General features: G+C 53.2%; 49 protein-coding genes, 1 tRNA gene and 1 pseudogene (2 of these 51 running past the window's edge). 14 read left to right on the top strand and 37 right to left on the bottom strand.

Annotation, left to right across the window (positions count from 1 at the left end):
• Positions 1-285, bottom strand: partial view of a tRNA glutamyl-Q(34) synthetase GluQRS gene (gene gluQRS, locus KJY78_RS01060; protein ID WP_214336610.1) — the 5' portion only. It extends 675 nt beyond the left edge of the window; the window shows 285 of its 960 coding nt (coding positions 1-285); the start codon lies at positions 283-285; its stop codon lies beyond the left edge, outside the window.
• Between the two features lie 50 nt (positions 286-335).
• On the opposite strand from gluQRS, the gene pdxY reads away from it, so the two are divergent.
• Entirely contained in the window at positions 336-1,217 is an 882-nt protein-coding gene (gene pdxY / locus KJY78_RS01055) for a pyridoxal kinase PdxY (protein WP_214336608.1), read from the top strand.
• 261 nt (positions 1,218-1,478) lie between these two features.
• Positions 1,479-2,285, top strand: a complete 807-nt coding sequence (locus KJY78_RS01050) for a HincII family type II restriction endonuclease (RefSeq protein WP_214336606.1) — start codon at positions 1,479-1,481, stop codon at positions 2,283-2,285.
• Between the two features lie 21 nt (positions 2,286-2,306).
• On the opposite strand, the gene KJY78_RS01045 is transcribed toward KJY78_RS01050, so the two are convergent.
• From KJY78_RS01045 to KJY78_RS01035, 3 genes are all read right to left on the bottom strand, one after another.
• A complete protein-coding gene (locus KJY78_RS01045) occupies positions 2,307-3,857 on the bottom strand; it encodes an Eco57I restriction-modification methylase domain-containing protein (RefSeq protein WP_214336605.1) in 1,551 nt (516 codons plus the stop codon).
• A 110-nt stretch (positions 3,858-3,967) separates the two neighbouring features.
• Positions 3,968-4,177, bottom strand: a complete 210-nt coding sequence (locus KJY78_RS01040; protein ID WP_348771162.1) for a helix-turn-helix domain-containing protein — start codon at positions 4,175-4,177, stop codon at positions 3,968-3,970.
• Positions 4,178-4,187: 10 nt separating this feature from the next.
• Entirely contained in the window at positions 4,188-4,361 is a 174-nt protein-coding gene (locus KJY78_RS01035) for a hypothetical protein (protein WP_214336603.1), read from the bottom strand.
• 147 nt (positions 4,362-4,508) lie between these two features.
• Here KJY78_RS01035 and KJY78_RS01030 point away from each other — a divergent pair, with 147 nt between their 5' ends.
• From KJY78_RS01030 to KJY78_RS01010, 5 genes are all read left to right on the top strand, one after another.
• Positions 4,509-4,805, top strand: coding sequence for a hypothetical protein (locus KJY78_RS01030; RefSeq protein WP_214336942.1), 297 nt, complete (start codon positions 4,509-4,511; stop codon positions 4,803-4,805).
• A 242-nt stretch (positions 4,806-5,047) separates the two neighbouring features.
• Positions 5,048-5,266, top strand: coding sequence for a DUF2283 domain-containing protein (locus KJY78_RS01025; protein ID WP_214336602.1), 219 nt, complete (start codon positions 5,048-5,050; stop codon positions 5,264-5,266).
• A 339-nt stretch (positions 5,267-5,605) separates the two neighbouring features.
• Positions 5,606-8,374 carry a type I restriction-modification system subunit M gene (locus KJY78_RS01020; RefSeq protein WP_214336601.1) on the top strand — a complete coding sequence of 923 codons (2,769 nt, stop codon included), beginning with the start codon at positions 5,606-5,608 and terminating at the stop codon, positions 8,372-8,374.
• Positions 8,371-9,636 (top strand): restriction endonuclease subunit S, encoded by a 1,266-nt coding sequence (locus KJY78_RS01015; protein ID WP_214336600.1) that lies wholly within the window; start codon positions 8,371-8,373, stop codon positions 9,634-9,636. Before KJY78_RS01020 ends, KJY78_RS01015 begins: the two co-directional genes overlap by 4 nt.
• 17 nt (positions 9,637-9,653) lie before the next feature.
• Entirely contained in the window at positions 9,654-12,902 is a 3,249-nt protein-coding gene (locus KJY78_RS01010) for a type I restriction endonuclease subunit R, EcoR124 family (RefSeq protein WP_214336587.1), read from the top strand.
• 56 nt (positions 12,903-12,958) lie between these two features.
• Here KJY78_RS01010 and dinB read toward each other — a convergent pair whose 3' ends face one another.
• From dinB to KJY78_RS00980, 6 genes are all read right to left on the bottom strand, one after another.
• Entirely contained in the window at positions 12,959-14,170 is a 1,212-nt protein-coding gene (gene dinB / locus KJY78_RS01005) for a DNA polymerase IV (RefSeq protein WP_214336585.1), read from the bottom strand.
• A gap of 6 nt (positions 14,171-14,176) precedes the next feature.
• Entirely contained in the window at positions 14,177-15,679 is a 1,503-nt protein-coding gene (gene gatB / locus KJY78_RS01000; protein WP_214336583.1) for an Asp-tRNA(Asn)/Glu-tRNA(Gln) amidotransferase subunit GatB, read from the bottom strand.
• Between the two features lies 1 nt (position 15,680).
• Positions 15,681-17,210: an Asp-tRNA(Asn)/Glu-tRNA(Gln) amidotransferase subunit GatA gene (gene gatA, locus KJY78_RS00995; RefSeq protein WP_214336581.1), complete on the bottom strand. Its 1,530-nt coding sequence runs from the start codon at positions 17,208-17,210 to the stop codon at positions 15,681-15,683.
• Positions 17,210-17,518, bottom strand: coding sequence for an Asp-tRNA(Asn)/Glu-tRNA(Gln) amidotransferase subunit GatC (gene gatC / locus KJY78_RS00990; protein ID WP_214336579.1), 309 nt, complete (start codon positions 17,516-17,518; stop codon positions 17,210-17,212). Before gatC ends, gatA begins: the two co-directional genes overlap by 1 nt.
• Positions 17,519-17,597: 79 nt before the next feature.
• A complete protein-coding gene (gene ligA, locus KJY78_RS00985) occupies positions 17,598-20,066 on the bottom strand; it encodes an NAD-dependent DNA ligase LigA (protein WP_214336577.1) in 2,469 nt (822 codons plus the stop codon).
• 9 nt (positions 20,067-20,075) lie between these two features.
• Complete coding sequence (locus KJY78_RS00980; protein ID WP_214336575.1) at positions 20,076-21,875, bottom strand: DEAD/DEAH box helicase; 1,800 nt, start codon at positions 21,873-21,875, stop codon at positions 20,076-20,078.
• Positions 21,876-22,299: 424 nt separating this feature from the next.
• Here KJY78_RS00980 and KJY78_RS00975 point away from each other — a divergent pair, with 424 nt between their 5' ends.
• From KJY78_RS00975 to KJY78_RS00960, 4 genes are all read left to right on the top strand, one after another.
• On the top strand, positions 22,300-22,902 hold the full coding sequence (locus KJY78_RS00975; protein WP_214336573.1) for a biotin transporter BioY: 603 nt from the start codon (positions 22,300-22,302) through the stop codon (positions 22,900-22,902).
• Positions 22,903-22,976: 74 nt separating this feature from the next.
• A complete protein-coding gene (locus tag KJY78_RS00970; protein ID WP_348771148.1) occupies positions 22,977-23,705 on the top strand; it encodes an energy-coupling factor ABC transporter ATP-binding protein in 729 nt (242 codons plus the stop codon).
• Positions 23,689-24,309 carry an energy-coupling factor transporter transmembrane component T family protein gene (locus tag KJY78_RS00965; protein ID WP_214336571.1) on the top strand — a complete coding sequence of 207 codons (621 nt, stop codon included), beginning with the start codon at positions 23,689-23,691 and terminating at the stop codon, positions 24,307-24,309. Before KJY78_RS00970 ends, KJY78_RS00965 begins: the two co-directional genes overlap by 17 nt.
• A gap of 50 nt (positions 24,310-24,359) precedes the next feature.
• Positions 24,360-24,998 (top strand): hypothetical protein, encoded by a 639-nt coding sequence (locus tag KJY78_RS00960; RefSeq protein ID WP_214336570.1) that lies wholly within the window; start codon positions 24,360-24,362, stop codon positions 24,996-24,998.
• 61 nt (positions 24,999-25,059) lie between these two features.
• On the opposite strand, the gene KJY78_RS00955 is transcribed toward KJY78_RS00960, so the two are convergent.
• The 3 genes from KJY78_RS00955 to KJY78_RS00945 form a co-directional block, all read right to left on the bottom strand.
• On the bottom strand, positions 25,060-25,452 hold the full coding sequence (locus KJY78_RS00955) for a hypothetical protein (RefSeq protein WP_214336569.1): 393 nt from the start codon (positions 25,450-25,452) through the stop codon (positions 25,060-25,062).
• Positions 25,452-25,916: a hypothetical protein gene (locus tag KJY78_RS00950; RefSeq protein WP_214336568.1), complete on the bottom strand. Its 465-nt coding sequence runs from the start codon at positions 25,914-25,916 to the stop codon at positions 25,452-25,454. The genes KJY78_RS00955 and KJY78_RS00950 overlap by 1 nt, the downstream gene beginning before the upstream one ends.
• Positions 25,917-26,116: 200 nt before the next feature.
• Positions 26,117-26,201: transfer RNA gene (locus tag KJY78_RS00945), tRNA-Leu, on the bottom strand.
• A 306-nt stretch (positions 26,202-26,507) separates the two neighbouring features.
• Here KJY78_RS00945 and KJY78_RS00940 point away from each other — a divergent pair.
• Positions 26,508-26,666: a zinc transporter permease gene (locus tag KJY78_RS00940; RefSeq protein WP_214336567.1), complete on the top strand. Its 159-nt coding sequence runs from the start codon at positions 26,508-26,510 to the stop codon at positions 26,664-26,666.
• A gap of 149 nt (positions 26,667-26,815) precedes the next feature.
• Here the strand turns inward: KJY78_RS00940 and rdgB are convergent, their stop codons facing one another.
• The 10 genes from rdgB to rpsP all read right to left on the bottom strand — a co-directional run bounded on the left by rdgB (position 26,816) and on the right by rpsP (position 34,342).
• Positions 26,816-27,421 (bottom strand): RdgB/HAM1 family non-canonical purine NTP pyrophosphatase, encoded by a 606-nt coding sequence (gene rdgB / locus KJY78_RS00935; RefSeq protein ID WP_214336566.1) that lies wholly within the window; start codon positions 27,419-27,421, stop codon positions 26,816-26,818.
• Positions 27,422-27,425: 4 nt separating this feature from the next.
• The gene (gene rph / locus KJY78_RS00930) at positions 27,426-28,166 is read right to left on the bottom strand and encodes a ribonuclease PH (protein WP_214336565.1); all 741 of its coding nucleotides are present in this window, start codon (positions 28,164-28,166) and stop codon (positions 27,426-27,428) included.
• Positions 28,167-28,177: 11 nt separating this feature from the next.
• Positions 28,178-29,107, bottom strand: a complete 930-nt coding sequence (murI, locus tag KJY78_RS00925; protein ID WP_214336563.1) for a glutamate racemase — start codon at positions 29,105-29,107, stop codon at positions 28,178-28,180.
• A 34-nt stretch (positions 29,108-29,141) separates the two neighbouring features.
• Positions 29,142-29,807 carry a ribonuclease HII gene (gene rnhB / locus KJY78_RS00920; protein WP_214336561.1) on the bottom strand — a complete coding sequence of 222 codons (666 nt, stop codon included), beginning with the start codon at positions 29,805-29,807 and terminating at the stop codon, positions 29,142-29,144.
• 6 nt (positions 29,808-29,813) lie between these two features.
• Positions 29,814-30,647: a signal peptidase I gene (lepB, locus tag KJY78_RS00915; RefSeq protein ID WP_348771147.1), complete on the bottom strand. Its 834-nt coding sequence runs from the start codon at positions 30,645-30,647 to the stop codon at positions 29,814-29,816.
• Between the two features lie 329 nt (positions 30,648-30,976).
• Positions 30,977-31,327, bottom strand: coding sequence for a 50S ribosomal protein L19 (rplS, locus tag KJY78_RS00910; protein WP_214336560.1), 351 nt, complete (start codon positions 31,325-31,327; stop codon positions 30,977-30,979).
• 857 nt (positions 31,328-32,184) lie between these two features.
• Complete coding sequence (gene trmD / locus KJY78_RS00905; protein WP_214336558.1) at positions 32,185-32,877, bottom strand: tRNA (guanosine(37)-N1)-methyltransferase TrmD; 693 nt, start codon at positions 32,875-32,877, stop codon at positions 32,185-32,187.
• Positions 32,878-32,890: 13 nt separating this feature from the next.
• The gene (gene rimM / locus KJY78_RS00900) at positions 32,891-33,649 is read right to left on the bottom strand and encodes a ribosome maturation factor RimM (RefSeq protein ID WP_214336556.1); all 759 of its coding nucleotides are present in this window, start codon (positions 33,647-33,649) and stop codon (positions 32,891-32,893) included.
• A gap of 1 nt (position 33,650) precedes the next feature.
• Positions 33,651-33,911: a KH domain-containing protein gene (locus KJY78_RS00895; RefSeq protein WP_214336554.1), complete on the bottom strand. Its 261-nt coding sequence runs from the start codon at positions 33,909-33,911 to the stop codon at positions 33,651-33,653.
• Between the two features lie 5 nt (positions 33,912-33,916).
• Positions 33,917-34,342 (bottom strand): 30S ribosomal protein S16, encoded by a 426-nt coding sequence (rpsP, locus tag KJY78_RS00890; RefSeq protein WP_214336552.1) that lies wholly within the window; start codon positions 34,340-34,342, stop codon positions 33,917-33,919.
• Positions 34,343-34,784: 442 nt separating this feature from the next.
• Here rpsP and KJY78_RS00885 point away from each other — a divergent pair, with 442 nt between their 5' ends.
• A complete protein-coding gene (locus KJY78_RS00885; protein ID WP_214336550.1) occupies positions 34,785-35,948 on the top strand; it encodes a carboxylate-amine ligase in 1,164 nt (387 codons plus the stop codon).
• Between the two features lie 127 nt (positions 35,949-36,075).
• Here the strand turns inward: KJY78_RS00885 and ffh are convergent, their stop codons facing one another.
• The gene (ffh, locus tag KJY78_RS00880; RefSeq protein WP_214336548.1) at positions 36,076-37,641 is read right to left on the bottom strand and encodes a signal recognition particle protein; all 1,566 of its coding nucleotides are present in this window, start codon (positions 37,639-37,641) and stop codon (positions 36,076-36,078) included.
• A gap of 138 nt (positions 37,642-37,779) precedes the next feature.
• Between ffh and KJY78_RS00875 the strand changes: the two genes are divergently transcribed.
• Complete coding sequence (locus KJY78_RS00875) at positions 37,780-39,876, top strand: YncE family protein (RefSeq protein ID WP_214336546.1); 2,097 nt, start codon at positions 37,780-37,782, stop codon at positions 39,874-39,876.
• 240 nt (positions 39,877-40,116) lie between these two features.
• On the opposite strand, the gene ftsY is transcribed toward KJY78_RS00875, so the two are convergent.
• The 13 genes and pseudogenes from ftsY to KJY78_RS00810 form a co-directional block, all read right to left on the bottom strand.
• Complete coding sequence (gene ftsY / locus KJY78_RS00870; protein ID WP_214336544.1) at positions 40,117-40,998, bottom strand: signal recognition particle-docking protein FtsY; 882 nt, start codon at positions 40,996-40,998, stop codon at positions 40,117-40,119.
• A 42-nt stretch (positions 40,999-41,040) separates the two neighbouring features.
• On the bottom strand, positions 41,041-41,403 hold the full coding sequence (locus KJY78_RS00865) for a hypothetical protein (protein WP_214336542.1): 363 nt from the start codon (positions 41,401-41,403) through the stop codon (positions 41,041-41,043).
• Positions 41,400-42,485, bottom strand: coding sequence for a tRNA pseudouridine(55) synthase TruB (gene truB / locus KJY78_RS00860; protein WP_250544011.1), 1,086 nt, complete (start codon positions 42,483-42,485; stop codon positions 41,400-41,402). Before truB ends, KJY78_RS00865 begins: the two co-directional genes overlap by 4 nt.
• 179 nt (positions 42,486-42,664) lie before the next feature.
• A pseudogene (gene rbfA / locus KJY78_RS06495) lies at positions 42,665-43,087 on the bottom strand (30S ribosome-binding factor RbfA); the annotation flags it as partial.
• A 99-nt stretch (positions 43,088-43,186) separates the two neighbouring features.
• Positions 43,187-45,928 (bottom strand): translation initiation factor IF-2, encoded by a 2,742-nt coding sequence (infB, locus tag KJY78_RS00850; RefSeq protein ID WP_214336539.1) that lies wholly within the window; start codon positions 45,926-45,928, stop codon positions 43,187-43,189.
• Between the two features lie 75 nt (positions 45,929-46,003).
• The gene (locus KJY78_RS00845; RefSeq protein ID WP_250544010.1) at positions 46,004-46,267 is read right to left on the bottom strand and encodes a YlxR family protein; all 264 of its coding nucleotides are present in this window, start codon (positions 46,265-46,267) and stop codon (positions 46,004-46,006) included.
• A gap of 68 nt (positions 46,268-46,335) precedes the next feature.
• Positions 46,336-47,334: a transcription termination factor NusA gene (nusA, locus tag KJY78_RS00840; protein ID WP_214336538.1), complete on the bottom strand. Its 999-nt coding sequence runs from the start codon at positions 47,332-47,334 to the stop codon at positions 46,336-46,338.
• 69 nt (positions 47,335-47,403) lie between these two features.
• Positions 47,404-49,179 (bottom strand): alpha/beta fold hydrolase, encoded by a 1,776-nt coding sequence (locus tag KJY78_RS00835; protein ID WP_214336537.1) that lies wholly within the window; start codon positions 49,177-49,179, stop codon positions 47,404-47,406.
• A 1-nt stretch (position 49,180) separates the two neighbouring features.
• The gene (locus tag KJY78_RS00830) at positions 49,181-49,462 is read right to left on the bottom strand and encodes a hypothetical protein (RefSeq protein ID WP_214336536.1); all 282 of its coding nucleotides are present in this window, start codon (positions 49,460-49,462) and stop codon (positions 49,181-49,183) included.
• Positions 49,459-54,144 carry an FtsK/SpoIIIE domain-containing protein gene (locus tag KJY78_RS00825; protein WP_214336535.1) on the bottom strand — a complete coding sequence of 1,562 codons (4,686 nt, stop codon included), beginning with the start codon at positions 54,142-54,144 and terminating at the stop codon, positions 49,459-49,461. The genes KJY78_RS00830 and KJY78_RS00825 overlap by 4 nt, the downstream gene beginning before the upstream one ends.
• An 8-nt stretch (positions 54,145-54,152) precedes the next feature.
• A complete protein-coding gene (locus KJY78_RS00820) occupies positions 54,153-54,443 on the bottom strand; it encodes a WXG100 family type VII secretion target (protein ID WP_214336534.1) in 291 nt (96 codons plus the stop codon).
• A gap of 129 nt (positions 54,444-54,572) precedes the next feature.
• On the bottom strand, positions 54,573-56,384 hold the full coding sequence (locus KJY78_RS00815; RefSeq protein ID WP_214336533.1) for a proline--tRNA ligase: 1,812 nt from the start codon (positions 56,382-56,384) through the stop codon (positions 54,573-54,575).
• A gap of 69 nt (positions 56,385-56,453) precedes the next feature.
• Positions 56,454-57,671 carry the 3' portion of a sensor histidine kinase gene (locus tag KJY78_RS00810; RefSeq protein WP_214336532.1) on the bottom strand. The gene runs 255 nt beyond the window's last position, so 1,218 of the gene's 1,473 nt are visible here — the last part of the coding sequence; its start codon lies off the right edge, out of view; its stop codon occupies positions 56,454-56,456.

Raw genomic sequence — 57,671 nt, 5'->3', positions numbered from 1 at the left:
GGCGTGATCGCGCTCTGACTGCTTCATAACCGGCAGCTCCCACACAATCCCGAGCCTGCGCAGATCCGCCAGCTGCCGCTCTGCAAAACCCTTATCTCGCGCCCTGTCAATATCGTCGATGCGCAGCAGAAAATCGCGACAAGTGCCGCGCGCCGCCAAAAACGCCACCAGCGCGGTGCGCAAATTGCCAAGGTGTAAGTCTCCCGACGGGCTCGGCGCATACCGCCCCGCGCCCGGCTTGTGCGCGCCTAAAACTTCATGGCTCGCAGGTTCGTTGGCAACCATGCAATTCATCCTACCGGCAAAAATTAAGCATCCTGTGGCAGAATCTAGATATGCGTATACTATCTATTCAGTCTGCTGTAAGCTACGGTCACGTGGGTAATTCTGCCGCAGTGTTTCCGCTGCAACGCCTCGGGCACGAGGTGATGCCCGTTGCAACCGTGTGCTTCTCAAACCACACCGGCTATGGCGACTGGCAGGGTGTTATGTTTAACGGAGAGCAGGTGCGCGATATTGTTGCGGGCATCGATAAGCGCGGCGCGCTGGCAGACACCGAGCTAATAATATCCGGCTACCAGGGCGGATCAAGCATCGGCGACGCAATTCTTGACACGGTCGCAAAAACCAAAGCCCGCAATCCGCGCGCGGTTTACTCCTGCGACCCGGTACTAGGCAACGAAAACTCGGGCTGTTTTGTAAGCCCCGAGGTGCAGGAGCTAATCCGCGACAGAGTTATTCAGCACGCAGATATTATTACTCCCAACCAGTTTGAGCTTGGCTTTTTAACCGGGCGCGAGCTAAACACGCTCGCCGACACGTTCGACGCAATTAAAGAAATTCAGCGGATCGGCCCGCAAACGGTGCTGGTAACAAGCGTAAATCGCGCCGATGCGCAGAGCCAGACGCTCGAAATGCTCGCGGTAAACCAGAGCGAGGCGTGGCTTATCAGCACTCCCCGCCTGCCCGGTAAAATTAACGGCTCGGGCGATGTGACCCAGGCGCTGTTTGCCGCTCACTTAAGCAGCGGCAAGTCTCTGCGTCAGGCGCTAGAGCTGACAACGGCCAGTGTTTTTGAGCTGCTCGCTAAAACAATCAGCGCGGGCTCTAAAGAGCTGCTGCTTATTGAAGCTCAAGAAGCGTATGTTGCTCCCGCACGCTCATTCACCGCGCGTCAGATTGATCGCAGCAGCGGATCCGAGCTTAACCCCGCCTAGTTTATCTGCCACCTGATCCGCTTACGAAGTAGTTGGGTCTCGGCGCTTCGGAAGGTTTGGGCGAAACTGTCACCTTAGACTTGCCGAGGCGCTGGACACCGGTGATGTACTCCGACGGCCTCGATATCACAGAGCATTGCTGACCGGCTGTGCGAAGAACTTGAGATCATCCCAGGTGTCAGCTCGCGCAATGTCCTGCTCGTTAGTCTTCGAAATGTTGCGCTCTAGACCCGAGCTCTCTTCATATGTAGCCTATATAACATGAATGTGCCACAACTGTTACAAGATATTGCAACAAAACTTACCCATGCAGAAGCCCCTCGCCCTAGCGGGCAACTGTCGGGGCACGCAGGAGGACTTGTATTCGAAGGTTTAGCACACAAAGAGCTCGTTTCTCATGCACCAGGAAGAGCGTTTAGGCATTATGAAGCTCTCAATGCTGCTCTTTCTGACTTTGTAGCTACTGGCAAAAAACCAGAATCGGCGACTTTTGGTGAGCCTGCACTAGATTATCTGGTTTCGCGAAGTAAGAGCGCTACGGAAAAGTGGAAACCTTCAAATCCCTTTGAGGAGAAGCAAAATGATACCGCTGAGAGTATCTTGTTTTCTGACGGTGAGCTAAAATTCGAATCCCCTGAAGTAACTCTGATTGATATTAAATCTCAGAACGCCTCTAAGCCCTCCCAGCCTCCGAACATTATTTCGGCAAACAAATTGTCACAAGCGGCAAAGTTAGTACTAGAGAGCGGCGCAGAGCCTAAATTCGATATTTATTACTTGGGTGTTCGTTTCTTCCCGACAGAGAGAAATGGGGTGAAGATCCTCAAAGCTGACGAGTGGTGTGTCGTTGATTTATTCAAGATCGCCCCTACAGAGCTTTATATCAATTGGGCTGCAGCACTCCAGATTCAATTCCATCCATTTGATGTGAAACAAAACTATCAAAGATCTAAACGCGACTGGTTTAGAGACTTCCTGGAACATTGTTATTCGAAGTCGCTCGCATCTAGAATAGCAAAACAGCAAAAACGACTTGACGAAGTCCTTGCCATTTTGCATAAATATTAGGGAGCACAGAGCGTCTTCGAGTTAATTGAAATCCTTAAACTCTTTACTAATCGCGTTAATGAATTCTTCTGAGTTCATCGTGCTTTTGAGATAAGCAGATACCTCCTCGGTAATGCGATTGTGAAATTCGACTTCGATCGGATCATTCCAATCGATGAAGCGGAATGGTATGTCGCTTAAAGGTTTTTCGGAGAACTCTGCGATCCCTCCCTTCATGAGACCTCGGACTCTAATCCACTCAGAAACCTGAATGGTAGATAGATAGGCGAGGATGTATTCAATCGACTCTCGAGTGGTGTCTAATGGTGCAAGCGCTGTCACATCTTGGGTCGCTACAATTCCGCCATCCACCAGTGCGAAACGCGCAGTTCTTCTGTTCGTCATGCGTTCCTTACATGGAACGAAAATCTTTGGGGTATTTGATACAAGAAACTTTTCAGATCTCCTAAAAGCCCATTCCCATATAGGGAGTTCGCGCCCATAAGAGTAACGGCTGAGAAGCTGCTTCTTGTACGGCATTAATTGAGTAACAAAATTTGGATACCGGATCTGAACCTCCTTTTCCGACAGCCCCACTGGTATATCAATATACGCAGAGAAAGCTTTGGGTCTCAAAGAATCTAAATCCTTTGCTTTGGCAACCTTCATAAGACACTTTTGTTCGTCTGCGGTAAGTTTGAAATCTTCTGCGTGATCGAAGCGGAAAGCTTTATCTAATCCTGAAACCATACCATTAGCGATACTGACATAATCGCCGAGACGAGCGATTTGAGGAATGTCGAAAAGATACTCATCCGAGGTTCTCATGGCGACCTTTTCAACTTCTTCCACCACGCTTTGGGTTTTGGCGTCAGCAAGCGTCCAGTGCTTTCCAGGCTGAAAAGAGGGAATAGTCAAGCTCTGAAAGTGTTTTTGACTATCAAGCTCGACATCCGCACTGACTTTTCTTCCACCAATATACTTCCAATAGCTAATCGTAGATTGTGCCGAGTCTTTTACAAATTTAAAAATTACGATAGCACTTGAAACGCCATCGAAAACTTTCGCTTCGCCGAAATCAATAATCTCAGTAACAACGCCTTGCGTTAAAATCCAATCTCTTAAAGGTGCAGAGTGCAGAGTGTGCATCCAAAAAGACGGAGTAATAAAAACGAGTTCACCTCTGGGCATCAGGTGCTCGATACTGTTCGCAATAAATACGCTGAGATAATCGGACAAAGGGTTGAACAGCTTGCCCCATAAGTGATGCCGCTTTAGTTCTAATTGCAATTCTGGCTCCAGATGTTTCCATCTGATATATGGTGGATTTCCTATGATTCCAGCGTATTTTTCTGACGGCTTCCACGAAACAAAAGAGGCGTGCTCAACCTTATGGTTGCTTTTCTGCTGAAGCCGGAGGTCGATTTCAACACCGATGTAGTTAGAAAATCCGGCTTCATACAACGCATCCAAAAAGACGCCCTCTCCTGCACTAGGTTCAAGTATCGGCGCTTCTTTGGCGGCAGTAATACACCCAACCATCATCCTTGCTATATGCATTGGTGTGAAGTACTGCCCATAATCATTTTTCACGCGCTCAATTCTCCTTCATTTTCAGTCACCTATAGATGTTCATTTAGTACAAGAAAAGTTAAGTAATAAAAGCAAAATATTCCTCATCGGCATTATTAAAATGTGCAATTCTAGATACAGGAGTGTTCGACTGTGCATACATCCACAAGCTGGCAATCGAGAGCATCACATATACGAACTAGAATGTCCGTATTAACATTCTCATTGCGCCCCAACTTTGCAATAGTCGCACCGGATAGACCTGTCAGTCGACGCAGATCCTGTTTCTTCATATTCTTGTCAATAAGCAATTTCCAAAGTGGTTTGTAACTAATTGACACCCGTTTGTTGTTATCGACCATAGTGCTGACCCTCGGCAACATCGTAAACATCCAGCAAATAGCCATACCGGCCTCTGTCTTTTTCTTTCATAAATCTAATAACATTCACCTTTTCGTGTTCCTGGATACCTTCATCGAGACCGCGCATTCGCGCATATGTCGTCGGGTTTTCTGCCATGTTCATCTTCTCTCGTCTGCGGTGCTAAAGATCCAATTTTAGAATATAGATTCTGTAGCGCAAATACTTTTCTTCCATCTAACTTATTTTATAGAAAACGATGTATATGCGCACAAAAAGTGCACAAACGCTACAGCAGATAATGTGAAGAGCATGACGAAATCAGAAGCAGATGACCCTGAAGGTTGCGTCAAAGGCAAGCAAGATCTTGAGCGATGGCCGGTATGGCTCAGCGGTAAAGAGTGTTGCTGGCTCAGCGCTGGCGCAAGCCAAGCCAACCAAGAGAAGCAAGTAGACCTCTCCAGCGGAAACATCAAACCCTACAAATCCAAGAGCACAGAGGAAATCGACGGCATCGTCGCATTCATCATTGCCTTGGATCGCACGATCCGAAACTGGAGCGAACCTGCCGAATCGGTGTATGACGAGCGGGGGCTGTTGGTTATCTAGCGTACCCTGACGAATATCAGAGTACACCCCGCCATTTGTCGGCGTTAGATAGCCAGCAATAAATGTGAAACTTTTTACTATACTCTAAACAGAGACAGAAACTCCCCTTTCACATCGGGCACATTGGAAACCACCAAAACAAGCTGACATGATGAAGAAAAAAGGGGGAAACAAGATTCGCGTGATAGTGGCTAACAAAACCGGCAATATCATTACAGTTACGAAAGGGTAGTCTCGTGAAAATGACTTACGATAGCGAAGCTGATGCCGCGTACATTACCTTTGGTAAAGACTTAGCACCGAAAGAATCAGCTCAACAGGTTTCTCTCATAGAAACGCCAAACGGTCAAACACAAGTGACGATTGATATAGATAGCGAAGGCTACCTTCTAGGAATTGAAATACTCTCAGCATCAGCTGGTTTACGTGCTGATGTTCTTAATAAAGCGCATCACCTTTGAAAACTGCCCTCTACCACTCCCCCCATCCCCTCCGAGCCCATAGCATAACCCCATTCCAGCAGTTCGCAGTTCACGTGCATGGTAACCAGATTCGCTCAGTAGAAATCATCCACCCAGACGACAATCGCAGGGCTCTTACCCGCTGTTGCTCCCGCACGCTCATTCACCGCGCGCCAGACTCTTTAACGACGTTTTCCAGGTACTATAGAGATGTGGATTCACCCCTAAGCCCTTGGCTTCGTCGTCACTACTGATCCTCTCGGTGAAGAAGAGACAACCCGAGCATGGATGCATAGTTGTTTTTGAACTTGCCCGACAATACGAAAGACGAAACCCCTCATGGATAAACAACAACTCGCAGCTCAGATCTGGAAAGCTGCCAACAAAATGCGTGGCTCTTTGGACGCGAACGACTACAAAGACCTAATTCTTAGTTTGATGTTCTACAAGTTTCTATCGGGCCGAGAAGTTGAGTTCTTCCTGAAAAATGAAATCCCCGAGGATCAACTCGAATCTGAGATTACTTCTAAAAAACCACGCCGAGTCGCTATGGCGCAAGCCTCGCTGGGGTATTTCATCGAGTACAGCGACTTGTTCTCTACGTGGGAAAAGAAGCTTCCAGATCTTCAACCTTCATGGATCACCGAAGCAGCGCTCGCTTTTGATGCCCAGGTCAACCCGCAGTACCGATCCATCTTCCATGAGATCTTTACCCCTCTGGCTTCGGCGGTGCCAAAGCTGGGAACTGATTCCACTGCGCAAGCCAAAAAGCTGCGTGAGCTAATCCGTATCGTCCGCGAGATTCCTACTGATGGTCGCCAAGGGTACGATGTGTTGGGGTACGTCTATGAGTATCTGATTGCTAATTTCGCGGCTAACGCGGGCAAGTCTGCTGGTGAGTTCTACACGCCCCATCAAGTCGCTTTGGTGATGGCTGAAATCGTGGGTCACCATCTGAAAGATCGGCGAGACATTCAGGTATACGACCCCACATCTGGATCGGCTTCGCTACTGCTCAATATTGGTGACGCTATTTCCCGCCGCAGCGGCAACCCTGACTCGATTCAGTACTATGCTCAAGAGCTGAAGAAGGCTGCGTATGCGCTAACAAGAATGAACCTGGTTATGCGGGGTATCCGTCCAGCTAACATCATCACCCGCGAGGGCGACTCGCTCGGTGCAGACTGGCCGATGATCGACCCCATTACTGGCGTGTATCAAACCTTGTTGGTAGACGCTGTGGTGTCAAACCCGCCGTATTCTGCGGAGTGGGAACGCCCGAAGCTAGGCGCTGATCCACGATTCGCCTACGGGCTTGCACCTGAAAAGACAGCTGACTATGCGTTCTTGCTCCACGAGCTCTACCACCTCAAGAGCGATGGGATTCTCGCCATCGTTCTCCCTCACGGCGTACTCTTCCGAGGCGGCGAAGAAGAAGCAATCCGCACTCAACTCATCGACCGCAACCACATCGAAACCATCATCGGTCTGCCTGCCAACATCTTCTACGGGACTGGCATTGCCACCATCGTCATGATCCTCAAGAAAGAACGCGGCTCAGACGATTCCATTCTCTTCATCGATGCCTCACGCGGTTTTGAAAAAGCGGGTAAGAAGAACGAGCTGCGCGAACGTGACGTTCGAAAGATCGTCGACACCGCTATCGAACGGCGAACAGAAGACAAATTCTCCAGACTCGTTAGCCGAGCAGAAATCCGAGAAAACGGCTACAACCTAAACATTCCACGCTATGTCGACTCGTCAGATCCTGCCGAGACGTGGGACATCTACGCGACCATGTTTGGTGGAATCCCACAAAAAGAAATCGACACGCTCGCCACCTACTGGGATGCCTTGCCAGGGCTGCGTGAACAAATCTTCAATTCCACAACCGAGACCCACACCCACGTGCAAGAGAACATCAAGACCAACAACTCCTTGGCCGATTCGGTGCATCAACACCCATCTGTTGCCTCGTTCGAAGCCAGCTTTACGTCAGCTTTCAACGGATATTCGCAATCACTAAAGACTCGACTCGTTCACCATCTCGCCGACGTGGACATGACCATCATCGAGGCAGCGCTACGAACAGAACTCTTCCAGCACCTCAAGCAAGTACCCATCATCGATGACTACTCCGTATATCAAATCTTTGCCAACCACTGGAAAGTAATCGGCAGAGACCTAGAAGTCCTCAAAAGGCAGGGCTGGGATCAAGTGCGCCGCGTCGAGCCTAACTACGTCATCAAGAAAGTAAAAGGAGTCGAAAAGGAAGTTCAAGAAGGATGGTTTGGCACTGTCCTCCCGTTTCAGCTCGTCCAACAAGAACTCCTGGCCGAAGACTCCAGCGACCTTGAAGCTCTTCAAACACGCCTAGCGCAAGCCGAAGAACGAATAAGCGAACTATTTGACTCCCTGTCAGAAGAACAACTCGGCTCCGGAAAAAACTCAGTAACTAACGCCGCCGGGGATGCATTCAACGCTACCAACGCGAAGAACCGGCTCGGCTCGCTCATGAAAGACATCACCTCGCCCGAAATTGGAGTGCTCGAAGAATACATAGATACACGCGGAGCGGCACGGAAGTCTCTCGTAACGCTACATCCAGAAGTGAACTGGGCAGCAATGACGGCCGACAAGTCAGGCGCATACACCGCTACGACAGTACGCACCTATATCGACCAGCTAAAACGCGCTACAGATTTCGAAGACGACGCACTCGAACCGATCCTCATCGAAGCACTCGACCTGCTCGAAGAAGTCAAAACAGCCAAGAAGGACATCAAAACCCGAGAAGCCAAGATCCACCTTGACACCAAGCACATTATCGAGAACCTCGATGACAACACCGCCCGTAGTCTCCTCGAAGTCAAATGGGTCGATCGCCTACTCGACGACATCAACACCGTCCCGCATCAAACCATCGAAACACTCATCGAGGCCATCTCAGAGCTTGACGCAAAATACAACACAACCCTCTCCGACATCGGCCACAGAACACAAGCAGCACAGCAGAATCTTTCGCGCATGATGGGGCAACTCATCGGCTCCGAACGAGACATGGAAGGCATCACCGAACTCGCCAAGATCCTCGGAGAGCAACAATGAGTCAGAATAACGCTCCGGCGATACGCTTCCAAGGCTTCCATGAGGAGTGGATTCAAAGCCAACTGGGAAACTTGATTGCTCTTGGGTGCTCGGGTGGCACGCCAACAGCAACAAATCCTTCCTACTATAACGGCCATATACCTTTTTTAGGAATATCGGATATTAAGGATCGCTTCATTCGTAGTACGGCTAAACACATTACTGATGCGGGTCTAAACAATAGCGCTGCGTGGATAGCACCTAAGGGATCTATTTCTCTCGCTATGTACGCAAGTGTGGGTAAGGTCGGAATTCTCGACATAGACGCTGCCACAAGTCAGGCATTTTACAATATGGTCTTCTCTAGTGCGGGAACCCGTGATTTCATTTATGCACGCTTAAAAAACGCAGAACTTGGGCTTGAGTGGGAGCCATATATTTCCACTGGTACACAGAGAAATCTTAATGCCGAAAAAGTAAAGTCGTTCCCCCTCTTTGTTCCTTCTTTAAAAGAACAGGAAGCGATTGGATCGTTGTTCCATAAGTTGGATGATCTGCTTGACGCATCGGCGAAGAAGATCGAGAAGCTGAAGCAGCTCAAGACCACCATGCTCACGAAGATGTTCCCACAAGGAGACTCTCGCGTGCCAGAGATCAGATTCAGTGGCTTCCAAGACGAGTGGAAAAAGTGGGATTTCAGTAGCTTTTTCAAATTTGGTAGATCGGTCCCAGTGACCCGTGCGAACCTCAATGAGAAAGCTGGAAATGCATTAAGCGTTCACTACGGGGACATCCTCACTTCTCTACCCAATCTAGTTGATGTCAGCTCGCAAAAACTCCCTTTCATCAATGACCCAGAGTTGGTCTCAAGATTATTCAGCAAACAACTGCTAAACGGTGATGTCGTTATGGCCGATACAGCAGAAGACGAATCGGTAGGTCGGTGTGCGGAACTACGCATCCGTGGCGAATTGCCTGTTTTTGGCGGACTTCACACATACGTACTGCACCCCTTGATAGAGTGCGCAGAAGGATTCTTAGGTGTTCTTATGAACAGTGCGTTAGTTCACTCCCAAATCGTACATTTTTCTCAAGGGACTAAAGTTACTTCTGTCAGCAAGGAAGCACTGTCGGGATTATTACTCCTGATTCCTTCCCTATCTGAGCAAGAAGGCATTAGTAATTATTTCCGTGAGCTCGACATTCTCATCAATTTCGAACTGGAAAAGCTGGAAAAGTTGCATCATTTGAAGTCGGCGTTCCTGGCGTCGATGTTCGTTTAGTTCGAAGGGGTACTCCGATGACTGATTTAGTGCATTTTGGTTCTGAACTCGAGTTTGAAGACGCGGTCGTATCCGCGCTGACTGAGCGCCACGGCTGGTCTAAGCGTGTCTTGGTTCATCCGAGTGTTGCTGATCTGGTGGATAACTGGGCTTCAATTGTTTTCAAGAACAACAACACCCCTCATAGACTCAACAACGTTCCGCTGTCTGAGGGTGAAAAGCAGCAGCTGGTAGAGCAAATCAGCACCCTGGCTACTCCTGCAGATGTCCAGCGCTTCTTACAAGGTAAAGAGACCACCATTCGCCGCGATCACCCTGATGACGAAGCGCATAAGGGCAAAATCGTGTCGTTGACGATCTTTGACCCCAAAGAGGTTGCCGGTGGAGACTCTACCTATCAGATTGCCCGTCAGCCAGTAATGCCTCGCAGTCATCCGCGCGACAAGGATCGGCGTGGGGATTTCATGCTCCTGATTTGGGGCATCCCTGTTGTCCATGTTGAGTTGAAAAACCATGGGCACGATGTGTCTGAAGCTACCGGCCAGATCCACAAGTACCTGCAGTCGAACATCTTCAGTGGCCTGTTCAACGCCCTCCAGGTGTTCATCGGTATGACACCAACGGATATGCGTTACTTCGCCCGCCCAAGGGATACCAGTCATCTGACCGACATGTTTCATTTCGAGTACACCGACTTCTACAACGAGCGTTACGAATCGTGGCAGGATATCGCGCGCCACTTTATTTCCATCCCGGCTGCTCACACGCTGATCGGTGACTATCTGATCGCCGATGGGGGCGATGGAGAGCTGAAGGTGTTGCGTCCGTATCAGATGCATGCGGTGGCTGCTGTTGAGGCACAGATGTCAAATGTGAACCGTGTGCCTTTAGAGGATCGTGGAATCCACGATCACAAGGGCGGCTACATTTGGCATACCACGGGGTCAGGTAAGACGATGACCTCGTTTAAGACCGCGATGCTGCTGGCACGCGACAAGATTGCCGACAAAGTCGTGTTCGTTCTTGATCGCATCGAGCTCGGCGACCAATCTGAGATGGAATACCGTAATTTCGCTGGCGATGCTACAGATATTGCTCGACCTGCTTCAACACGCCTCCTCGCGAAGGAGCTTCAAACCGGCACCGAGCGCCTGATTATTACGTCTTTACACAAGCTCGGGCGGCTCACGAATCCTCAGGATGAGTTTTACGCAAAGACTGATTTCGACAAAATTCAGTCTCAGCGCATCGTGTTCATTGTCGATGAGGCGCATCGGTCAACGTTTGGTGACATGTATGCCAAAATTCGCCGGTGTTTCCCTCGTGCGGTGTTCTTTGGTTTCACCGGTACGCCGATTCAAGAACCCAATGCGAAGAAGTCCACGCAAACATCGGATCTTTTCGGTTCTGAGCTTCACCGTTACAGCATCTATCACGGTTTGCGCGATGGGGCAGTGTTGCGTTTCGACTATCAGCAGGTAGATATCTACCCCTACGATGAGATGCGTGAGAAGGTGGCGTTGGCGAAAGCTGGAGCCAAGACGGTCGCAGAGGTATACCAGGACAAGAAGCAGCTCGCGATCTTTAAACGGTACAGCGATCCTGACAAGATTCCGTGGGTGAGTTACCGTGACGATAAAGGGCACTTTATCGCCGGGATTGACGATCTAGCAAAGACGGCCACCTGGGAGACCCCTGAATACCAACAGGCTGTCGTCGATGAGATCCTCAAGAACTGGCTGCGCCGTTCCCAAGGCGAACAACTACATGCAATGTTTGCAACCAGCAGCATTGAAGACGCCATTAAGTACTACCGCCTGTTCCAAGCCCACAACGAGCAAGTACAGAAAGCCGCAGCAGACCATACCGCCGTACCTCCTGTATTGAACCAAGAGCTCAAAGTGACCGCTGTGTTTTCTGATGCAGACGAAAACGTCGGAAACCAGCAGCTGAGAACCGAAGGTATCTTTGAGATCCTCGACGATTACGAAGCAATGTTCGGTGTTAGTTTTGATCGGGCAGAAATCGCTGACTTCAAGTCCGACGTTGCTGACAGGCTTGCCCACAAGGACAGCCGCAAACACATCAGCCAAGACAAGATGCTTGATCTTGTCATCGTAGTAGACCAGTTGCTTACCGGATATGACTCCAAATATGTCGGCACGCTCTACATGGACAAGGTCCTCGAATACGCTGACCTCGTCCAGGCAGCTTCTCGCACCAACCGCATCTACAACAAGCTCATCAAGCCTCAAGGCACCATCGTCTACTACCGCAAACCCAAAACGATGACCCATAATTTCGAGATCGCCTTTGACCTCTACGCTGGCGGAAACGCCCGAGGTGTGTTCGTTGACCCGCTACCGGCCAACCTGCAAGCACTCAATGGAGAATATGAAGTCATCAAAGCTATCTTCACTAAGGCTAGAATTCCAGACTATTCCCGTCTGCCTGACGCCCTGGAGGATCGTAAGAAATTCGCAGTTTCTTTCTCCTATTTGGCAAGCCTTGTCGAAACAGTCAGAATCCAAGGTTTTACGTGGGATCAGCGAGTCTATCCCGGAGTAGCTCCAGGAGATCCCGACATTGAAGTACTGCTGACAAAGGAGATCTACGAGACATGGCTCACCCGTTACAGCGAGCTAAGTTCAGGCGGTGGCGGTGAACCCGCCGCACAGGTACCCCTCGACTTGACCTGTCTGACCTATGCGCATGATGCGCAGCGTATAGACATGGAGGCTCTTGACGCGAAGTTCGACAAGTGGCGCGCAGCCGTTGCAAGCCAACAAGCCAGCCAAGCTCAGATAGATGACCTCCTTGTCGAAGTTCAGCAATATTACGCGGCTTTGAGTCAAAAAGAACAGCAAGCAGCAAGACGAGTTATCGCCATGATCCAGTCCGATCGCGTGGCACCAGACGCTACTAAGTCTTTCCGCGACTACATCAACGAAGAGCTTTCTGCCGTGCAAGACAGCCAGATTGCTGATCTTGTCGCAGCAACCGGTGCCGATGCGTTGCTGGTGAAAGAGATGCTGAAAGCCTACGGCGGGCAAGGCATCACAGATGCAGACCTGCACCGATTCGGCCGCTTCGACAAAATCCGTGAAACCGTCGATAGCGAAACCTTCGCCGAATGGCTGAAATCAAAGAAGAACCTTGACCTCCTACCCATCGACCGTAACTGGGCCGCACAAATGCTCCTAATAGAGTTCTTCAAACGGGGTGGCATGGATATCAGTGAATGGGACGCATCCGAGTTTGAATAACTGAACCGAGTACCACAAATTGCCTAGACCCCCTTCTGGTGTACTCTCCCGCACGCTCATTCACCGCGCGTCAGATTGATCGCAGCAGCGGATTCGAGCTTAACCCCGCCTAGTTTATTTATTATCTGATCCGCTATCGCATCGATTTTGCGCCAGCGAGCGCTGCTTTCATCCTCCCATAAAACAGGCGCGAGCGTGTGCTCGTCTTGCAACCCAGACAACCGCACCCCGATCAGGCGCACCGCGTCGTGCCGCGCTTTCACCTGCGTCAGCAACCGCAACGCCGTGTCGTAGACAATTTTTGTTGAGTTTGTGGGCTGGCTGAGCGTGAGGCTTTTATTAACCCGCCGCAAATCTGGTGTGCGCAGGGTAAGGGTCACAGTTTCTGCGACGGTGCCGTTGGCGCGAGAGCGCTGCGTCACCTTCGCAGCCAGCTGCGCAAGCTCACGCGCCAGCACCTCACTGTCGCTGGTGTTTTGGCTGAGCGTTTTTTCAGCGCCCAAAGACTTCATTTCACGCTCGGGGATAACGGGGCGCGGATCAATTCCGCGCGCCATTTGATAGAGCTGAGCTCCGTGTGCCTTCCCGAGCAGGCGCACCAGCGACTCTTCGCTCTGAGCTGCTAAATCGGCGACCGTGTTAAGCGCGCGCGAGCGCAGTTTTTCAGCCGTTTTATAGCCAACACCGGGCATCTCACCAATTTTTAGCGGATGCAAAAACTGCAGGGTCTGCTCGGCTGGGACACAAAAAATACCATCCGGCTTAGCTTTAACCGAGGCGAGTTTAGCAACAAATTTTGCACCAGCGAGCCCCACAGAGCACGGAATTTTAAGCTCTTCGCACACACTCGCGCGGATTTTTTGGGCGATCTCGTAGGGCAAGCCAAAGTGCTTAACAGCCCCCGCAACGTCTAAGAACCCCTCGTCTATCCCGAGTTTTTCAACCCTGGGCGTAAACCGTTCAAAAATCTTAAAAACCTGCTGTGAGATTTCTTCGTAGCGATCCATTTTAGGCTCCGCAAACACCAGATTTTTACAAATTTGTTTTGCCGTTGAGACCGGCATTGCGCTACGCACCCCAAAACGGCGCGCCTCATAACTGGCGCTTGACACAACAGAGCGCGGCGAGTCGTTTGCCACAACAACCGGCTTACCGTGCAGTCCGGGGTTGTCAAGTCTTGCAACCGACACAAAAAACGAGTCCATGTCAATGTGCAAAATGGGCGCGCTCATACTCGCCACAAGCAGTGATTGATGAACTGCGCCCATTGCTTTTTACAGCTCTTGTGCGCGCTCTAGCACCAGTTCACGCACGCGAGCGGCATCCGCCTGCCCGCGCATTGCTTTCATAACCGCGCCGATAATAGCGCCCGCCGCCTGCACTTTGCCGTCGCGGATTTTCTGCAAAACATCCGGCTGCGCTTGCAGCGCCTCGTCAATTGCCGCCGTTAGAGCGCCATCGTCGGAGACTATTGCAAGCGAGCGCGCCGTAACGATCTCGGCGGCGCTGCCTTCTCCCGCGATAATCGCGCCGATTACCTCACGCGCCAGTTTGTCGTTCAGTGTGCCCGCTGTTACCAGCTCAACAACCTCTGTAAGCTGCTGCACCGATATCAGCTCGGTTGCTAGCACCCCGCGCTCGTTGGCAATACGGCTGATTTCACACGTCCACCATTTGCGCGCTGCCGCCGGGGTTACACCCGCGGCAACCGTATCCGCAACCGCGTCCAGCAGCCCCGCATTAACAACATCGCGGAACTCAAGAGCTGTGAACTCCCACTCCGCTCGCAGTCTTCTTCTGCGCAGCGTGGGATGCTCTGGCAGAGCCGCGCGCAGGCTCGCAACCAGTTCACGAGAGGGTTGCAGCGGCACAAGATCAGGCTCTGGGAAATACCGGTAATCATCCGCATCAGATTTTACGCGCCCGGCAGAGGTTTCGCCGGTGTCTTCGTGCCAGTGGCGGGTTTCCTGCAGAATCGTGCCGCCGCTGGCGAGAATCTGCGCCTGGCGCTGAATCTCAAACCGCACCGCGCGCTCAATGGAACGCAGCGAGTTTACGTTTTTGGTTTCGGTGCGAGTGCCGAGCTTGTTTTCACCGCGTGGGCGCAGTGACACATTAGCATCGCAGCGGATATTACCGCGCTCCATGCGCGCCTCAGAAATACCCAAACCCTTCACAATCTCGCGGATCGTGGAAACATACTCTGCCGCAATCTCGGGGGTGTCTGCTTCGCCCCCGAACACGGGACGGGTCACAATTTCAACAAGCGGAATACCACCGCGGTTGTAGTCAACAGCGGAGTGTGTGGCCCCCTGAATTCGCCCGGTTGCGCCGCCCTCGTGTGTTAATTTACCGGCATCTTCTTCCATGTGCGCGCGCTCAATTTCAACGTGCATAACCCGCCCGTTAGAAAGCTCAATTTCAACGCTGCCGTTAAACGCGATCGGGTCGTCGTACTGCGAGATTTGATAGTTTTTTGCCATATCAGGGTAGAAATAGTTTTTCCGCGCAAACCCGCTGTGTTCAGCAATTTCACAGCCCAGCGCAAGCCCTAGACTAATCGCAGATTTAACGGCTTTTTCATTAACAACCGGCAGGGTTCCGGGCAGCCCCAGGCACACAGGGGTTACGTTTGTGTTGGGGTCGCCTCCAAAAAAGTTGGGTGCGGCAGAAAACATTTTAGTTTTTGTATTCAACTCAACATGCACTTCAAGACCGATAACCGGCTCGAACAGTTCCAGTGCTTTATCAAAATCCATTAGTTTTGTTTTAGCCATTTTATGCCCCCGCTTTCACACTCTGCAGCGCAGGCATTCGCTGCCAAAACATTTTTCCGTCTCGTGCTGCAATTAACCTCTCAAACGCCGCGCCCGTCTTGTAGAGCCTGGCATCCTCATACTGCGACGCCATTAACTGCAAACCAACCGGCATATTATCTTCTGCCGCAAGCCCGATCGGCACGCTAATGCCCGGCACTCCAGCCAGGTTAGCAGGAATTGTTGTTGCATCGTTAAGATAGTTCTGCATCGGATCCGCCGTCCGCTCACCCAGATGCCACGCGGTTGTATTGGAGGTTGGCGCTGCCAGCACATCCACCTGCGCAAAAGCCTCGTTGAAATCACGCTGCACAAGGGTTCGCACCCGCTGCGCGGTGCCGTAATAAGCATCGTAGTAGCCCGCCGAAAGCGCGTAAGTGCCCAGAATAATGCGGCGTTTAACCTCGCTGCCAAAGCCCACCGCGCGAGTTTTGCTCATAACATCTGCAACCGTGTCACCGGATGCCGCGTCAACTCGCATTCCAAACCGCACAGAATCGTAGCGAGCAAGGTTAGATGACACCTCAGCTGGCATAATCAGATAATAGGCTGCCACCGCATACTCAAAATGTTTTGCCGTAATGGGCACAATTTCAGCGCCCTCGCGCGCCGCAAGCTCAAGCGCGGCATTAAAGTTTTGCAGCACTCCCGTCTGCGTGTGCGATTCAGAAATAAGCTCTTTAACAACACCTATTTTTACGCCCTTAAGCGACCCTGTAGCCGCACCCTCGCGCGCCGCCTGCGCCATAGAAACCCAGTCGTGCCGCAGTGAGGTTGCGTCGTGCCAGTCGTGACCTGCGATAACATCCTGCAGCATCCCGGCATCGAGCACCGTACGCGCGCACGGACCGATCTGGTCGAGCGAAGATGCCATCGCAATCGCGCCGTACCTGCTCACCGCGCCGTACGTCGGCTTAACCCCGACCGATCCCGTTAGAGCGGCTGGCTGGCGGATCGATCCGCCCGTGTCGCTGCCGAGTGCCAGCGGAGCTTGGAACGCGGCAACTGCAGCAGCGGATCCGCCGCCCGATCCGCCAGGAACGCAATCTGTTTGCCACGGGTTTTTAACCGAACCGTAGGCGGAGTTTTCGTTCGACGAGCCCATTGCGAATTCGTCCATATTGGTTTTACCGAGCAGCACAAGCCCCGCGCGGCGCGCTTTTGCAACAACGGTCGCGTCAAACGGGGACATATAGCCCGCTAGAATTTTTGACCCGGAGGTGCTCGGCATATCCGTTGTTACCAGCACGTCTTTAACCGCAAGCGGCACGCCCGCAAGCTCTGCGAGCTGCTCGCCGGCAGCGCGGCGCTCGTCGATTTTGCGCGCGGTTTCTAGCGCCGCATCATTGGTGCACAAAAACGAGTTCAGCGTATCGTTTGTGGCCTCAATCTGCGCAAGGTGCGCAGCTGTTACCTCTGCCGCGCTGAAATCACCGGCAGCAAGCCCCGCTGCCAGTTCTGCCGCTGTTAATTTAGTGTATTCCGCGCTCATTACTGCTCCTCCCCCAAAATAGCGGTGACCTGGAACTTACCCGCAGCGCTAGCCGGGGCATTCTGCAGTGCCTCTTGCTGTGTTAGCACATCACGCACCTCATCAGGGCGGGTTACGTTAACAAGTGCCACAGGATGACTCGTCGGTGGCACATCAGCGGATGCAACCTCACTGATTTTAGCGATCGCACTAAGTATTTGCGTCAGCTCGGCGGCGTAATTTTCCGTTTCTTCTGGTGTTAAAGCGATGTGGGCAAGCCCTGCAATATGCTCAACCGTTTCACTCGTAATTACGGTATTATCTGACATTATTTCCACTGTCTCTCAAATTCAAAAAATCTACCCTTCAATTCTACCGTTGCGAAGTTTATATCCGCTGATCGTGTTTTTAAGCCGCGCCCAACCCAGCAACCCCCTGCTTAAGCAAGATCTCAAACTGCGCCGCGTTTAACACCGGCACCCTCAACTGCTCTGCTTTTTTAAGTTTGCTGCCGGCGCTTTCGCCCGCAACAACAAAATCAGTGTTTTTAGAAACAGAGCCCGCAGCTTTTGCACCGGCGGCAATAAGCGCCGCTTTTGCCGACTCGCGAGTATAGCCCTTGAGTGTGCCAGTTACAACGATTGAGAGCCCCGCCAAAACCGCAGATTTTTGCACGGTCTCATCTTTCTGCGGCGCACTCAGCAGCACTCCGCTAGCACGCCAGCGCTCGATTATCTCCCGGTGCCACTCAACTTCGTACCACGAAATAATCGAGCGCGCCGTGCCAACAGCAACCCCCTCAACTTCTGCTAGCTGCTCCTCTGTGGCGTTAAAAATAGCGTCAAAGGAGCCGAAATGATCCGCTATATCGCGCGCTACAACAGGGCCGACATGGCGGATTCCCAGCGCCGCCAACAACCGCCACAGCGGTTTTTGCTTAGCAGCTTGCAACTGCTCAACTAGTTTTTCAGCCGTTTTTGACGGCACAACAGCACGCACCGATTTTGTGCGGCGCACTGTTTTAGCGCCCTCCTCGACAACATCTGTGCTCCCGAGCTCGGGATAGCGCATTGCAACGCGCTGGAACGGCATTGAAAAAACTATTTCGCCGTTTTCGTCATAAACTGGCAGACCAGTTGTTGGGTCAAGCTTCGCAACCGCGAGCGGCATTAACTGCTCCGCCGTTATGTTAAAAAGCTCAGCTTCGCTCGTAAGAAGCGGCTGCAGCGGCGGCAGCGGGTTTGTTAGAGCTCGCGCCGCAACCTGCCCCAAAGCCTCAATATCAAGCACCTTCCGTGATCCGATATATTCTATTCTGCCGGCGATCTGCGCGGGGCAGGAGCGCGCGTTAGGGCATCTTAAATCAACATCCCCCGCTTTCATCTGTGTCAGCTCGCTGCCGCACTCGGGGCAATCTGCTGGCATCTGCCACTGCACCTCGTCGCCGGTGCGGGCACTAAACACCGCGCCTAAAATCTCGGGTATCACATCACCCGCCTTGCGCAGCACAACTGTGTCGCCTATTAAAACACCCTTTGCGCGCACCACATCTTGGTTGTGCAGCGTTGCCGAACTCACTGTCGACCCGGCAACAGAAACCGGTTCCAGCACCGCATACGGCGTCACCCTGCCAGTGCGCCCAACCCCCACTCTAATATCGAGCAGCCTGGTGTGCACCCGCTCGGGCGGATACTTATAGGCAATCGCCCAGCGCGGAGCCCGACTGGTTTCGCCCAGCGCACGCTGCTGTGCTACACTGTTTACCTTTATTACAACACCGTCAATATCGTGCTCAACAGCGTCACGATTTGCGCCATACGATGCAATGTATTCCAGCACTCCGGTCGTGTCGCAAACCCGGTTGTGCGGCGACACTGGCAGCCCCCACTGCTTGAACAACTGATACACCTCAGACTGCTGCCGCACCTCACCATCCCACGCGCCAATGCCGTGCACGTACAGAGACAGCAAGGCGAGCCGCTGCCGCATCAAAGCAAGCTCCGCGTTTTTTTTATTATTGGTAAGCTGGCGGATGATCCCCGCCGCTGTATTTCTGGCATTCGCGAACTGCGCAAACCGCGGATTTAAAGGCACCGTCTTGCCCTCACGCTTGAGCCTGTCTGTGTATTCCTGCTGCATTTTAAGCTGATCTTCGTTAAGGCGCTGAAAATCTGCTTTGGTAATAAAAACCTCACCGCGCACCTCAAAAAAATCTGGCAGATTAGCGCCGCTCAAGCGCTTAGGAATCGCGTTTATATACTGCGCGTTAGCGGTAATATCTTCGCCGGTGCTTCCATCACCGCGAGTTGCTGCGGTAACTAGCTCGCCCCTGCGGTAGCTCAGGCTAACTGCCAGCCCGTCAATTTTAAGTTCGGTGAGCCAGTGCGCATCCGTCGCAGCTGAGCCGGTGCCGGCAGCCGCTGCCAGCACGCTCGCACCTGCGCTCGCGCTATCCGTGCCCTCGCCATCTGCGCCTGCGCCTGCAGCACTATCTGCGCCCGTGCCTGTACCAGCCACGCCAGCACTCGCACTCACCAGCGTTTTAGCGGTTTTTTGCGCCCACGCAACAAACTCGTCAAGGCTGAAAACGTTATCAAGGCTAAGCATTTTTTGCCGGTGAGTGTGCGGCGCAAAACCCGTTTTTTGCGGATTTGCACCAACTGTCTGAGTCGGGCTATCCTGGCTGCTCAGCTGCGGATACCGCGCTTCTAGGCTTCTAAGATCCGACAGTTTTTGATCATACTCAGTATCAGACAGCGCGCTCTCACCATCGCCATAGTACGCCTCACTGCTGCTGCGCAAAACCTCTCTAAGCTCCGCAACCACCTGCTGCGCACGCGCAAACTCAGCACCCTCTGATTCTAGTATTTCACTCACAATAAAACCCTACTTTATTAGCGTGCGCAAATATTTAATCCGCGCCTGTAACTGCGTAACACTGGCTTTTGCAACCTCCGGGCCGCCACAGATCCGCCTGATTTGCGCATGCACAGCGCTGTGCGGCTGCCCGCTGGTGCGCGCGTGTATACTCACGAGCTTGTGCAGCAGCTGCCGCTGCTCTTTAATCGTACGGTGCACGGCTTCTGGGTGCTGCGCCCGGAGCGGCGGATACTCACTCAAGCCCTGTTTCTGAGCAGCGCGCTTTGCCTGCCGCGCCTGTCGCTGTAGCAGCAGCTGTTTCACCTCGGAAGTTTCTAAAATTCCGGGCAGCCCCAAAAAATCAAGCTCTTCTTCGCTAGCAATCTCCGCGTACCCGCCAAAATCCGCGCCGTTATAAACAGCTCTTGCAAAGTGAGCGTCACTGGCTAAGGCCTTATACTCGTAACCGCCGCCGCTTAGCGCATCCGCCACCAGCTCCTCTCTGTTGGCGGCGTCAATAAGTTGCTGCTCAGCATCGAGCAGCTCCTGCGCTCCCTTGGCAAGATCTAAAACATGATCGCGTGCTTTTTCCAACTGCGCCGCCAGCTGCATAAGCTGCGGCACGTTCGGAATAAAAACCGTTGCAACCTCACCTCGCCTACGACTGCGCACAAAACGCCCCACAGCCTGCGCAAAAAACAGCGGTGTTGCAAAGCTTGTTGCATACACTCCAACAGCCAAGCGCGGCACATCAACCCCCTCAGAAATCATGCGCACAGCAACCATCCAAAAACTTTTAGCACCACTAAAATCTGTTATTCGCCGTGACGCGCTCGGGTCATCAGAGAGCACAAGAACGGGTTCTTCGCCTGTTATTTCCCGCAAAATGCTCGCGTAAGCGCGCGCTGTTGCGTGATCCGTCGCAATCACAAGCCCGCCCGCATCCGGCACGTGCTGGCGCACCTCTAGCAAGCGCCTGTGCGCAGACGCTAGCACCGAGCTGATCCACTCGCCAGCGGGATCAAGCGCGGTGCGCCACGCCTGATTCGTAATGTCTTTTGTATTGCCCTCACCGAGCCTGGCGGTCATCTCTTCACCCGCTGTGCTCTGCCAGCGCATTTTGCCAGCATAGCTCATAAAAATAACGGGTCGCACAACCCCATCCGCCAGCGCCCGCCCGTAGCCATAGTCATAGTCGGTTGCAGAAACCCTGCTGCCGTCTTCGCGCGGCTCGTAGGTCACAAAGGGAATCTGCGCGTCATCGGAACGAAACGGCGTGCCCGTCAGTAACAGCCGCCGCTGCGCGGTTGCGTACGCCTCCATAATCGCTTCTCCCCAGCTCAGCGCGTCACCGCCGTGATGCACCTCGTCAAGAATTACCAGGGTTGGCGCGCCCTCTGTGATCAGCCGGTGCAGCACCGGCTGCATTGCAACCTGCGCATAGGTGACCACGATGCCGTGATACTCGTGCCCGTAGTTAAGCCCCTGACCGTTGCTATAGTTGGGATTGAGGCGGATCGCGGCTCGCGCCGCCGCATCCGCCCACTGCGTTTTTAGGTGCTCGGTTGGCGCGACCACAATAATCTGCGAAACAGTGTTATTCGAGCGTAAAATTGCAGCAAGGCGCAGCGCAAAAGTTGTTTTGCCTGCGCCGGGCGTGGCCGCAGCCAGAAAGTCCTGCGGCTGTTTGACGAGGTAGTGATTAATAGCCTCTTCTTGCCAGGAGCGCAGAGTTTGTGCGGTGCCCCACGCCGCGCGTTCGGGGTATGCGGGAGGTAGGTGCTCTGCCGCAAAGGTGCCAGCAGCGTGTAATCTGTCCTGCTGCAACTATTTCACCCCCGCTATTTTAAGATAAATGCCCGCCATTTTTGAGATAAACAATTCTACCCTCAAATTAGGACTCTGCAATTTCAGCTGTTAGTGAGCTTCTTGCTAGCCCCTGTTTCAGAGTGTAAATTCGCTTTTTGGCAGCGCGTTTTGACAGCGCAGCGCTCGAGCGGTTTCTGGCAGTTTAGAATCTGCTCACGAACAGAACTTTATCAGCCCGGCTTCGGGCAGCGTAAAAACAGCTTTTAAATAGTGCTTTATCAACAGGGCTTCTGGGAGCGTAAAATTCACCTCCGAATAACGCTTTAGCCGCGCAGCTCTCGACAGCATAAATCAACCCCTGATCAGCACTTTATCAGCCCGGCTTCGGGCAGCGTAAAAATAGCTCTTGAACAGCACAGCAAAATTGTTTACAGTTGTAAGTATGACTTCAAAACCGGTCGCTGTGCGCCCTCTAAAAATAACCGTAAATCCCGCTAAAAACCTAGCTCTGGTCGCTGTTTTTGCGGCTTTTATTGCTGTCTGCGCGATTCTGCCAGCCGTGCCCATCGGATCCGTTGCCGTGCCAATCACGCTGCAAACACTCGCGGTTTATACCGCAGCTCTTGTGCTGGGCGGCAAGCGTGCACTGCTAGCAACAACGCTGTATGTGCTCGCCGGGCTAATTGGGCTGCCGATATTCTCCGGCGGGCGGGGCGGATTTGGCACGGTGGCGGTCCCCTCTTTTGGCTATCTTCTCGGGTTTATTCCAGGCGCGTTGGCGGCGGGTGCGCTCGCGTATACGGCTTTGCGCAAACAGGTTTCAGGCTTTGCGCGAGCTGCGATTTTTGCGCTGGCCGCGCTCGCAGGGTTTGCTGTAATTCAGGTGTTTGGCGTTGCCGGGCTAGTAATTAATGCTCACCTTGAGCTGCCCACAGCCCTTGCCGCTGCCCTGGTTTATGTGCCAGGTGATCTGGTTAAATGCCTGCTCAGCGTGTTTATTGCGCTGGCTGTGCATCGCGCATTTCCAAATCTTGCGCGACGCTAGCGTTTACGTGCGTGTCGTTTTTTAGCGCCGGGCGCAAGCCGGCACTCCCGCCGGCAAACTTTACAGCCGCGAGGGTGCTTAAAACACACCGCGCAACCGTCACGGTTAACACAGGCACAGCAGAGCGCACGATTCTGCACGGCGCAACAGCAGAGCTTACCTCGCGCCGCACCGCCGTACTGGGGCTTAACGGGTCGGGAAAATCAACCTTTTTACGGCTCTTTAACGGGCTTGCGCAGCTCAGTTCGGGCGACGCGACCGTGCACGGAATCAGCGTCCCCGATCACCTGCACGAGGTGCGCAAGCACGTGGGAATGCTCTTTGCAAACCCCGCCGCGCAGCTGATTATGCCAACCGCAGTTGAAGACGTCGAGCTGTCTCTGCAGCACATCAAAAACAAGCGGGCGCGCCGCACCGCTGCGCTCAATGCGCTGGCTGAACGCGGGGTTGAGCATCGGGCTTTTGACTCGGTGCACAGCCTGTCGAGCGGCGAAAAACAACTGGTGGCGTTGGCTGCTGTTTTGGCGGCGGATCCGCAAGTACTGCTGTTAGATGAGCCAACAACCCTGCTGGATCTGCGACACAAAACAGCGCTTATTAGACTGCTTAAAACACTGCCGCAGCAGCTGGTAATTGCAACTCACGATCTTGAACTCGCCGCGACCTGCGACGCGGCGGTTGTAATTCACGATGGGCGGATAATAGCTCAGGGACCAGCGACATCTATAATCTCTGCTTATAAAAGCTGGTGCGCCACCGATTTTCCCACAGCCCCGGGAGGAAACCATGAGCACCAGCAATAATCTTTTTGGCGCTTATCATCCGCTAACAACAGTTGTGCACAGTTGCCCGCTAGCGTTGAAAGCAATTATCGCACTCTTCCTGAGCGTGTTTTTAACCGCCACGAACAGCTGGATTTTCAGCTTAATAGCGCTCACGCTCGTGCTGGTCGTCGGCGCGCTCGCAAAAATCCCCGCGCGCACATGGGGTCACGCGCTAAAAACACTCACCCCGCTACTCCTCATTCTAAGCATCTATTACGCGGTCACCGGCAAAATAATCACCGGCGCAGACACTGTTTTAACCCTGTTAACTATGATTTTTGCCGCAAAAATCCTGCTTTTCACAACTCCCATGCCCACAATAATTGATGGTTTTGTTAAGCTCTGCACGCCGCTTAAATATGTCGGGCTTTGCCCACAGCGGATCGGGCTCGCGCTCGCGCTAATGATCCGCTCAATTCCCACGATTATGGATAGCTGGCAGGAGCTAAAAACGGCGGCCACCGCGCGCGGACTGCGCATTGTGCCCTGGCGGTTATTAATTCCGCTAATTATTGCAACCGTGGCATACGCCGAAAACACGGGCGATGCGCTAATAGCGCGCGGATTAGATTATATGGATTAGTCAGAAACATCTGCAATCATAGAGGAAACTTCGTCACAGGAAGGAGTGAAATGATCATTAGCGCGGTTAAACTTTCGTGGCTTAAAAACGCTATCGCCGATATTGCAACAGCGGCTGCACACAATTCTTTTGCGATAATACTCGTTAAAAACCATGTTGAGCCGGTGATCGCGGCAGCGTTTATAAGCACAGTGTGCGCCGCTAACAACAGCATCTCTTGTGAGCGGGCACACGAGTTGACATCCGCTCGTGTTTCCAAAACGCTAGGGCGCGAGATCGACATTAACAAACACACTGTTAGCAGTCTACTCGCAGCCTACACGGGCACCACGCCCCCACTATTTAAGGAGCTTAAAATGTCAGGTCTAGCAGCAGACACCTACAGCAACGAAAAAGAAGTCGAGCTTTCTTGGGCGATACAGGCGATAGTTGAGCTGGCTGATCGCCTGCAATTGAACAGTTACCCTATCTGTTTGATCCGCCACGGATTACAGCCGAGCACCGTTAACGCCTTTGAAAAGTCGATGCTCGCACTCGGCTACTATAAGCAGCCGCAGGATATAGATTTGGCGCGGCTCAAAACCGCTATGCGCGAAAGAATCGCGACGGATGCACTGCCAGCGGATAGCGTGCTAGAAGAGGTGCTTAAAACACACCTGGAAATGCTCAAACTATCCGGTGCTGAGTAAACACTATCGCAACTAGAAAACCTCTGGAGCTCTTGGTTAAGAACTCCAGAGGTTTTTTGTGTTACCGGCTAGTCTTTCCGTCGATTACCATTGGTTTGATAACCGTGAAGAAGAATGGAACAATTAAGCCAACGGCCAAGAATCCAAGGCCTAACTCAAGAAGTATCTCAGATAGCACTTCGTTGCTTCGTAAAAACAGTGCGACAACAACACCGCTCAGACCTAAGAGAGCTAGAGCCGCTGAAATAATATTGCGATTGCGCGAAATCTGGTTTTCCGTTTGCCCCGCATCCGGCTTGTAGATTAAAAGCAATGCTACGACAACAGTGCCCGCAGCCAAGCAGACTATGGAGCCTTCCAGGAGTTTGCCAACACTCCAGAGAGCTACAGCAGATCCAAGCGCAACAACAGCTATTGCGGCAATGACTATAAGAACTTTACTTCTCTTAGACATTAGCATTTACTCCTCAACCACAAAAGAAAACCCGTAGTACCACCGGCATAAATAATAGCAGCTATAGTTGCGCCAACTGCTCCCATACTTGCAGTTAGTCCTATAGCGGCTACCCATCCTCTAAGATGTAGCTGAGTTGCAACTCTCATGGCCGCACGACATATAGCACGTCCGTCTAGATCTTGGGCAGTAATCGAGCTTACCGATCTGCTATACTCAGTAGCCTCAAGAGTTTGAACTGACTTAGGATTTAAGTCTTGATCCAGAGTGACAATATAGCTTTCTTTCCCGTTAGAGATCAAAAATTTATCATCACTCAACTCATTTATCGTCAGATTTTCAAGCACTGCAACGTGAGTCTGATAATTCTCACTTGCTTGAGCCATATTCAGAGGTACAGTAAAAACAAGAGCCCCGGTGAGAAGCCCCATAACCACACTCTTTGATAGACTAAACTTCATCATTTTATATATCCTTCTAGTTGTGGATAACTGGGATTCTCAGTTATCCACAGAATAATATGATCAGAAAAGCCAAGTCAAGCAAAAAACGCAACGATTATATAATCGATATTGTGAAAACTAATACAACACCAGCACATCACTGAAATCAATATTCAAGATATATGTCACAATAAAACACTAAAGGACTTAAAAACTTTAAGTGGTGCGGGTGAAGAGACTTGAACTCTCACGCCTTGCAGCACAGGAACCTAAATCCTGCGTGTCTACCAATTCCACCACACCCGCACAGAAAAGTCTACTCTAAAACGAGTTAAAACCCAAATCACCAGTAGTGCCGCATCGGGCGGAATATTGCCGGACACAGCCACGAACACAGCCACGAACACAAGCGCACGCGGCTATCTGGCAAACACAGCGCAATCACTGCGAACGCACAGCACACAAAAACACTGAACGAACACAACACCTAGCACTAACTGCTAACGATAACTATAATCATCAACTATAACTTGCCCACGGCGTAAAGCATGTGGCTTAATTATTCAGTAAGACAAATGCGAAAACTGCTCGCACTAACATCAAGGAGTAGAAATGTCAGAAGAAAAGCACGTTACCGGAGAGCATACAGTAACCGATCACGAGCACGGCAAAACATGCGGTCACAAGGCTGTGCCACACGATGATCACATTGACTATCTGCATGACGGACACCGCCACGCAGCGCACGGTGACCACTACGACGAGCACTAAAAGCTCAAAACAGAAAGTTAGGTTCGGGGCGTATAAATCATCCCGAGCCTAACTTGTTTTAAACACAACTTAACAGCAGCACAGACCCCCCCCCCCCCCGCAAACAGTGCGCAAAACAGTAACCGGCTCAGCCGTAAACACGCAACACGCTACGCGAGCAACTGCTGCAGCTCGGCAACGAGTAGATTAAAAGCTTTCCGTCTGTGACTGAGCTGATTTTTTAAGCGTCCATCAAGCTCCGCCGCAGAAACACTGTAACCCTCAGGGCAAAAAATCGGATCATACCCAAACCCCGCGCCACCGCGCGGCGCGTCAAGCAGGACCCCACGCCAGCGTCCAACAACGCAGCGCTCAAACAGTTGCCCGTCCGCTAAAGGCTGCACAACAGCCGCCGCGCACACAAACTCAGCACCGCGCGACTTAGGCACAATATCTTGCAGCTGCTGTAACAACAGCTCTAGATTGTTTTTATCTGAGCTGTTCTTACCCGCCCAGCGGGCAGAAAAAATCCCGGGTGCGCCACCTAAAACATCCACCGCAATTCCGCTGTCATCGGCAATACTCATTTTACCGGTTACCAGAGCAGCGGCGCGTGCCTTAATAAGTGCGTTCTCACAAAAAGTAACCCCTGTTTCTGCCGGCTGCGCATCCGCATATCCGGCAACGCTCACCCCCGGCAAAACAGCGCCCAAAATCGCAGAAATCTCTTGCACTTTGTGCGCGTTGCCGGTTGCTAAAATAATCTCGCGTGTCACGCTGTTACCCTTCCAAAGCTCGCAGCTGCGCCTCGCGCACCGAAACCACAGCGGATTCTGCTAAATCCAGCATCTTATGCAGCTGCGCTCTCGTAAACGGCTCCCGCTCGGCTGTTCCCTGCACTTCAACAAGCTCCCCGCTCCCGGTAATCACCACATTCATGTCGGTAAAAGCGGCACTGTCTTCAGCATAGGTCAGATCCACCATCACAACCCCGTCAACAATTCCCACCGAAACCGCGGCAACAGAGTCTTTAATCACGGTCGCGTTTTTACGCACCAGTTTTTCACCCTTGGCACACTCAACAGCATCGGCCAGCGCAACAAACGCGCCGGTTATCGCCGCAGTGCGTGTACCCCCGTCGGCCTGCAAAACATCGCAGTCAACGGTTATCGTGTTTTCGCCAAGAGCTGACAGATCAACAACCGCCCGCAAGCTGCGCGCAACAAGGCGTGAGATCTCATGGGTTCTGCCGCCAATTTTACCCTTCACCGACTCGCGCGGCATCCGCTCAGAAGTTGCGCGCGGCAGCATCGCATACTCCGCAGTAACCCAGCCCTGCTTAGAGTTTGCCCGCCAGCGCGGCACTCCCGCGATAAAACTCGCTGTGCAGAGCACCCTGGTGTTGCCATAGCTGATCAGGCACGAACCCTCTGCCTGCGTGCTCCAACCGCGCTCAATTTTAACCTCGCGCATTTCGTGCAGCGCCCTGCCAGCAGCGCGCATTACCGTGTTTTCTGCCATTTTCTGCCTCTCTAGATACTCGTAACTGTTACCTGCAAGCCCAGCATTTGCTGTGCTAAGCGCTTAAAATCTGCCACGTTGTGGCCCGTTGTGAAACACTCAAAAACCGGCGGATCAGGCTGCGCACCTGCTGTTGCCAGAGCACTCGGCAGCTCAGTCTCGCCCAGCTTGCTCAATGCGCTCGCCGGACTCGATACTCCCGCCGGCCCCGGCACATCCGCTAACACCGTTGCGCGCACCGCACCCAACTCCCCCGGCGCACGCAGCAGCTCAGCCTCACTCAGCACGCGATATACCTCGTTAGCCGTCTCAATATCACTCGACACCAGATTAACGGCATCACCAACCACACGCTTTAAAGCACCGCGCAAAAACGGATAGTGCGTGCACCCCAGAATAACTGTGTCAACATCCGCCTCCAACAGCGGTGCGCAGTATTTTTGTGCGTAGTGCGCAACCTCGCTACCTGCGGTAATGCCCGCCTCAACCAGCTCAACAAACTTCGGAGCCGGCTCGGCAAAAATTCTCGCGCCGCGATCAATTTCACAAAAATCACGATAAATATTAGACTTCACGGTTGCGCGAGTCGCCAACAGACCGATTCTACCCGTTTTGGTTATCGCAAGAGCCGCGCGCACAGTGGGTAAAATAACCTCAACAATTGGCACGTTATACCTCTCGTAAGCATCCCGCAGCACCGCGGCCGAGGAGGTGTTACACGCGATCACGAGCATTTTAACCCCGCGCGCAACCAGCACATCGAGCATCTCGAGCGAAAATTCGCGCACCTCACTAATCGCTCGCGACCCGTACGGCGCACGCGCGCTATCGCCAAGGTAGCTTATCGACTCACCCGGCAGCAGGTCACGCACCGCCCTGGCAACGGTGAGCCCGCCCACGCCGGAGTCAAAAATCCCTATCGGCAGCTGGTTATTTTTCACGCTCTAAAGATACCCTGTGCGGCTGTACTAATATTTAGCGGATCCAGCTCACGCGGTGTTGCGGTGTAACTCCGTGATCCACTATCGCCTGATAGTGGGCGGCGGAGCCGTACCCCTTATTGTTTTGCCACAGGTATTCTGGCAGTTCTTGTGCGAGGGTACACATTAGCCGGTCGCGCGCGACTTTTGCGCGCACGCTCGCTGCCGCCACAACCGTGCAGGCGCTGTCAGCTCCAACCCGCGTAATCACCCGGGGTGCGGCTGTGAACTCTGCTGTTATCACCGGAGTGAGCCAGTCGTGTTTGCCGTCTAGCAGAATCACCGCATTTAAGAGCGCCGCAGGGCTTTTACGCAGCAGTTTTCGCAGCGCGGCAATTGCGGCGGCTGCAAGACCCGCGATAATACCCTCGCTGTCAATGATGGCGGGGCTTGTAAACCCCACCGCGCCGGTTGATGCGCGGGCGAGTTCTTCATAGACGGCCTCGCGACGGCGAGGTATGAGCAGCTTAGAGTCTCTTAGCCCGGTGGGGAAAGTCGGTGGCTCGGTTAGTGTGAGCAGTTGCGCTCCGACAGCAACCGGGCCGGCGATAGCGCCCCTGCCGGCCTCGTCGACACCAATAACCCTGTCATACACCGCGAGCAACTCGTTCTCGTAATCGCTCGTCGGGTTTTTAACACGGTTATTAAACACTTCTGTCATGGTTTGCTAGTACGCCCCGTCAGTTTTTGCTGCGCGGTTTGCTTGAGGGTGGCGCGCTGCGGCGGGGGTTTGCTCCGCACTGTTAGCGCCTGTAGCGCTTGCTGCTACCGAGCTTGCCTTTGCGGCGGCGGATCCGCCCTCTGCCGGCGGCACTCTGCTGAAAGTCTCGGGATAATTGCCCAGGATTGTTAGCCGATTAAACGGATATGTTAGCAGGAACGCCCTGCCGACAATGTTTTCGACCGGCACAAACCCTTTTGTAGGCTGATCCTGGTTGTAGCGCGAATCGCGGGAGTCGTAGCGGTTATCACCCATAACCCAAATATGCCCGGCAGGCACCGTAACATCAAAATCTACTGCCGAAACGCGTGTTTGCCCGGCGGGAATCACCGCGTAGGGTTCGTCAATCTCTATCCCGTTAACCTTTAGTTTGCCACTTGCGCCGCAGCACTGAATGCGGTCGCCCGCAACTCCGATAACGCGTTTTATGAGGTATTTGTTGTCGGTTGCGTCGGGGAAAATACCGATTTTTTGCAGCACTTTTTGCACCGGATTAGCTGGCGGCGCAACAGCTCCAACGAGCCACCCTCCCGGATCGTCAAAAACGACAATATCGCCTCGTTGCAGCGCAACAACCTTTGGTACGAGTTTGTTAACGAGCACGTGGTCATTAACCTGCAGCGTGTTTTGCATTGATGCTGAGGGGATGTAAAAGCTACGGATTAAGAAGGTGTTTAGTAAAAAAGACGCGAGCAAGGCTATCGCGATCATCATTGCGGTTTCTGTTAGGGAACGCAAAAGCGTCTTTTTTTGATCCTCTTTTTTGGTTTTTTTGAACACGCACGCTCCCTAAAATACAAAACAATAAACAGCTTTGAGTTTATCTTTTTTTACTTAGCGGATGCTGCAGACACCGCACAAAGAGAGCCGCGCGGCGGATGGGCGGATGTTTTGAACGGGGTCTGTTTCTCGCTGATTGGCTGGTCGCTAACTACTAGCGAGGATAAGCGATCTGCGCAGCCCTGCCACCTCTGAGCCAGTACCTACGCACCAGCACACCTGTGCTCTAGCACTACGCCCAGCACCGCATCACCACTTATTTACCACCGCTTATTACAAAACAGGGTCATCGCGGATGAACCCCAATGACCCTGTTTTTAAAAATTCTTTTAGATATCGTCGCGTTTTTCGCGGATCTTTGCTTTTTTGCCGGTGAGACCACGCAAGTAGTACAGCTTGGCGCGACGCACAACACCACGGCTCACAATCTCTATTTTATCGATAGCAGGTGAGTGTACTGGGAACTTACGCTCAACACCAACCTGGAAACTAATTTTACGCACGGTGAATGTTTCACGCACGCCGTCACCGTGACGGGCGATAACAATGCCTTGGAAGATCTGCACACGAGAACGATTACCCTCGACGATGTTTACGTGAACTTTAACCGTATCACCAGCACGAAAATCCGGAACGTCTGTTTTAAGAGACTGAGCATCTAGAAAATCTAGCTTCTGCATTTTTGCTTCTTTCTGCGCTCGCCGCAAGTCGAATCACATCTGTTAGGAATAAAACCAAATCACACCGGTTGTTAAAACTCGCACACCCTTGCGGCAGCGGCGAGTAAAACCAGCACAGGGCAATATATTACCTTAAAACACGGTAAAATAAAATTCGGCGGACATAAGCCCGACACTAGCTGATCCGCGAATACCTGCGACATCCCATCAGCCCGGCTATAACACCCAACACGAGCACAACCGCCCATTAAACAGCAAATCAGCATAGTCGAAAACGAAATTAGAATCACGATGCCAGCGCTCATCAGTATTACATTCCACACGACCGGTGACGCTCAAAGTACCCGAAGTAGGACGCTCGCCCGTAAGCTCGAACACAGTGCGCAGACTTGTGCTGCTGTTCACAATCGCGAAAGTTGTTCAACTTTAGCTCCGCGTGCCGCGCAAACCCAGCCTCTAAACGTAGTTTGACCGGGGCGCAGCCCGCACCCCAGCCAAAATTTTAGATAGGGTTACGCGCTGCAAGAGCAACCGCAAGAGCAGCTACATGAGCACTCGCATGATGTTACGTCATAGCTTGTATTCACGATGCACCTCCTTAATTCAAACTAGAAGTTCAATAGCGGATAGTTGGTCAGCAAAAGAATAGCCTTCTTAAACTAACTCATTTCTCATGCTACACCTTTTACTATGCAAACGGGAAGAAATATGACTAATTAATAAAGTCTCTCAATAAGCACGACTTGCGCGATCCGCCATAAAGAATCCTTGCCGACCAATAGTCCCGCGCTGCCAAAAGCCCTGTGCGGCTCGCGCCACCCAGCAACAACAGATCGCGATGTACGATCCGCTATAATTTAGTCCGCGTCGCCCAGCAGATCGGGGCGCAGCTCCCGGGTGCGTAGCAGGCGTTGCTCGGCCCGCCACTTAGCTATTGCCGCGTGATTGCCGCTGCGTAAAACCTCAGGGATTTCACGCCCGCGCCACACCGCCGGCTGCGTGTAATTGGGGTACTCCAGCATCCCGCCCTCATGTGACTCCTCAACAAGGCTCTCGGGGTTGCCAACCATGCCCGGCAGCAGCCTCGCAACCGCCTCGATAATTGCGACCGTCGCAACCTCGCCGCCGTTTAAAACGTAGTCACCCAGACTCACGAGCTTAACGCGGGCACGGGCGGTGTACTCGTCAAAAACCCGCTGGTCAATTCCCTCGTAGCGACCGCACCCAAAAATAAGGTGTTTTTCAGCAGCGAGTTCGTGAGCGAGGCGCTGATTAAAAACCTCTCCTGCGGGCGCGGGGAATATTAGCAGCGGATCTGTTCCGCCCGCAATCAGACTGTCGAGCGCGCTACCCCAAGGCTCGGCTTTCATAACCATTCCTGCCCCACCGCCTGCGGGGGTTCCGTCGACTGTGCGATGCTTGTCGTGCGTGTGATCGCGTAGATCGTGCACGGCAAAATCAAGCATCCCACGGGCTCTAGCTTTGCCCAGCAGGGAAAGCTCTAGCACATTAAAGAACACGGGGAAAATTGAAACAACGTCGATTTTCATCTTAAACTAGACTCTAATCAGCGGTTTTAGCAACGGCGTCAGCAGCAGTGTCAACAATTGCGCTGGCGTACTCGACCGCGCGCTTTGCCTGCGCATCCGCATTTTCCGTCGCCTTGGCAATGCTCTTTTCCTGCCCGCAAGTATTTTGTTCGCACGCAGTTTGCGCCCCCGCAGTATCACCCGCACCTACAGCAGCATCCGCCGCAGTCTCGAAAAGCCCGCCGGGAGGAGTCACAACAACATACCCCTCGGCGGTGTTTACTTCGGGCACAATCTCGTTCACAAGGGGCACAAGCACGGTTGCGCCGTCAAGAGTTGTTACCACGAGCAGATCCTGCGACGGCAGATGCTCGACACTCTCAACGGTGCCTAGCGTTTTTTCGCCCTCGCGCACGCTCAGCCCGACCAGCTCAGTATCGTACCAGGCGTTTTCTTCAGCGCCCGCATTGACCGTGGCCTCATCTATCCATAAAATTGCGCGCGCCGCACTCTCAGCCGCCGTGCGGTCACTGATCTCATCAAAAAATCCCACGGGCACGTTATTAAACCAGCGCAGCTGTGTGAGAGTGATTGTCTTATTAAACCACACGCTATCGCGTGGCACCTGCAAATAAAAAACCGCTCCGGGCGTGAAACGCAGCTCCGGATTGTCAGTGTAAAGCTCTAGTTTCAGAGCACCTTTAAGCCCGTGCGGCTTGGTTAACCGTGCCACGCGCAAACTCCCCGCGCCGATTTCCGGGCGGGGAGCTAAAACACGCGATTTCTCGCTCATTTTAGGAGCTCTCGTAGTCAGTTTCAACAACCTCAACACGCACCGGCTCACCCTTTGCCAGGGCGCTAATAACAGTGCGTAAAGCCTGCACGGTGCGCCCCCGTTTACCGATTACGCGCCCTAAATCCACGGGATCAACTCGCACTTGCAAAACCTGACCGCGAACATCCGTGAAGGCGCTAATATTAACGCCCTCGGGCTTTGTAACTATGCCACTTACCAGGTGGCTTAAAATAGCCTGCAGTGATGAGTTTGAGCTCATTGAATTTACGCAGCCTCTTCGGCGGTTTCAGCAGCGGCGGTCGCAGCGGCTTCTGACTCTGGCGCGGTCGCAGCTGATTTTGCAGCCTGTGGGCGAATCACAGATTTTTTATTGCCATCGTACAAGAAAACAGGCTTTGGCTCAGGTGCTTTTACAACAGACTTGGTGTTACCCTCGCCCGTAAACTTGCCCCAGTCACCGGTTAGCTTCAGCAGCGCACGCACCTGCTCGGTTGGCTGCGCGCCAACACTTAGCCAGTACTGCGCACGATCTGATTTAATCTCGATGAATGATGGGTTTTCAGTTGGGTGGTACTTGCCGATCTCTTCGATCACGCGACCGTCACGCTTGGTGCGTGAATCGGCAACAACAACGCGATAGAACGGCGCACGAATCTTACCCATGCGCTTGAGACGAATTTTTACTGCCATTTTAGAATCCTTACCAGATAAATAAACTAAATCATTTTACACATACCCATAAAACGCTATGTTTAATATCTTACAGCAATTATATAGCGGATCGCAATTTTCGCCATGACCAGCCATTTTACAGCGCAGTGCGAATGTGTTGCGCAAAACTGCGCGAATGTGTTGCGTAAAACTGCGCGAAAGTGGTGAGTGAAATCACCCAGAGATACTGGGAAAAGCTACGCGCAATCTGGGCTCCCGCGCCCGTAGCTGCGCCTATCCGCACGCCTGTTCCAGCGCCCGCACCCAGGTCCGCAATCACCTGCCTGTTCCAGCGCCCGCAGTCGCATACAGGCATCGCGCAAACAAACGATCCGCTTCCCTTCGCACAAACGAAATAATCGAACTGACATAGTAAGCTATAGTCGGTTAAAATGTCGCACTAGCACCGGATCAACTCGCCATGTCAATCAGTTTTAAGAAATCACCCCAGTCTTCAGTCGGAATCGAGTGGGAGTTAGCTCTCGTTTCCAAGGAAACCGGAGAGCTTGTTAATGCCGCGCCGGAGATACTACCGCAGCTGAAAGCGCAGTGGCAGGGCAACCCGGAGGCGATTTTCACCAAAGAACTGCTGCAAAACACCGTCGAGCTTGTCACTTCACCGCACCCCAGCGTAAAATCAGCCGTTGCTCAGCTGCGCGAGATGGCAGAACTGTTGATCCGGGTTTGCGATGAGCACGATATCGCTCCTTTTGGCGGCGGATGCCATCCCTTTTCAAAATGGCATGAGCAGAAAATAACCGCAGAACCGCGCTATCAGGAGTTTGCCACGCACCACGCCTGGTGGGGGCGCAATATGCTGATTTGGGGTGTGCATACCCACGTTGGCGTTGCAAAACGTGAAAACGCGGTTGCGATTATGAACTCGCTGCTAACCTATCAGCCCTATCTGATCGGGATATCAGCATCCAGCCCGTTTTGGAATCTTGAAAACACCGGCTATGTTTCCAACCGCACAATGATTTTTCAGCAGCTGCCGAGCGCAGGAATCCCGCCGGAGATGCACACTTGGGAGGAATTTGAGCAGACTATCACGGATCTGCGGCGCGCAAAAGTACTCGAGGAAATAAACGAGGCACGGTGGGATATCCGCCCCGCACCGCACGTTGGCACAGTTGAGGTACGCACCTGCGACGGAGCCACCAATCTGAAGAAAATCAGCGCAACAACGGCGCTCACGCAGTGCCTGGTTGAAAGCGTGAACCGTAAAATTAACAGCGCTGAGACGCCACGGAAGCTGCATCCGCTGGTGATTATCGAAAATAAATGGCGCGCCGCACGGTTTGGGCTTGAAGCCAATGTTTTAACAGACAACCACGGCACTGAAGCACCGCTCTCAGAACTACTCAAAAGCCTCTGCAAAGAGCTCGAACCAATTGCCGCAGAGCTAAACTGTCAGAGTGAAATGACTTATGTTGCGGAACTGGCTGAGACCAAAGAAAACAACAGCACCAGGCAGATTATGAGCTACAATCGCGAAATTGCAGCCGGCGCGCAACCCCTCGCCGCGCTACAAACGGTTGTTAAAGAACTAACCCAGCAAATGCGAGATTCCATCCTCGGCTAGCGCCACAGCACCCGTGTAATAAGCGCCCTTTACCGAAAATTGGAACGCTGCACTCGCTAAAACACTCTGCGCCCCGAGCGAAACAAAGCCCGCAACTTCATATGACCGGCGCGTAGCAAACCGGGCACTAGCGCAATCCGCTGTTACGTAGAATATTCTGCACTTTCGCTAAATCTTCCGCGCGGGGGGCTTTGGCGGCACTCGCCGCACTACTGTTCAGCGCAAAGCCAGCACCCTGCGCTTTAACCGGGGCAGCTGTCGCCACAGCCGCGCGCTTTGCCGGGTTGCCGGACTTTTTCGCGCCGCGTTTTTTACCCTGCGCCTGCTGCTTCTTTTTACCGCCGTGCATCCCCGGAACAGGACTCATGCCCGACACCTGCGGCACACCACCGCGCGCCACGGTGCGCATCATCTTAGACGCCTGTTCAAACTGCTTCATCAGCATATTTACATCTGTTACGGTCATACCAGAGCCCTTCGCAATCCGCAATCTGCGAGAGCCGTTGAGAAGCTTCGGATTAGCGCGCTCGGCTTTCGTCATCGCCTGAATAATCGCCTCGGTGTGCAAAATCTTGCGTTCGTCGAACTCTTCGAGCTGCTGTTTTATTTTGCCCATGCCAGGCAGCATACCCATCATCTTTTTGATCGAGCCCTGCCCGCGCAGCTGCTGCATCTGGTGCAAGAAATCGTCAAGCGTGAACTGGTCATTAGCTATTTTTTCGGCGGTTTTGCGGGCTTCCTCCTCGTTAAAAGCCGCCTGCGCCTGCTCTATCAGGGTAAGCACATCGCCCAAATCAAGAATCCTGCTCGCCATCCGATCCGGGTGAAAAGGCTCAAAATCGTCAAGCGTTTCGCCGGTTGCAGCAAACAGAATCGGCTTGCCTGTAACTCCGCGGATCGAGAGCGCCGCGCCACCGCGCGCGTCACCGTCAAGTTTTGTCAGCACAACGCCCGTAAAATCAACTCCGGTTTGGAACGCCTGCGCTGTTGCAACAGCATCCTGACCGATCATTGCGTCAATAACAAACAAAACCTCATCAGGATTTGTGGCGCGACGAATGTCCGCCGCCTGCTGCATCAGCTCCGCATCAACACCCAAACGACCGGCGGTGTCGATAATAACAAAATCGTGATGTTTCTCCCGCGCGTAGCTCACACCATCGCGCGCAACCCGCACCGGATCGCCAACACCGTTGCCAGGCTCTGGTGCATAGATCGCAGCTCCCGCCTGCTCAGCAACAACTCCGAGCTGCGTTACCGCGTTCGGGCGCTGCAAATCACACGCTACCAGCAGCGGTGTGTGCCCCTCCTTTTTAAGCCACTTAGCAAGCTTACCCGCGAGCGTAGTTTTACCAGCACCCTGCAAGCCCGCAAGCATTAAAATGGTTGGCGGCTGCTTAGCAAACATCAGTCGGCGCTGCTGCCCGCCCAGAATCCCTACCAGCTCGTCATTTACTATCTGCACAACCTGCTGCGCCGGGTTGAGCACCGCATTAACCTCGTCACCGAGCGCGCGCTCCCGCACCCGCCCCACAAAATCTTTTACAACCGGCAGTGCCACATCCGCTTCGAGCAGGGCTCGGCGGATCTCTCTAACTGTGCCGTCAACATCGCTCGCAGAAAGCTTGCCCTTAGTGCGCAGTTTCGCGAAAGTCTCGGTTAAACGTGCTGAGAGAGATCCAAAAGTGTTCATAATCACTCAATTCTATACTCTCGTACTGAAAATATTTAAGCAGCAATTAGACAAAAAAAATATGTAAATTAGGCTACCGCTAGAAACATCTGATGTTATAGAATTAATGCGGTAATTATTCACTACAACAGGAAATGTATGATCCGCTATAGCAAAACAATCACATCAGCTCTGGCAGCCGCAGTCTGCGGCGGGCTTGTGCTGGGACTTGCAAACCCCACGCACGCAGCATCCGCAACGGACAAACTAGAGCTCTCAACAAACGTCAAGACCGGCTCTGTGCCGCGCGATATTGAAGTTGACGAGTCAAAAGGGCGCGCCTATTTTGTAAACTCCTACACCAGCGACAGCAGCAAAAAAGATACGGTCACCTGGCTTGACACCAAAACCAACACCCCAAGCGAAACAGCTTGGGAGCTGCCAACAAAAGACCCCGGCTATTTCACGCTCAACAGCGACGGCAGTAAACTATATGCAGTACACAACAAGAGCGGCAATGTGAGCATTGTGGACACCATTACCGGCACAGTTGAAACGGTTACAACAGAGGCGAAATACCCGAGCGGAATAACGGCCGACACTGACACCGGCGCGGTATATGTTTACGACTCAAAGGGGCTGCAGCGAATAGATCCTGATACCAACAAGGTCTCAGAAAGAATTGTGGTTTCTGACGAAAAATACCCGTCAATTCAGGACGTTGTGTATGACGCTCCGAACAAGCTGCTGTGGATAGCTGAGGGGCGCGAAAAAGTTGTTACCGCGTACAGCACATCCGCTCAAATCTGGATGCAGAAAGCGAAGCTACCAACAGCGGAGCTGAAATACAACGGCGATGCTCTCAGCGGACGCCCAAAACTGCTAGCGATTGATCCGCAACTGAATCTGCTGCACATTCTGCAGCGCGCAACCACCAGTGACAACTGGAAAAATGACCGCGTTATTACCTATGACACAAAAGCCCAGTCGGTGCGCGGTGACACCTATATTGAAGTTGGCGAAAACGCCTACAAGATGACCGTGAACAAAGCAACCCACGAGATTTACACAACAAACGGGCACAGCAACAGCGTGAGCGTTATTTCACCCGAAACTTGGCAAGCAAGCGAGGCTGCCAACTTCAACACCCTCAAAATCACGAGCGGCACAGGATCCGGCGAAGCCAACACCTGGGGTATCGCGTTTAACGGAGCTGGCAGCACCGCTTATGTGACCCACCCGTACAAAACCGCCTCAATCAGTGTGCTGACCAGAACGGGTGAGAAACCAACCGTGACCCAACGCAAAGCTAAACCTGCCGAGGGTCACGAAGCCGACGAAGCAGCTCCCACAAGCTGGGCAGGACCGGCAGCTCAAACCCCGGTCACAACCGACGCCTGCGCTGTAACGACCGGCAATGCACAGCTCGCATGGGGTATCAGCGACTACACCCAAACCTGGCGGAGTACTCCACTGGGCAAAACCAGCAAGCAGGATCATGTTTTTCAGTGGACTAGCGGATCAGGCTGGTACAACGAGAAAACCGGCGAAGCTCAGATTGCCTGGGCGGACGGGCTGAATATTACGCACTATCCAACGCTCGTGCCAGATCTGCAGAGCATCTGGGGAAACCCTGTGCTGACCGTGAACGCGAATAAAACCGCGACGCTGAGCTACGATATAAAGTGGATTCTGTCTAAAACCGAGAGCAGTGACGGCTACAAACGGCTGACCGTTGCAACGTTTAAGGATGTAAACCTTGTAAAAACGGGCGACACAGTGGCTATGACTGCAACCCCCGAATATGATGGGCGAGCCTACACGGCAGCAAGCGGCAAAGTTCACAGCTCGTCGTATCCGGCAGAGTTTATTGACTACCACAACCCGCAAATGCGCCCGTGGTGGTACAGCACCGGCGCAAACCTGGACTCGGCCAAAGTTCCGCTACCGGTTACTATTAGCTTCACAGCCACACAGAGCATATGCGATGCGGCAACTGCCGCTCCTGATGCGCCCGCTGCCTCGGATGCGAGAAGCTCTGCTGTGCTGCCCGCAACAGGCAGCACACCATCTGTGAGCGTGCCGAACGATTCAAGCACAGCGGCAGAGCAGAAAGCGGGAACGCAAGAAACACTCGCTAACACCGGTAATACCGCTGGCACTCTGCCAGCAATTGCCGCACTTACAGCGCTGCTAACCGGAGTTTGCACAATAACCGTTGCGCGTACAAGAGCGAAGCGCGAACGCGCAAGCTAATAATCCGCGCTAAAATGCCTTAGGGGGTGGCACCAAAACAGTGCCCCCTCCTAAACGTATCGGATTTGATACTGCGAACAGCTCGCCCGCACGCAACCAGCCGGTTGTTGGGCAAAGACACTAAAAAACCAGCAAACCCGCATTAGCTAGGAAGCTGTGAGAAAACACGCAAAACAGCACGCCCACGCGCAACCTACAAACCAGCTGCCGTTTAACAACGCACAGCCAACCCGCCCGCGCTCAGCCCACCAGCTGCTGCGCAAAAACGTGCGAAGTAAACCCGGTGAAGTCACCGATCCCCTCGCCCTGACCCACGAGCTTAAGCGGTAAATCGGTTGTGCGCTGCACACTCAACACAAACCCGCCCTTAGCCGAGCCATCAAGCTTGGTGAGCACAATCCCACTAACACCCGCGTGCGCAATAAATGACTCTGCCTGCGATAATCCGTTCTGTCCGGTTGTTGCGTCAAGCACCAGCAAAACCTCGGAAATCGGCGCCAGCTTCTCAATAACGCGCTTGATTTTGCTCAGCTCATCCATCAAACCGTTTTTAGTCTGCAAACGCCCCGCGGTGTCAATTAAAACAACATCATAATTCTCGCTCAGCGCCTTAGAGACCGTCTCGTACGCCACTGACGCTGGATCCTGCCCGCTGCTTCTGGGTGTTACAATATCCGCCCCCGCGCGATCCGCCCAGGTTGCCAGCTGCTCCACTGCGGCAGCACGAAATGTATCCGCCGCACCGATTAAAACCCGCTTGTCAAAATTGCGCAGATACCTGGCAAACTTGCCGATTGTCGTGGTCTTGCCCACCCCGTTCACGCCCACAACCAGCACAATCGCGGGCTTCTCGGTCAGGCGCAGCGTCGAATCGAAACACGCCAGCTTTTCTGTAACAGTGTCGCGCAGAAGCTCACGCAGCTGCCGCACATCATTAATGCCATAGCGGATCACGCTGTCGCGCAGCTCTGATAACAGCTCCTCGGTGATATCGAGACCAAAATCTGCGCCTATTAGAGCAACCTCAAGCTCATCCCAGGTGTCGTCGGTGATCGGCTCGCTGCGCGAAAAAATACCCGCAAACGCTTTTGAGAACGACCATTTCTTTTGTGGTTCTGCCATGCTGCTATTTTACCCTTACGGTGTGAACGTAAGATATGCACACTACCAAACACCCCAGATAACGCACATCCGGTAAACCATAACCGCGACCGTTGCCAGGGTGAGCGCCAGAATCACGTTTGCCGTAATTGAGCGCTCAATTAGCGCCCACACTCCCACAGCCAGCAGCAGCACAAAAGCAACAATCAGGTACAGCCAGAACTCAAGCAGATCACCGCGCGCCTGATTGCCCGCGAACGGAGCGATAATCGCAATCACAATTTGCACCAGTAACAACAGTGCTGTCAGCGCAACCGGAACCATCGTGAAATCGTTGGGTGTTTTACGGATCGCAGCCGCACCGAGGCAGGCGAGTGTGCCCAGCCCGGCAATACCCATAATAAGATAGGCAAACCAAAGAATCACAGCGCCTCCCTTTTGGACTGCGGAAAACCGGTTACAACCCGCGCGATACCGTTTTTAATTTCAACCAGCGCGAGCAGCGAGCCGGACTCGCTAACAGCCGCCGCGAGCGGGGTGTGGTGCGTGTGCGGAGTTGGGCTTGGTGCTGCGCTCGCTGCCGCGCCCATATACGCACTAGCGCGGCTTAGGCTGGGGCGCTTTCCGTGCCCGATTGCGATCGCCTCGTCCGCTGTTACGACAATCACCGGAAACAGCTTCTGCGCCGCCTGCGCCGCGCTCAAAACCGGAATCACACGGGCACTCACGCCCAGCCCCTCACTAACCCGGCGCGCCTGCTCGTCGAGCGTCTGCAACGGCACCGCATCGGCAACCTTAAAAGGACCAACACGTACCCGGCGCAGCGCGATTAAATGCCCGTAAACACCGAGTTTAGCGCCGATATCGCGCGCCAGAGCCCGCACATAGGTGCCAGACGAAACGTGCACCAGGCACCGCACATCTATTACCACGCCCCCGTCACCGGTTACGACCAGCTCAGGTTCTGCCAGCTCGATTTTATGCACTGTGACCTGCCGCGCTGTAAGCTCCGGGGTTGTGCCCTCGCGCACCAGCTCATACGCACGCTTGCCATCTTTCCTGATCGCGCTAACAGTACTAGGAACCTGTAAAATCTCGCCGCAAAAATCAGCGGCCACGCTATTGAGGAGAGCGAATCCGCCCCGTATAACCTCTGCAATGCGAGCAGGATCTGCGGATGCTGTCGCGGGCGAGGTTGCATCGTCTGTGAGCGTTTGCTGCCCTAGCCTGATAGTTGCCTTGTAGACCTTATCAAGACCGACAAAATGAGTAAGCAGCCGGGTTGCGTTACCAACACCGAGTGTTAAAAGACCCGTTGCCATCGGATCAAGCGTACCCGCGTGCCCGACTTTGCGCGTGCCCATAACCCGGCGCGTACGGGCAACAACGTCGTGGCTTGTCCAGTCGGCAGTCTTGTCAACGAGTACAATCGCGCCCTCGTTTGCCGCCGCAGCGAGCGTTATCGTGTTGCGCACCGTGGCGTTTAAGAGCCTGCAGGATGCGCACAATCAGCTTCACCAGCGGGTGTTTCGCCGCCGCTGGTGGTTGTTTCGCCACCACTCAAACTTTCTACGGCATCGCGCGCGGTAGTTTCATAACCGCTTAAGTCAGCACCATCCATCGCGTCATCACTCGCAGCAGTTTCACCACCGCTCAAACTTTCTGCAGCAGCATCATCCGCCGTTGCCTCATCACCGCTCAAGCGTCCGTAAGGGTCAGCATCGCCAGCATACTCTGCGTTTTTCGCCTGCGCTCTAAGCTCCGCGTCACGCTGTTTTGCTTCTTTTAGCAGCTCGCTCAGATGCTCCGCCGTTTCTGGCAGCTCATCCGGAATAAACTCAATTGTCGGAGTTAGGCGCGTGCCAAGGTTTTTAGCAACCTCGCTGCGCAGCATTCCCGTTGCGGCTTTTAGCGCCTTAGCGCTGTTTACGCGATCTTCGTCACTGCCGTAAACAGTGTAAAAAACAGACGCCTGCTGCAAATCACCGGTTACCCGCACATCTGTAATGGTTACAAAACCCAAACGCGGATCCCGCAAGCCTTTCTCGAGACGGCTCGCGATAATCTGGTGGATGCGGTCAGCTACTTTACCAATGCGTGGATTACTCATACTGTTATGCTACTAGCAAAAAACTGGAGAAAACTTTAATGCCGCGCAAAACCCAGAAGATTAGGTTTTGCGCGGCGCTAAAGCAACTAGCTAAAAGTTTTAATCGCGAGTTTTCTCAACCATTTCAATTGTTTCAATCTCGTCACCAACACGAATGTCATTGTACTTACCAAACCCGATACCACACTCAAAGTCGGTACGCACCTCAGTTACGTCGTCTTTAAAGCGACGTAGTGAGTCAATCGCAAGCCCGTCAGCAATTACAACGCCTTCACGAATAACCCGTGCTGTCGCGTTTCTGGTAATAGTGCCAGAACGCACAATAACACCAGCAATGTTGCCAAACTTCGACGACCTGAAAACCTCTCGAATTTCCGCTACACCAGACTGCTTTTCTTCGTATTCTGGTTTAAGCATACCCTTAAGGGAGTTTTCAATATCATCGATCGCGTTGTAAATAACGCTGTAAAAACGGATGTCCACTCCTTCACGGCTGGCACGCTCGCGCGCTTTCATGTCGGGGCGCACGTTAAAGCCCACAATAATAGCGTTATCGATCGTCGCAAGATCCACGTCTGAAGCGGTGATCGCACCAACTCCGCGGTGCAGGATTCTAAGCTGCACTGTGTCGTCAATCTCAATCTTAGTAAGAGCCTCTTCGAGCGCCTCAACAGCACCGGAAACATCGCCCTTAATAATGAGGTTGAGTGACTCAACGTTACCGTCTTCAAGCGCTTTGGTGAAGTCTTCAAGGCTCATCCGCTTACGTGCCTTGGCTAGCTGCGCATTGCGCTCAGCAGCCTCACGCTTCTCGGCAATCTGCCGCGCGGTGCGATCCTCCTCGGTTACGATGAAGGTGTCGCCCGCGCGCGGCACAGAGCTTAAGCCCTGCACAGCGACCGGTCGTGACGGCCTCGCAGTAAGCACCCTGTTGCCGTCTTCGTCAAGCATTGCACGCACTCGCCCGTGCGCCGTTCCTGCCACGATAGCGTCACCGATTTGCAGAGTACCGCTCTGAATAAGCACGGTTGCAACCGCGCCACGACCCTTATCAAGATGCGCCTCAATAGCAACACCGCGCGCTGATTTATCTGGGTTAGCCGTCAGTTCAAGCGCCGCATCCGCCGTCAAAAGCACCGCATCAAGGAGCTCGTCAATGCCGGTTTTCGCCTTCGCAGAAACATCGACGAACATAACATCGCCGCCGTATTCCTCTGCAACAAGCTCAAACTCGGTCAGCTGAGAACGTACTTTTTGTGGGTTCGCATCCGGTTTATCAACTTTGTTAACCGCAACCACAATTGGCACATTCGCCGCTTTTGCGTGGTTTAAGGCCTCAATCGTCTGCGGCATAATGCCGTCGTCAGCGGCAACAACCAGCACCGCAATATCAGTCACCTTGGCGCCGCGAGCACGCATCGCGGTAAACGCTTCGTGACCCGGGGTGTCAATAAAGGTGATCTGACGCTCGCTGCCCTCGTGCTTGGCGGTAACCTGATACGCGCCAATGTGCTGCGTGATGCCACCGGCTTCGCCCTGCACAACTTTAGCGCTGCGGATCGCATCGAGCAGCAGGGTTTTACCGTGATCCACGTGACCCATAACCGTTACAACCGGCGGTCGCGGGAGCATATTCTCCTCATCTTCTGCTAGCTCGCTGTCAAAGTCAATATCAAAGCCCTCGAGAATCTCGCGGTCTTCATCTTCTGGCGACACAATCTGAACTTTATAGCCCAGCTCCTCGCCGAGAATCTCAAACGTCGCCTCGTCAAGCGACTCCGTGGCGGTTGCCATTTCGCCCAGGTGGAAAAGCACTGTCACAAGGTTCGATGCGCTGGTGTCAATTTTTTCTGCAAAATCAGCGAGCGACGCGCCACGGCGTAAGCGGATCGGGGTCGATCCGTCGCCGCGTGGCACGCTTACGCCGCCTACTACCGGCGCCTCCCGCATCTCAAATTCTTGCCGCTTTGCGCGCTTGGACTTGCGCGCCTTGCCTTTAGAACCACCGCGACCAAAAGCACCAGCGGTGCCAGCGCCACGACCTGCGCGACCGCGTCCACCAAAGCCACCCGGACGTGGTGCGCCGCCGCCCGACGTTGCCACGCCACCGCCGCCGCCCGGCGTTACCACGCCACCACCGACGCCCGCGCGCAGGCTAGCACCGGGACGCGGTGTACCGGGGCGTGGAACTCCTACCCTGCCCGGACGACCGCCGGTTGATTTAGGTTTTGGAATATTTGCCTGGTTAGACCTTTTACCCATCCCCTGCGAAGGCGCGAACGGGTTATTGCCCGGGCGCGGTGGGCGTGGTATGCCCATCCCCTGCGAGGTTGTGAATGGGTTATTGCCCGGGCGTGGTTTGCCCGAGGCTTGAGAGCTGCCGGGCTTTGCCTTAGCCGAGCTGCTTGCGCCCTCTTTAGAGCCACTGCTTGAGCGTGTCGCAGTTCCCGGTTTAGCCGCGGATTTTGCCCCGGCTTTGGCACCGTTCTCAGCTTTTGCAGCCGGTTTTTCTGACTTTTTCGCGTTTTTTTGTGCTGCCGGTTTAGGAGCTGGCTTAGCACCCCCCGGTTTTGCGGCGGATTTTTCTGCCGCAGGCTTTGCCTCGCCAGATTTCACCTTCGGCGCGGTTTTTACCGAGTCACCGTCGCTGCTCGTCTCAGCCTTTTTAGGGCTGGGAGCGACATCTGCAAAGGCAGCACGGATTCTCCGCTCAACCGGTGGTATCACCGAGGAAGAAGGCGCTTTTATATGCTCGCCCATCTCGCTCAGCTTCTCTAGCACTTCCTTACTCTTAACGCCGAGCTCGGCTGCTATCTCGTGTACACGTGGTAGTCTTGCCACTTTTCTCCTGTCCGAGTTCACGCCCGGACAGGGCGAGAACTTTATTATTCAGTAACGGAACTCATTCTGAACCGTTCATCGGCGATCCATAATCAATTTCAACCTGTTCTCTATAGCGGAAGTATCAGTATCTGCTGACACTTTTAGCGCCCTGGTAAAAGCGCGCCTGCTAAGCGCCTTACTCAGACACTCAGCGTTCTCATGCACCCAGCTACCACGACCCGGGCAAATACCCGAATCGTCGCATATGAGTTTGTGCTCGGCAAAAACTACACGCAAAAGCGATTGACGCGGCGCTACGTTTTTACAACCAACACAAGTACGACCAAATCTAATCATACCATTACCCAAAATTTATAACGCCTTTTAGACACTGTCGCACTAATTGACGCAATAAATGCTGGGAACTAATCACCATCCATAACGGAATCGGGCTGAATGTCGATCTTTGCACCGGTTAGTTTAGCAGCCAAGCGCGCATTCTGACCGTCTTTACCAATTGCCAAAGAAAGCTGGAAATCAGGCACAAGAACCCGAACCTGCTTGTTATCTTTGCCGATAGGGAAAACATCGGTAACTTTTGCCGGCGACAGCGCGTTGCCAACGAACACGTTAAGGTTTGGGGAGTAATCGATAAGATCAATTTTTTCGTCGCAGAGCTGATCCATAACAGCACGCACACGTCGCCCCATCTCACCGATACAGGTACCCTTAGCATTAATTCCAGGTATGCTAGCGCGCACAGCAACCTTACTGCGATGCCCTGCTTCGCGAGCAACAGACACAATTTCAACCGTGCCATCGGTCAGCTCAGGAACCTCAAGCTCAAACAGTTTGCGCACAAGCCCCGGATGGGTTCTTGAAACCACAACCTGCGGACCTTTAGGTCCACGGCTCACAGTTGTTACGTACACGCGCAAACGAGTGCCGTGCTTGTACTCTTCGCCGGGAACCTGCTCTTCAGGAGGGAGCACCGCCTCAACCTCGCCCAGGTCAATGTAAACCATACGCGGATTTGACCCCTGCTGCACAATTCCCGAAACAAGCTGCCCTTCTTTGCCCTTAAACTCACCGAGCACAACATCATCAGAAAGATCGCGCAGGCGCTGCATAATAACCTGCTTGGCGGCGTTAGCCGCGATCCGCCCGAAATCTACGAGATCAACAGCCGCCTCGCCAATTACCGCGCCGTCCTCATCATACTCGGCGGCGTAAACGCTTATCTCACCCGTTTTACTATCTAGCGCAACTCTAACTTCGTCATCTTTGGGAGCAGTAAAACCTTTGTTTGTAAGATGTTTTATGTATGCCGAAGCAATAGCCTGCTCAATAATACGCACAAGTTCTGCTAGTGGGATTTCTGTTTCCCGCTCAATTACGCGAAGCTCTGCCAGCTCAATACGCATATTAACTCCTTATTAAAATGTAGCAAAGGCATATTCATACCTAATTTATAGGTCACAAGATTACCCTAGTTAGCGCTGTTTTAGCTGAGTGTTCACTCTAAACTTTTTATCTTTGGCGCTCGCTGCATCGCTCTCATGTTCGCTCATTAAAACCCTGGAAATTTCTGTGACCGCCTGCGTCTCTCGGTTTAAATACCCGGCCGCGAGATTCGGAAACTGTCCGGGTTTTGACACGTAAAGCGAGTGACTGCCCACGGGAGTTTTTACCGCATCGGCTCGCAAACTATTAACACGCAGGGTTTGTGCGCCCTGCAGCGTGCGCGGATCAACCGGGTGCGACCCCAGTCTTCTGCCGATTGGAGCAAGGTGATCGCTGGCAAACAGCGTTGCAAACAGCACCTGCTGCAAAAGCGTTACAGGCGACAGCTGCAACGCGCTAAACTCACGCAACCGGTTTGTTGTCAGCTGCCATGACTCCAGCTCGGGCTCTGCTGTGCCCGCATAAATGTGATCTGCTGCGAGCGGATCGCGCCGCACCGATTCGGCAAGCCCGGCTGAACCAATTGTGATGAACCTGTTAACCGGGATTTTCAGCTGCTGCAGAGCAACGGCCGCGGTTGTTGAACCGTAAGAGTGTCCAATAACGGTGATCGCCGGTCTCTGCGGCAGCTCCTGCAGAGCTGTGAGCTCGTGCAGTAACCGCTGCCCGCCGTGTTCAGCGTGGGGCATACCCGGTTCTTCTGTTATCTCGGGTGAATCATAGCCGAGCCAAGCAATCATCGCTGTTTTTTGAGCCAGTTCAGGGTTTATTTGATAACTGGCAGCAGCAAGACTGTTAAGCCCGTCTAACATATTTTCAGCCCCGGCAACGTTTGAACCCATACCGGGCACAAGCACAACCACCTGAGATGCTTTGGTGACATCTCCAACACAAATCTGGGCTGCTAATTGCCCTCTAACCCTGCCCAGCGCCGTTAGCTGCGGAATCTGCCCCACCGCATTGGGTCTGCGAAACGCGCCCGGTTTTGTGCCAGACCTGCCAACTCCAACAGCTGCCGCTAACGCTGTTATCTGAGCTGTAAAACTCGCCAGTGAAAGCTCTGCGGGCTGAAACCCCAGCTGCTTGTAAACAGTTTCCGGATTACACAACGCAACCTGCAGCAGCATTTGCGCCGCTAAGCTGCGGGTTGCAACGGGCGCGCGGGTGTCGCCAGCCAGCATAATGTACTCGCGCAACAGCTGCGGCGTGACGGATCCGCTAGCCACTATCCCGGGAGCAAACATCGCAATCACGCCAAACCCGGTACTCGCACGCCCCAGCTTCAGCCTCGGCACCGCGATCGCCCCAAGCTGCGCCGCAAATTTGCTATCTGTTGCAGCTGCAGCTGAGCAGTTAAGCTGCCAGCGCTGCCGTAAAAAGTCGTAGCGATTCTCCGCCCGGAGTTTCTGGTGCGCAAGCAAACTGCCCACCGTAATATCCGCTTGATTTACAAGCTCTAGCGCGCGCAGTGTTGAGCTCACATATTCACCTTTGCGGCGGATCGCCTCAGCCGTGCGCAGCTGCTCCCCGCGCTCTTGATGGTAGCTGCGCAAGAGTGCAATAATCTCGTCTAGCATTCGCTTTGTTTGCGTAATATGCGGTTGTAAAACGGTGTTAAAAACTGTGCGCGCGTTATCGACGGCTGTGCTCTGCATCGCGTTCAATGCTGCTGTTACCTGCTGCGCTGTTGTGCAAGCGGCAATCAGGCTCTGCGCCAAACGGTTAAACTCTGTGATTGCGTGCTCGAGAGCAACCAGCGTGGCTCGATTAAGGCTTACGCTCTGCGTTAAAAAATCTGCGTTCATTTCAGCCTTGTTTTTCCGTGATCTGCTGTGCAAGCATTAAATCGCACTCTGCGCTGTTGTGATGTAGCGCATCCAGGCTCAAGCACAGCTGCTCAATCTGCCAGCAGAGGTTACTAAGCTCTGCCGTTATATCCACGTCAAGTCGCGCTCCAGCCACGGATACCATGCCGGGAATCTCTCCTAAAACGTGAGGTTTCGGTTTCGCCAGTATCTCGTTCAAGCGGCGCAGATTGTAACCGGCGCGCTGCAGATGCGTTGCTGTGATGTTTATTCCAGATGTCATAATCTCCCGCTTTCTGTGAGTCTGTCACTGTTTGCTTCCGCCGTATACTGTACGTAGCTAATTTCAGGCGATCCCCCGCTCTGCCTGTAGAGACACGCCTGATTTTCTGCTAGTTTTGCGTGCCTGAAATCCACCAGCTGCAAGCGCTTGTGCAAAGCCGATGTTTGACATGCGCCAAACTGCAAAACGGTGTCTGCGCTATCAAGCATCCTTTTTGTATCCCAGTCAAAATCGCTCGTTTCGCAGTACCCGAGAACCAGCTGACACAGCCCGTTTTCATTCTGATAACGCTGCATAATGCGGATCGCGTCAGGAACTGTTTTTAACAGCTCCGGTAAATCTGCGACGACAATAACAACATTTGACAACCGTCCGGCAACTCCCGGCAACTCCCCTGACGGCAACGCAATAGATCCTGTCAGCTCATTCGAATGTGACGCAGTCACCCCCTGTAGCTCGCTGAAAAACTTGGTTAAGCTACTCTCGGTGAGCTCGCGCGGTCTTAAAACGCTAATGTAACAGCTCTCCACAGTCTTTTGTGCGAGCTCCTGCGGAACTTGTAAATCTGTTATAGCAACAATCTGCTGCGCTGTGCGTAAGCCCTCGGTAAATGCAAGGCTGAGCGCCTGCTGCGCAGCAATCCCAGTGGTTAAAGACAGCACCGAAACAAAGCGCGCACTGTCTAAAACTCTAATTTCACGACCCGTGCACAAATCATAAAAGCGCCCTCGGTAAGGACTAGATACAGCGCAGCTGCCCGCACCTAAAATATTCGTGTCTGTGAGCAGGTGGCGGTCGCGCAAAAAAGTTTGATACGCGCTATCTTCCCGCGTTTTTATTCTGCAACACTCACCCCTGCACCGCATCACCTGCGCCAGTGTCCGGTCTGCTGCAAAGAAGATCCGTCCAGTATAACGCTCCATCTCAGAAAGCTGTTCTTTGCTGGCTCCAGCAGCCTGCAGCTCATACTCTGCGCCGGGGTCTAAAAACACTTTTGCAAAGCTAAAATCAGCGATGCTCGGTGGCAGAATACCACCTTTAGAGCCGATAAACACAACAGAAACCCCGCTGACCTGATTCATAACGCTTAGCCACGCCTCAATAAAAGCAGTGTCTGCGCCGTGAAAATACTGCAAAAACTGTTCGGATACCTCGCAAACTATAGTCGCCTCACCAAAACGCGCCAGAATCTCGCCTAGATTTTGCAACAGCCTGATAGTGCGGTATCTCTCAGTAACGTTAATTTGCAGCAAATTGGGCGTCTCTTTTAATTCACGAGGGCATTCTACGCCGAAATACACAACTTGTTTATTGGCGTTAAGCAGGCTGTTAATAGTTCGCGTCAGAAAGTACGTTTTACTCTCAGCGCGGGTGGCAACTGCTAAAACGCGGCACGGTAGGTCTCTGCAGTCGATAATGCGGCGCTGCCTTGCAACAATCAAATCCTGCACTGCAAGTGCTGTGCTAAAACAGTCTGCGGCTGTTTGCCGCGTCTTTGCCGTGTCTGCAGCGGTGTTTCCAGTGTTGCCAGCGCTGTCTTCCGCTTTTTCGGCAGTATTTTCCACTTTCACAGCAGAATTTCCCACGTTCCTGGCAGTATTTCTCGTGCTTCCAGCGGTGTTTCCAAGCTCCGATCCTCTCGCACGCAAGCCCTCTAATCCGTTGACAACAGCACAGTCAAGCCTGCCTTTAAGCTCCTCCAACCAGATAACAGCGGGGATGTATGCTTGTTGTGAGGCGAGTACCCGCAAATCACGCACAAGCTGTTGCGCAACCGTGTCACCCTTTTGTGGGGGCACAAACCACCCACCTCCCACATCGGTTTCAGGTGTTACAAAACGTGCTTTAGAAACGCATTTATCGGCTGGAACATTTACGGCTGGCGCATTAAACCTGCGCGGCATTTCAGCAGCCACTTTAACAAATCCCGCTCCCGGCATGGCGCGAGAGAGCGCCGCTGCCGCCGGCGAGCCAATTACGTCCTGACTGTCCTGATGCGACATAACCCGCAGCGACACCCTAATCTGCGTGTTAGCGCGCACTTTGCTGCTAATTACTCCCGCGGGCTGCTGTGTTGCAATTATCAGGTGGATCCCCAGAGATCTAGCGCGCTGCGAAATATCAGCAACGGTGTCGCTGCTTGCCGGATGATCCCGCAGCATCGCGGCGAACTCGTCAAACACAATAAGCAAGCGGGCAATATCTGTTCTGCCCAGCTTTAGATACTCAGCATAGTCGCTTACCTGAGCCTCTCGAAACCGCTTTTCACGCAGCACCATCTCGGCTTTAATAACCCTGAACAGCCTGGCAACGGACCCTTCGTCAAGGTCAGTAATCAGCCCCTCGCAGTGAGGCAATTTAGCGATTTTACCAAATGATGCGCTGCCCTTATAGTCAATCAGCAGTAGCCGCAGCGACTCTGGATTGCACGCGCAGGCAAGCCCCAGCAGCAGACTCTGTAAAAGCTCTGACTTACCCGCGCCTGTTGTTCCCGCGAGTAGCATATGCGGTCCGTCAGCAACAAGATCATATTTTGTGTGCGCATCAAAAACAAGCGGCTGCGTGGGTCTTGCCATCCAGTTATAAATAACAGTGTCGCGAAAATTTCCAGAAGTCACCCCGAACACACTCTCCAGCCAGGTATTTGCCGTCGCAGTAACGCCGCTGCCTATGCTTAAACGCCTCGTAACAAGCGCACACAATCGCTTATAGTCGGCGTTGTTAAGCGCACTAAAGGTGACATGCTCGTGGGTAAAACCCGACAGACAAGCGCTTCCCACAACCGCGTCAGCGCTCTCTGCAAAGTCGTCTAATAGCAGAGTCTCACCTCGCAATTGCGGCGCTTGATCACGCTCAGAATCAACAATGCGCAGCGTTAATCTACTGCGAAGATCAGCGCCAGAATCCGCAGCGTTTTTTACAATCGCAAAAATTATTTCCGAGTGCTGCCCGCTATGCGACAGGATGTTGCAGCACGGCATCGAAAGCAGCGCTCCCCACTCGGTAAACGCGGTTTGAGGCGCGGATACGCTCACAGTTGCGCCCCGCTCACGAGCGGCAAAACATATAATAAACTGCGCAATAATTCCTCTCGCAACAGCCCAGCAGACTTTTGGTGCGCCAACTATATGCACAAGCCGTGCGCTCTCTCCTGCGGCACTCGCAAAACCCTCATCTTTCGCAACACCCATGCAGCCCGTACTTCCTGCAACACCCATAACGCCCGCGCCGCCAACGCCGCCCGAAAACTCACTAAAAAGCTGGTGCGGGGTCTGCAGATGCGGTTCCAATACACGACGCAAACTTGTATGCCGCGCCGGCGCTAAAGCGCGCACAATCGCTGACACATCACAGCTAGGGTGCGCAGTTAGCCCCAAATACAACCCGCTGCGTAACCAAAACCGCTGCGCCCACTCAATAAACTCCGCTGCGCCCAAACGCGCAAGCTCCGCGCGGTGCTGGGCAATCAAGGCGCTGTGAGCAAAACGTTTTTGCTGCGCGCCGCGCACTAGCGTTGCTAGTTTTTGCGAGGTTTCGTGCCAGTGATTTTGGTATTCTTGCCGTTTGTTTTTGTGATCCGAAACTCTGGAATCCAGCCAGCTAAACAGCAACATTAAGGGCGAGGCTAACGCTAGCAAAACAACATATGGCATTCTGGTAACCCAGTACATCACGGCGGATATCACCAGGGGCGCTACAAGCGCGGCGGTGTTTAAGCGCTGCTTTTTATCGTTAGGCTGCGGCAGCGGATCAAACTCAAGCTCGCTCTCACAATCAGTTACGGCTGCTGATTCAGCTTCAGCAGCCGCGCGCATTCCAGCCGTTATTGCTGCTAAAGCCGTAATCCCATTCTGGCTCAATTTGAAACTGTCCGCTTCACAAGCATACCCGGCATCCGCCAGTTCTTCCGGGGTTGTCAAACTCACAAAAGCACCAGAATCAACGGGGGCAGAAAAACTTGCAGAATCGATAGCACCAGCAGCACCAGCGCCTGCCGCAACACCAATATTCCGCGTGAGCACTCCCGCAACCCTGCCGCACACAAACCGCACCGGCTCTGCAGCCGTGAACGTTACCGCACCAGATAGCAACTCACCCTGCACCAGTGTGCCGTTGCGCGATGATAGATCCGTAAAAACAGTGTTCACCTCTGCAAAACAAATCTCCAGGTGCCGCCGCGAAACCGAAATATTTTTAAGCGTAATCTCGCACTCCCCGGCACGCCCGAGCGTAATAGACATACCAGCAACCACCGGCATTAAAAGTGCGGTTTCTATCCCGGCAAAGCTGTGTTCCAGCAGCGCGCACTCAACAGTTACCTGATCCGCTATAAAATCGTCCACAAAATCTGCAAGCTTTATACGCACTCCCGGCGTAATGCTCTCAAGCACCAAAGACTGCGCCGATAACAACAACCACCCATTAGCGGCATCGCAGTATTTCAGCAACACCGGGCGCGCATAAACGCGCTCGCGCCCCACAAGCCCGCACAGCAAAGCCGCAAGCTCGGCAGTTCGCAGACGCTCGTTAAAACACACTTCCAGCAGCACATATCCGGCAGTGCAGCCTCCAAAGTCGCTGTCAGATAACATCGCGCAAAAATCTTGCGGGGCATCATCTTGCCCAGTAATTTCAGTGGTTTTAGCGGTGTTAACAGATCCCTGCGCTAAATAGCAGCGCACCAGCACTATTAACCAATGCGGGCTGCTATTTGCGCGTCCATATCCTGCATTGTTTGCGAGGTTTGGCGCAAAAATGTTTGAATTTCGGTGAGTTGATCAGCGACAGTGCGCGCACCCGTGCAGTAACCCTCAAAAGCGGTTGCAAATTTTCCAGATGCCATAGACGTTACAAAACCAGAACTAATCAGATTTCTGATCTGCGATTCCATAACCGCCAGTTTTGCCGTTATTTCATCACGCCCCGCGCCAAGCGCTGTGGCCGCTGACTCCATTTCTGCGTAGCTAACTTTAATGTTCATAACAACTCCTGTTTAGGTTGTGGCACGACCTTTAGACAGACAAGCAGTAAAAAATAAAAGTTACTACTGCTACAACACTAAACCACCACCGCTACAAACGCGCAAACCGCTAAATATGCTGTGTAAAACTCACTGCGCAGCACGCTGTGTAAAACAATTAAGTTTATTTACAAGTTTGCTGTTAAGCCACTCTAATAGCTGGTCAAGAGCCATTTTTTCGCGATCGCCACTTGCTCTGTCCCAGACTTCCGCCTGTCCGCCAGTGGCGTCACGCCCAATAACAACAACGTACGGCATTCCAAGCAGTTCCGCGTCGCTAAATTTCACGCCGGGATTCACTTTCAAGCGATCATCAAAGAGCACCTCAATCCCCGACGCCGCAAACTCCGCCGCCGTTTTTTCGGCTATCTTGTAGATTTCATCGCTCTTCCCTGCCGCCACCAGATGCACCTGATATGGCGCAACAGCAACCGGCCAAACAAGCCCTTTCGCATCGTGATTAAGCTCCGCAAGAGCCGCCAAAACACGGGTAATGCCGATGCCGTAAGAACCCATTGTGACGGTTGTAAGCTTACCGTTCTCATTGAGCACGCTAAGCCCCAGGGACTGGGCATATTTTTTACCAAGTTGGAAAATATGACCAATTTCCATACCGCGTGCCGTCTCAACCGTGCCAGACCCGTCGGGCGCCAAATCACCGTCCCGCACGTTTGCCACATCCGCAAATCCGTGAGGTTCAAAATCCCGCCCGCACACAACAGCAACAGCGTGTTTATCAACAGCTGCAGCACCGGTGACCCACACGGTTCCGCTTACAACGCGCGGATCAACCAGCAGGCGCACACTGCTCTCACCGCCCTTGCCCAGCACTCGCGCGCCGTCTTTTACGGGACCGATAAATCCCGCCACAAGCTCAGGATACTTAGCAAGATCCGCTGCCGTCGCAGGCTCAATCTCGCAGTTCGGAAAAGCAACCTCTAACCGCTTGTCGTTAACAACCCTGTCGCCCGGAATCGCAATAACAACTACTTCGCGCTCCCCGTCGGCACTAGTCACCGCAAAAACAACGTGTTTTAGCGTGTCCGCCTCGCTCCAGCTCCGGTTTTCAGGGTGCGGCACGCTTTTATTCAGCTGCGTAACAAGCTTATCGATGGTGTTAGCGCCCGGGGTTTCATGCACAGTAGCAGCTGGCACACCGCTGTAATCGCGCGCCTCCAGCTGCGGGGTAACGTACGCTTCAATGTTGGCGGCGTATCCGCCAGCAGAGCGCACAAAGGTGTCCTCACCAACTGTAGTGGGAAGCAAAAACTCCTCACTCTTTGACCCGCCCATTGCTCCGGCCTGGGCAGTAACTATGACGTATTCCACCCCCAGACGGGTGAAAATACGCTCATAAGCATCGCGCTGTCGCTGATAGCTATCTGCCAAGTGCTCATCAGTCAGCCCAAAAGAGTAGGCATCCTTCATAGTAAACTCGCGCCCCCGCAGCAGCCCTGCACGCGGCCGCGCCTCGTCACGATACTTGTCTTGAATCTGGTAAATCTCAAACGGCATCTCTTTATAAGATGTCACAATGTCTTTTGCCAGGAGCGTAAAAACTTCTTCATGCGTGGGCGCCAGCAGATAGTCCGCCCCGTGCCTGTCCCGCAAACGAAACAGCTCGTCACCGTACTCACCCCAGCGCCCCGTCTGCTCATACGGCTCACGCGGTAGTAGCGCAGGAAAATACACTTCGCTAGCGCCCGCGGCCGCCATTTCTTCGCGCACAATCGTGCTGATCTTATTTTTGACCCGCAAGCCCAACGGCAGCCATGCAAAAACCCCCGGTGCTTGGCGGCGAATATAACCGGCACGCACGAGCAGCCTATGACTCGCGACCTCCGCAGCCGCTGGGTCCTCGCGCAGGGTCTTAAAAAACAGGGTACTTAAACGATCAATCACAGCTCTATTTTATCTGCAGGCAACGCGAAATTGTATTTTAACGAGCAGGTCACACAAACTAAGGCTGTATCACCAGCGGATCGGCAGCTGAATCTCAACAACCGCCCCGCCGTTTGCGCCGTTTGACCAGTTAATGCTGCCGCCCAGCTCCGCTTCAATCAGGATGCGCACAATCTGTGTGCCCAGCCCCTCAACAACATTGCCCTCGGGAAGCCCGACACCGTCGTCAATAACACGCACAACGAGTTTGCCCTCGACCCGCTCGGTTGCAACTGTAACATTGCCCTCGCCGCCAACCAATCCGTGCTCAACCGCGTTGGTGACGATCTCGGTCAAAGCCAGTGCAAGCGCGGTTGCGTGCTCAGACGGAATCTGCCCAAACTTGCCTTTTTTGTGCAGCTGCGCGCTTTTTCCGTGGCTTGCAACCTCCGCAGCTAGCCCCAGCACGCGCCCAAAAACCGCGTCAAAATCAACTATCTGATCAAGCCCCGACGCGAGCGTGTCATGCACAACAGCAATCGCAGTAACCCGCCGCATTGCCTGCTCCAAAACCTGCTTTGCCTCGTCACTCTGCGCGCGCCGTGCCTGCACCCGCAGCAGCGACGCAACGGTCTGCAGATTATTTTTAACGCGGTGGTGAATCTCGCGGATCGTCGCGTTTTTCGTTATCAGTTCCTGCGTCTGCTGCTTAATATCGGTAATATCACGGGTTAAAATAATGCCACCGACACGTTTGCCCTGGTTAATAACCGGAATTGATCGCACCGTGATCGTGTTACCACGAGCCTCAACATCCGCCCGGCTGGCAATCTTTCCGGCGCAGATTAACGGCATACTCTCGTTGGTGTCATAGGTGCCCGCGGTGATGCTCGCAACAACATCCGCAAAATTCTCATCTTCAAGCTCGGCTCTGTGCCCGAGCTTGCCAAAACTCGTGAGTGTGTTAGGGCTGGCGAAAGTGATATTCCCAGCGGTATCCAAGCGGATCAGCCCGTCACCGGCGCGCGGTGCACCGCGCAAGCGCCCGTTGTGTCCGCTGCGCGAAGGAAAATCACCGTTCTGGATCATCATCAGCAGATCATCCGCGCACTCTCTAAAAGCTGCCCCCATCCGATTTGCAGAATACGATTCGTTTGCCGCGTTGTGCACGGTGAGCACCGCAAAAGGAGCGGTTTTTTCGCCTGTGTCAGGGTTTCTGCGAACAATCGGATACGCCGAAAGATGCATCGGCGCTTCCTCGTACCAGGTGAGTGCGCTGCCTATTGCCGGGCAGTTTGTTGTTAGCGC

The sequence above is a fragment of the Canibacter zhuwentaonis genome, from assembly GCF_018531145.1.
Taxonomy (GTDB): Bacteria; Actinomycetota; Actinomycetes; order Actinomycetales; family Microbacteriaceae; genus Canibacter; species Canibacter zhuwentaonis.
Note: the sequence above shows the minus strand (reverse complement) of the source record. Positions and strands in the feature narration are given on the sequence as shown.

What these genes read in the sequence shown, in the direction of transcription:
- pdxY (WP_214336608.1), top strand. Translation starts at nt 336, where the DNA reads ATGCGTATACTATCTATTCAGTCTGCTGTAAGCTACGGTCACGTGGGT.
- KJY78_RS01050 (WP_214336606.1), top strand. Translation starts at nt 1,479, where the DNA reads ATGAATGTGCCACAACTGTTACAAGATATTGCAACAAAACTTACCCAT.
- KJY78_RS01035 (WP_214336603.1), bottom strand. Translation starts at nt 4,361, where the DNA reads ATGAACATGGCAGAAAACCCGACGACATATGCGCGAATGCGCGGTCTC.
- KJY78_RS01030 (WP_214336942.1), top strand. Translation starts at nt 4,509, where the DNA reads ATGACGAAATCAGAAGCAGATGACCCTGAAGGTTGCGTCAAAGGCAAG.
- KJY78_RS01025 (WP_214336602.1), top strand. Translation starts at nt 5,048, where the DNA reads ATGACTTACGATAGCGAAGCTGATGCCGCGTACATTACCTTTGGTAAA.
- KJY78_RS01020 (WP_214336601.1), top strand. Translation starts at nt 5,606, where the DNA reads ATGGATAAACAACAACTCGCAGCTCAGATCTGGAAAGCTGCCAACAAA.
- KJY78_RS01015 (WP_214336600.1), top strand. Translation starts at nt 8,371, where the DNA reads ATGAGTCAGAATAACGCTCCGGCGATACGCTTCCAAGGCTTCCATGAG.
- KJY78_RS01010 (WP_214336587.1), top strand. Translation starts at nt 9,654, where the DNA reads ATGACTGATTTAGTGCATTTTGGTTCTGAACTCGAGTTTGAAGACGCG.
- dinB (WP_214336585.1), bottom strand. Translation starts at nt 14,170, where the DNA reads ATGGGCGCAGTTCATCAATCACTGCTTGTGGCGAGTATGAGCGCGCCC.
- gatB (WP_214336583.1), bottom strand. Translation starts at nt 15,679, where the DNA reads ATGGCTAAAACAAAACTAATGGATTTTGATAAAGCACTGGAACTGTTC.
- gatA (WP_214336581.1), bottom strand. Translation starts at nt 17,210, where the DNA reads ATGAGCGCGGAATACACTAAATTAACAGCGGCAGAACTGGCAGCGGGG.
- gatC (WP_214336579.1), bottom strand. Translation starts at nt 17,518, where the DNA reads ATGTCAGATAATACCGTAATTACGAGTGAAACGGTTGAGCATATTGCA.
- KJY78_RS00975 (WP_214336573.1), top strand. Translation starts at nt 22,300, where the DNA reads ATGACTTCAAAACCGGTCGCTGTGCGCCCTCTAAAAATAACCGTAAAT.
- KJY78_RS00965 (WP_214336571.1), top strand. Translation starts at nt 23,689, where the DNA reads ATGAGCACCAGCAATAATCTTTTTGGCGCTTATCATCCGCTAACAACA.
- KJY78_RS00960 (WP_214336570.1), top strand. Translation starts at nt 24,360, where the DNA reads ATGATCATTAGCGCGGTTAAACTTTCGTGGCTTAAAAACGCTATCGCC.
- KJY78_RS00955 (WP_214336569.1), bottom strand. Translation starts at nt 25,452, where the DNA reads ATGTCTAAGAGAAGTAAAGTTCTTATAGTCATTGCCGCAATAGCTGTT.
- KJY78_RS00950 (WP_214336568.1), bottom strand. Translation starts at nt 25,916, where the DNA reads ATGATGAAGTTTAGTCTATCAAAGAGTGTGGTTATGGGGCTTCTCACC.
- KJY78_RS00940 (WP_214336567.1), top strand. Translation starts at nt 26,508, where the DNA reads ATGTCAGAAGAAAAGCACGTTACCGGAGAGCATACAGTAACCGATCAC.
- rph (WP_214336565.1), bottom strand. Translation starts at nt 28,166, where the DNA reads ATGGCAGAAAACACGGTAATGCGCGCTGCTGGCAGGGCGCTGCACGAA.
- rnhB (WP_214336561.1), bottom strand. Translation starts at nt 29,807, where the DNA reads ATGACAGAAGTGTTTAATAACCGTGTTAAAAACCCGACGAGCGATTAC.
- rplS (WP_214336560.1), bottom strand. Translation starts at nt 31,327, where the DNA reads ATGCAGAAGCTAGATTTTCTAGATGCTCAGTCTCTTAAAACAGACGTT.
- trmD (WP_214336558.1), bottom strand. Translation starts at nt 32,877, where the DNA reads ATGAAAATCGACGTTGTTTCAATTTTCCCCGTGTTCTTTAATGTGCTA.
- rimM (WP_214336556.1), bottom strand. Translation starts at nt 33,649, where the DNA reads ATGAGCGAGAAATCGCGTGTTTTAGCTCCCCGCCCGGAAATCGGCGCG.
- KJY78_RS00895 (WP_214336554.1), bottom strand. Translation starts at nt 33,911, where the DNA reads ATGAGCTCAAACTCATCACTGCAGGCTATTTTAAGCCACCTGGTAAGT.
- rpsP (WP_214336552.1), bottom strand. Translation starts at nt 34,342, where the DNA reads ATGGCAGTAAAAATTCGTCTCAAGCGCATGGGTAAGATTCGTGCGCCG.
- KJY78_RS00885 (WP_214336550.1), top strand. Translation starts at nt 34,785, where the DNA reads ATGTCAATCAGTTTTAAGAAATCACCCCAGTCTTCAGTCGGAATCGAG.
- ffh (WP_214336548.1), bottom strand. Translation starts at nt 37,641, where the DNA reads ATGAACACTTTTGGATCTCTCTCAGCACGTTTAACCGAGACTTTCGCG.
- KJY78_RS00875 (WP_214336546.1), top strand. Translation starts at nt 37,780, where the DNA reads ATGATCCGCTATAGCAAAACAATCACATCAGCTCTGGCAGCCGCAGTC.
- ftsY (WP_214336544.1), bottom strand. Translation starts at nt 40,998, where the DNA reads ATGGCAGAACCACAAAAGAAATGGTCGTTCTCAAAAGCGTTTGCGGGT.
- KJY78_RS00845 (WP_250544010.1), bottom strand. Translation starts at nt 46,267, where the DNA reads ATGATTAGATTTGGTCGTACTTGTGTTGGTTGTAAAAACGTAGCGCCG.
- nusA (WP_214336538.1), bottom strand. Translation starts at nt 47,334, where the DNA reads ATGCGTATTGAGCTGGCAGAGCTTCGCGTAATTGAGCGGGAAACAGAA.
- KJY78_RS00835 (WP_214336537.1), bottom strand. Translation starts at nt 49,179, where the DNA reads ATGAACGCAGATTTTTTAACGCAGAGCGTAAGCCTTAATCGAGCCACG.
- KJY78_RS00830 (WP_214336536.1), bottom strand. Translation starts at nt 49,462, where the DNA reads ATGACATCTGGAATAAACATCACAGCAACGCATCTGCAGCGCGCCGGT.
- KJY78_RS00820 (WP_214336534.1), bottom strand. Translation starts at nt 54,443, where the DNA reads ATGAACATTAAAGTTAGCTACGCAGAAATGGAGTCAGCGGCCACAGCG.